Origin of the sequence: Myroides sp. DW712 (assembly GCF_046557355.1) — a bacterium.
Classification (GTDB): Bacteria; Bacteroidota; Bacteroidia; order Flavobacteriales; family Flavobacteriaceae; genus Flavobacterium.
On sequence record NZ_JBKFDO010000008.1, the window covers coordinates 57672 to 115342 of the forward strand.

Consider the following 57671-nt stretch of genomic DNA (forward strand, 5'->3'; position numbering starts at 1 on the left):
CAACACAGGATCTACTCTTACTTTATCCCAAACTCCACGTAGGGTTAATAGTCCATTAATCATACCTCCCCAAGATGGAGCAATCAACATCACAGAGAATACTACCCCTAAGTTTTGTGCCCATTCTGGTAAAGCTGAATACAACAAGTGGTGCGGTCCAGCCCAGATATATAAGAAAATTAATGACCAGAAGTGAATAATAGAAAGACGATATGAATACACCGGTCTATTTGCCGCTTTTGGCAAGAAGTAATACATCAACCCTAAGAATGGTGTGGTCAAGAAGAAGGCCACGGCATTATGTCCGTACCACCATTGCACCAGGGCATCTTGAACCCCTGCATATACAGAGTATGATTTCAATCCATGAACTGGTAATTCCAACGAGTTAAAAATGTGTAATACGGCTACGGTTACAAAAGTAGCTAAGTAGAACCAGATTGCTACATAGATATGACGCTCTCTACGATTAATGATTGTCATAATCATGTTGATTCCGAAGGTTACCCATATCACCGCAATCGCGATATCAATTGGCCATTCTAACTCTGCGTACTCTTTTGACGTAGTAAAACCTAAAGGCAAGGTAATTGCTGCAGCAGCAATAATGGCTTGCCAACCAAAAAAGTGAATGTTACTTAAAACATCACTGTACATTCTTGACTTACACAAACGCTGTAAAGAATAGTAAATACCGGCAAAGATTGCATTTCCAACGAAAGCAAAAATAACTGCATTCGTATGTAGCGGACGTAGTCTTCCATAACTTAACCAAGGGATTCCATCCGTTAAGTTAGGAAATATAAACATCACCGCTAATAGTAATCCTACAAGCATACCAATAGCCCCGAAAAAAATCGAAGCGTAAAGGAATTTCTTTACAATTTTGTTGTCATAATAAAATTGTTGCACTTCCATAGTTGTTTATATTTGATTTTCTTTTTGATTAATTTTTTTGTCTTTTTTCCCTTCTTTGGGTTCCGTTTTCTTCAGCTCATCATCGAACAACATGCGTACAGAAGGCGTATAAGCATCGTCAAACTGACCACTCTTTACGGATCGAATGAAAATGTAGAGAAAAATCCCTGCCACGAAAACACTGATGCTAATTAAGAAATATATAACACTCATACCTTATTATTATTAAAACAAAGTTAACAATATATTTTACCTAAAAATATGATAAATATCACCAAAAACCTAATAATTAGTTTTTTTATTTTATCCTTTTTCCATAATAATTTGTCAATATAGTAACGAAGCTAATAATTGTAAACGTACTGATTGGCATCAAGATAGCAGCTAGCAAAGGCGACATCAAATTCATAATCGAAACTGTAATTCCAATTACATTATACGTCAAAGCAAGTATATAGCTGAGTTTGATTATCTTAACAGATTTTTTAGAAAACTGCAAGTACCCTAAAAGCTGATCAAAAACACTCGCATCTAAGATGGCATCACTCGCTGGCGTAAAAACATTGACGTTTTCCGATACCGATACCCCCACATTACTTTGTGCCAAAGCTCCGGCATCATTCAGACCATCGCCAATCATCATCACATTCCCTCCTTTATCTTGTAAACGTTTGACATAGGCCAATTTTTCCTCGGGTTTTTGATTAAATGCCAAGGCTGTTTCTTTTGGTAGGACGGACTGCAAGTAGGCTTTTTCTCCTTCATTATCTCCAGAGAGAATGCTCAACTTATACTGGTGTTTGCTCAACGCCTGAAACAAGTTTTCCAATCCTGGACGATAGTGATTTTCAAAGACAAACTTCCCATAATACTGCTCATCAATTGCAATGTGCACTGTAGTTTCATTTAGACGTTCTGTTCCCGCTGCCCCTACTAAAGCTGCAGCACCAATTCTATAGACGTGATCATCAATGGTACCTACAATTCCCTTCCCTGCTATTTCATCAAACTGCGTGGGTTTACTTACAACTTTCGTCTGTAAAAAGGCGTATAATTTTCGACTTAATGGATGATTCGAAGCGCGTACAATATTTTTAATAGCCCCTTGTTGCTCTTTAGTAAGCTCCGTTCCTTCGTATTGAATGGTCGATTGCGCATTGGTTGTAATAGTTCCCGTTTTATCAAAAACTAACGTATCTACTTTGGCCATCTGCTCCACCACAGTCACGTTTTTCAAGAAGAATTTCTTGCGCCCTAAGATGCGAATAGCATTTCCTAAAGTAAAAGGAGCCGTTAAGGCTAATGCACAAGGACAGGCAACAATCAAAATTGCGGTAACTACATTAAATGCACTGTTGACATCAACGAAAACCCATCCTAAAAAAGCTAAGGTTGCAATGGTTAACAGGGCAGGCGTAAAATAATGACTGACTGTATCTGTGATGGTCTTATACTTGATGTTTACACGTTTTTGAAACACCTCATTGCTCCACAATTGAGTTAAATAACTTTGAGACACTTTATTAATTGCCTCTACCTCCACCGCTTCTCCCATTTGCTTTCCACCAGCAAAGAGCTTATCTCCCGATTTCTTCTCTACAGGAATAGCCTCTCCTGTCACAAAACTATAGTCGATAAACGCGCGTTCCGATAGAAGAATAGCATCCACAGGCAGTAATTCTTGATTGCGAACTAACAAGCGATCCCCTGCTTCTACTTCGTACACTTGAATCGGTTCTTCCACTCCTTCTTTTGTCAATTTCGTAATGGCAATGGGAAAATACGATTTGTAGTCGCGTTCGAAAGACAAGAAATTATAGGTGCGTTGTTGAAACAATTTTCCCAACAACATAAAGAAGACCAACATGGTCATACTGTCAAAAAAACCAGGACCTAAATCAAAAACAATATCCACAGTACTTCGGATGAACATGACGATTATCCCCAGAGACATGGGAATATCAATGGTATAATTCTTGGTTTTAATGCCTGTCCAGGCTGCTTTATGATAGGGTGATGCAGAATAGAAAAAAACGGGTAAGGACAAGAATAAAATCAACCAACGGAAAAAACTCTTGTATTGCTCCATCCAAACGTCGTCAATATTAAAATACTCTGGAAAAGACAGCATCATGACATTTCCGTAGCAGAAAAAGGCCACGCCAATTTTATAAATCAAGCTACGATCGATGCTCTGGGGCTTTTCTTCGTAATTTTTTAAGCTGATATACGGTTCATACCCAATACGACACAACAAGACAACAATTTCTTTTAAGTCAACTTCTGCCGTATTATAGGTAATGGTTGCTTTTTTTTCTGGGAAGTTAACCAAAACGCGGTATACTCCTGCGTTTAACTTGTGTAGATTTTCGAGAATCCAAATACACGAACTACAGTGAATATGCGGTATATACAAGGAAACGATTGCTGTGGTTCCCTCATTAAACTCCAATAATTTTTCTACAATGGTGGGATTACTGAGAAAATCATACTTGCCATTTACCTCTTCGGGCGTTGCCCCAGGGGTTGCTTCCAAATCATAATAGCAGGTTAAATCGTTTTCATTAAATATTTCGTAGACAGTTTTACAACCGTTACAACAAAACATTTTCTCATCGTAGTCTATACGATTAAAGGCAGTAACACTGTTACCACAATGAAAACACGCTTTTTTATCCATAAAATTTGCTCATTTACCTTATACAAAGGTCTTAGTTAATTCTCCTAAAAATTATGACATTTATCAGTAAATAGCACTATCTTTGTACAGGTATTTTTACCAACTGCATAAAATAGTTATTATTAGGTATGGGAAGATGTGAGCAATGTATGATTAGAGAATTCAGTTCTCTAAAGGCTTTAACTAGAGAGGAGTTACTAGCCATTTCAGAGACAAAAACCCACTTTATTATTAAGAAAGGAGAAAATTTATTTTCCGAGGGAGAAAGTTTAAATGGGGTATATTGTATCAAGGAAGGATTCTGCAAATTAACCAAGTTGAATTCGAATGGAAAAGACTCTATTGTCAAATTAGCGAAACGTGGCGATTTGTTAGGGCAACGTTCGATTATCAACGAAGAAGCTTCCAATCTTTCTGCGACAGCCTTAGAAGATATGCAGGTTTGTTTTATCCCTAAAAAAGAGATGTTGGATAACTTTACAGACAACAACAAATTCTCTTTGTTGGTTACGCGTGATATCTGTACGCACTTAAAAGATGCCGATCAAGATTTAGCGAATCAAACGCACAAAACTGTAAAAGAACGCTTAGCGATTATGTTACTTAAGTTGGAAGATTTAGGGGGTTCTTCTTCAGAGAATCAAGCCTTAAATATTAAATTATCCCGTGAAGATTTAGCAAATATGGTCGGAACTGCTACGGAAAGCTGTATTCGCCTGCTATCGGAACTCAAGAAAGACGGTATTATTCAACTCAAAGGAAAGGATATTATACTTTTGGATAAGAGAGAGCTGCGTGCATTGGCAGAATAAATGCGAACTCTTGTTTTAATTTTATTAAATTCGGCTTTATTTTTATGCAAATGATGCAAAATAACTTATTTTCGCATGATGAAGCAGACAGCAATAGATACGTTAAAACAACTGATTAGTTCTCCAAGTAAGGCCTTTTCTATCATTCCGCATCGCAATCCTGATGGAGATGCTATTGGTTCTTGTTTGGGACTATATCACGTATTAAAACAATTGGGACATAAGGTGGATCTTATTTCTCCCAATGAATACCCCAACTTTTTGGCTTGGATGCCAGGGACTGCCCAAATTAAAATCTACGATTTTAATAAAACCGCAGGTCAACATATTCTAAAAAATAGCGATTGTATCTTTACACTCGACTTCAATATCTTATCGCGTACCGGAGATGAAATGGGGGCTTTTTTAGCCAGTTTACCCAAAGATTTCGTGATGATTGATCACCACCAGATGCCGGGAGACTACGCTAAATTAACTTTTTCTGATACGTCTTTTGGCTCTACCTGTGAATTGTTGTATTCACTCCTAGAACAAATGGATCTCACTCACTTAGTGAACCAAGAAGTAGCTACTTGTATCTATACAGGGATTGTAACCGATTCTGGTTCGTTCCGCTTTCCAAAAACCACAGCCAAAACGCATCAAGTAGTAGCTGCTCTTATTGACAAGGGCATTGACAATCCGAAAATTCACCATGCACTTTTTGACAATAGCTCCTTTAACCGTTTACAGCTGATGGGAAGAGCCTTGCAAAATTTACATTTAATTCCCGATACTCAAGCCTCTTATCTCTATTTAAGCGAAGATGATTTGCAAGAATTTGCGCACCAAAAAGGAGATACGGAAGGTTTAGTCAATTATGGTCTGTCCATTAGCGGTATTGATTTAACTGCCTTTTTCATCGAACGCAAAGAAGAGGGAATCATTAAGATCTCCTTCCGTTCATCGGGGAATTTAGATGTCAATCTATTTGCACGTACGTATTTTGAAGGCGGCGGACATATCAATGCAGCGGGGGGTAAATCTGCGCTTTCTTTAGAAAATACAATTCAACGCTATATTGAACTTGTAACTCATCACAAACAAGAATTTTATGTTTAAATACAGCCTTTGTTTTATTCTTCCTTGTGTACTGCTCTTGACGAGTTGTCAAAAGCAACAAGAAGCCCGAAAACCTATTTCTACCTCGCGTTCAGTTGAAACCAAACTCTCAATTGATCGCAATATCGAATTGAGAGAGAGCGAAGAAGATTTATTTGCTGAATATAGAACAAAAGATACCGCCAATACCTATATTCATTCGAATACCGGTTTTTGGTACACCTATTTAAAACGCAATGTTAAGGATTCTATTCGTCCACAGAAAAGTGATATCGTCCACTATACCTATGAAATTCGTCAAGTGAATGACAGCCTTATCTATACACAAAACGAAATCGGTCCCTTAACCTATAAAGTAGACGAGGAGGATATTTTACCTGTATTGCGTTACAGCCTTAAAATGCTCAAACCGACGGAAAGCATTAAAGCATTAGCTCCGTCTAGTTTAGCGTATAGTTATTTAGGCGATCAAAAGGCTATCGCAAAAAATCAGCCTTTGGTATTTATTATTTCACTGGAATCAATCAAAAAATCTAATTAATAAAAATGAAAAAAATGACGAGTCTTATTTTAAGTTTAGTTGCTTTAGTGTCGGCTTGTACTACGCAAAAATCAGATTTACCTGATGGGTTGTACGCGGACATTCAAACAAACAAAGGTCATATTATCTTGCAATTGGAGTACCAAAAAGCTCCGATTACAGTTGCTAACTTTGTGAGTTTAGCCGAAGGGAAAAACCCTTTTGTTGATGAGCAATACAAAGGAAAACAATACTATGACGGAATTAAATTTCACCGTGTAGAAAAGGATTTCGTAATCCAAGGGGGAGACCCAACAGGAACGGGTGCTGGCGGCCCTGGTTACGTATTTAAGGATGAGTTCTCACCCGAATTAACCCATGATAAACCTGGAACATTATCTATGGCAAACAGCGGTCCATTCACCAATGGAAGTCAGTTTTTTATCACCCACAAACCAACACAATTCTTAGATAACAGACATTCTGTTTTCGGATATACAGTAAAAGGAATTGAGGTGGTTAATGCCATCGAGAAAGACGATGTCATCGAAAGTGTAAAAATTATTCGTCAAGGAAAAGAGGCGAAAAAATTTGACGCAGTAAAAGTATTCAAAGCTTACTTTGAAGAAGCAGCGAAAGAGAAAAAAGAAAAAGAAGACAAATTAGCTAATGCTCAGAAAAAATATGCTGATCAATTTGCAGATTTAAAAGATAAAGCGACCAAGTTAGATTCAGGTCTATCTTACGTAATTATTGAAAAAGGAGCAGGAAAAAAACCAGCAATCAGCCAAGAAGTATTCGTTGACTATGCTGGATTCTTTGAAAATGGTCTTTTATTTGACTCAAGTATTGTTCCTCTAACACAGGAGTTTGATGCTTTTGATCAACGCAGAGCAGACATGAATGGCTATGCTCCTATTCCTTTCAAATTTGGAGCAAAAACAGGGCTTATTCCTGGATTCATTGAAGGAATTGAGCAAATGAGCTTTGGCGATACGGCTATTATTTTCATTCCTGCGCATATGGCCTATGGCGAGCGCGGAGCAGGTCCTATTCCACCGAATACAGACTTGGTTTTCCAAATGAAATTATACGAAACTGCTGATAGAAAATAAAAAAATCCTCCGCTAAAGCGGAGGATTTTTTTTGGTGAAGAGTGAATGGTGATGGTTGATGCTTTTTTGTTCTTTGGCTTTTGTTCTTTGTTAGTTGCTTTTTTGTTTTTTTGTGTAGTTTGTTCTCTCAACAAATCCTCAACAAATCCTCAACAAATCCTCAACAAATTCTCAACAAATTCTCAACAAATCCTTACCTAAATCCTCAACAAATCCTCACCAAACCCAACAAAAAAACCACCCGATCAGGTGGTTTTTTTTATTTATTTAATTAATTCTTGACGCTGTAAATAAGCAACTGCGCTTCGACCTTCATTAAACAACAAATCTAAAATACTCAAGTTGTTTAAAAATCCGTTCTTATCATCAAAGACTTGAATATACCGTTCAAACTGATTGGTATCTTTTTTTCCGTTTGCTAAGGCTCTAAAATCCATCACCTCTGTACCAACTTCTTTCAGATACTCGGTTGATTTGTTATAGTTCCAGGTTACACCTAAACAAGAGGTAATGATTTCGTGAATCTCTAGGTTCAAATCCAACATATACTTCTGTTTTTTCTCAAAAATAGGGCGTATATCGTCTTCAAAATACTCAAAGTAAGGAGAAGTGCGATACGCCGCTTCTAAACTCTTAAAGTGTTGTTTTTGCCAGCCAAAAGCATATTCAATTTCAACTTCTTTAAATTTTTGATGTACTCCTTCTTTGGTATGCTTTACAGGGATATTCAATAATTGAACCCCGTTCGCACTGTGAATATACATTCTGTTTCTATTAGTTTGTTTTTGAAAATTATCTTCTACTTCAAAAACAAGCTCTTCTGCTTGTGCCATGGCTACATAGTGACTAATCGAAGGAAAATAAGTCGGATGTAGTATACTCGTATTCGACATGATTAAAACTTAGAATTCTTTTTTTCTTTTCTTCTTTTGTAGAAGCTAAATCCACCCCACCCTATCAAGATTACAATAAAATAAGGGAAATAAGATACTTGCTCGCCATTTCCATTCACGGTAATAAACAAACGATCCCAACGAATTTTATCGAAAGCTTTAGACCATGGCACCGCCTGATCTAAACTCATCCAAACAAATACGGGTTTACCTACAATATGATCTTCAGGGACAAAGCCCCACATTCTACTGTCTTCTGAGTTGTTTCGATTATCTCCCATCATGAAGTAGTAGTTTTGCTTGAAGGTATATTGATTGGTTGCCTGACCATTAATGTAAATCTGCCCATCTTTTACGTCCAATTCATTTCCTTCGTACACGCGAATCGCGCGTTTATACATTGGTAAATTATCCTCCGTCAAGGTAATGGTTTCACCTTTTGCGGGAATGTGAATCGGCCCTAAGTTTGTTTCGGTCCAATCTGCTTTATTATGTGGAAAAATATATCCCTTTGGTACGCTATATTGAAATATTTTAGACATATCAGGACTTCTCGTTATTCCTTTTACGGCACTAAACGTTTTCAAATAGTCTACATCATCATTCGTTAATGATTGAAAGAAAACAGCATATTGTGGATTATTGACATAGGTTACATAATCGCTAATTTTTCTATTTTGAAGAATAGCTCTTAAATCCAAAGTACCATCCGTTTCAATTAAATAGCTATACTGAACTTTAGCTCGATCGTTGAGTTGTAATTCTTTATTATTGATAAATACAATACCGTCTTTTACTGATAGGTTTTCCCCAGGTAAACCAACTGCGCGCTTCACATAATTGGTCTTTTTGTCAATGGGTTTAATTACCCCTGGACGTTTTACTGGGTCGTTAAATTTATAAATTGTATCGACAGGCCAATTGAACACGACGATGTCGTTGTGCTGTACTTTTTGGAATCCAGGCAATCTAAAATAAGGCAAATGTGGTTTACTTAAATACGATTTACTTGAAGTAAACGGAATGGTATCGTGTACCATAGGCAGGGCCACCGTTGTCATGGGTGTTCTTGCTCCGTAGTGAAACTTACTCACAAAAAGGAAATCACCTACCAATAAGGTTTTCTCCAAAGACGAAGTTGGAATGGTGTAAGGCTGAATGGCATAAGTATGAATTACCGTTGCTACAACCACCGCAAATAGAATAGAACTCACAAATTCGCCAGATTCTGTTTCTGGTTTTAGCGATCGATTTTCACGGTACTGTACCTCTCCTACATAATTGATAAAAGCCACATATAACCCTAGCGTTACCACGCCTAAGAGGGTATCAATTGTTGATTTTTTACCAAAGCTTCTCAAGATTTCCACCCAAACCACAGGGAACATGATCAAGTTTACAATGGGAATAAACAACAAGATTACCCACCACCACGGGCGATTAATAATCTTCATTAATACTACGCCATTATATACTGGAACAGCGGCTTCCCAAGCTTTTCTACCTGCTTTTACATATAGTTTCCACGTTCCTATAAAGTGAACTACTTGGATGAGCAGGAAAAAAATGAACCATTGTGCTATTGTCATACTTTATATTTTTAGAATCCCCAATTTACTTATTTTTTCAAATTCAGTACATCTTTCATGGAGAAAATACCTTTTTTATCTTTAATCCACTCTGCCGCAATGACTGCTCCTAAAGCAAATCCTTCGCGATTATGAGCGGTGTGTTTAATTTCTATTTGATCAATACTAGAATCATAACGCACGGTGTGTGTACCAGGTACTTGATCTTCACGTACTGCATCGATATGGATTTGCTTGGCTGTTGGCTCCGAATCTAACGTCCAGCTTTCGTAGCTTGAATTCGCTATCACACCTTCTGCTAAGGTGATAGCTGTTCCACTAGGTGCATCTAATTTTTGCGTATGGTGAATTTCTTGCATCGAAACCCCATACTGCTCAAAGTTCTGCATCATTTTAGCTAGGTAATCATTTAATTCAAAGAAAATATTCACTCCTAAGCTAAAATTTGAACCATATAAAAACGCACTGTCTTTGGCTTTACAAAAGTCAACTACCTCATCGAATTGCTCCAACCATCCCGTTGTTCCACATACCACAGGAACTCCAACTGTTAACGCTTCCTTTATATTAGTTACTGCCACCGCAGGCACACTAAAATCAATAGCAACTTCTGCGTGCTCCAAGCTTCCAATCACTTGATTTCTTTGTTTAATATAGACAATTGAATGTCCTCTTTCAACGGCAATGCGCTCAATGATTTGACCCATTTTACCATAGCCTAGTAATGCGATATTCATAGGTTTACTTGCGAATTAAAAGCGATATTGTACGTTAATCGCATATTGATATTGTTGTTGTTGAATCAAGCCTTTTTGATCCAACTCAATTACAGGTTTAATCGTTAGGTTTTCATTGACATTGAATTGCATCAAATGCGCATCAACGTTGGCATCTACAATACTCAACACATAAAATCCCACAGCGATAACCACCGATAAATCTCTATTTTTACGATAGAAGTTCTGACCATCTAACAAACGTTGATCATCTAGACCAGCAAGTGTTTCGTCTGTTTGGTCTACTTTTCCTTGTAATCTATTCTTATACTCGTTTCGGTAACGATCGTAATTGCGTTGGTTATCCGCCCAAAAGTAAACAGGTATTCCAATTCCAGCATACACGAGGGGAACCTTCCAGTATTTCTTGTTGTAAATTTGACCTAAACCTGGTACAATCGTAGTATAGAATGCGGCACGAGAGGGCGCAACAGGATCAAGAGGTTTATAAGCTGCCTCTCGTTTTCTCTTTTCTTTTTTACTCTCTTTTTCAACCCCTTCTTCTTGTGCAAAACTAGTCACTTGAAAAAGGAAGCTGAAAATCATTATCAATAAAATTTTACTTCTCACTATTGGTCTAAAAGTTTGATAATACGCTCTAAATCTTCTTCTGAGTAAAAAGGAATGGTAATTTTTCCTTTTCCACTGGGGCTTGCCTTAATATCAACCTTTGCACCAAAGAACTTACCAAAAGATTGTCTATACGTCTCAGGTACAACAGGTTGAGCTTTTGACTGGGCTTTTACAGGCGCCTGTTCTTGATCTCCTTCTTGATATTTTTTTACTAAAGCTTCCGTTTCGCGAACAGATAAGTTTTCGGCGATGATTTTATGGTAAATATCTGTTTGTACGTCTAAGTCTTCAATGGTAATGATGGCTCTTCCATGCCCCATCGTAATAAAGCCGTCTCGAATTCCCGTTTGAATAATGGGATCCAAGCGCAATAAACGAAGGTAATTGGCAATAGTCGATCTCTTTTTACCCACGCGATCACTGACTTGTTCTTGCGTTAAGCTAATTTCTTCCATTAAACGCTGATACGACATGGCAATCTCGATAGGATCCAAATCGTGGCGTTGGATATTTTCAACCAAAGCCATCACCAGCGAATCGTTGTCGTTTGCGATGCGAATATAAGCAGGAATCGTGGATAAGCCAGCTATTTTAGAAGCTCTTAACCTTCTTTCCCCTGAAATTAACTGATATTTATTAAAGTCAATTTTTCGAACCGTAATAGGCTGAATCACCCCTAACTCGAGAATACTGCTCGCTAGTTCCTGTAGGGATTCTTCATTAAAGTTTGTACGAGGCTGAAAAGGATTAATTTCAATTGCTTCTAAATCCAATTCAATGATATTCCCCACCACTTTGTCTGCATTGGTATCGTCAATCGATTTGATATCGTTCTCAGGATCTTTTAACAGCGCTGACAATCCTCTTCCTAAAGCTTGTTTTTTTATTGCTTTTGCCATAGTTTATCTTTCCTCTCCTATTTTTTTAGTGATTCTTTTTTACTATTTCCTCCGCTAAATTAATATAATTTGTAGCACCTTTACTCGTTGCGTCGTAATTTATGATACTTTCACCAAAACTTGGCGCTTCACTTAACTTAACGTTGCGTTGAATAATGGTATCAAACACCATGTCGTTGAAGTGTTTTTGCACTTCTTCTACCACTTGATTAGACAAGCGTAAACGCGAATCATACATCGTCAACAACAACCCTTCGATATCCAATTTCGGATTGTGGATGCGCTGTACACTTTTGATGGTATTCAACAATTTTCCTAATCCTTCTAAGGCAAAATATTCACATTGAATGGGAATAATAACCGAATCAGCAGCCGTTAAAGCATTTAACGTCAATAACCCTAAGGAAGGTGCACAATCAATGATAATATAATCATATTTATCTTTAATCGATTGCAGGGCTTCTCTCAGCATGTATTCTCGGTTCTTTTTATCCACTAGTTCGATTTCAATCGCCACTAAATCAATATGAGCCGGAATTAAATATACATTGGGGGCTGTACAATCTACTACAGCTTCAGCTGGGGTACAACTGTGTTCTAGTACCTCATAGGTTCCTATTTCAACAGCTTCCACATCTACTCCTAATCCAGAAGTAGCGTTAGCCTGAGGATCGGCATCAATTAACAATACCTTTTTTTCTAGTGCTCCTAAAGAAGCAGCTAAATTAACCGAAGTCGTTGTTTTACCAACTCCACCCTTCTGATTAGCAACAGCAATAATTTTCCCCATTTTCTTTGTATCAAAAATTTTTGAGTGGTAAAAATACAATTAATTATCTGTATATAAAATCTATTTTATTAACATTCTCAATCGGTATCACAGAACTAAAAAAAGGGTAATCTCTTCTAATACAAAAGAATACCCTTTACTTATCTTCTACAAGACATGTTTTTATTTCTTGCGAATATTTGCTTCGAGTTGATCCCACATCGCTTCTGGAATTTGATCGAGCATATTAAACTCCCCTGCACCTTGCAACCATTCTCCTCCATCGATGGTAATAACCTCACCATTAATATAGCTCGAAAAGTCAGAAATCAAATAAGCAGCCAAGTTGGCTAACTCCTGATGTTCTCCTACTCTGCGCAGTGGAATTTTTTTAGCAAGGTCGAATTTTTCTTTCAAATCTCCTGGCAATAGGCGATCCCAAGCTCCTTTAGTTGGGAAAGGTCCTGGTGCAATAGCATTAAAACGCATGCCATATTTGGCCCACTCTACAGCTAAACTTCGTGTCATAGCGAGTACACCCGCTTTAGCTACAGAAGAAGGCACCACATACGCCGATCCAGTCCAGGCATAGGTTGTCGTAATATTAAGTACAACAGTATTGCGTTGTTTTTGTTCAATCCAATGTTTTCCTAAAACTAACGTACAGTTTTTCGTTCCTTTCAACACAATATCCACAATCGTGTCAAAAGCATTAGATGATAAACGCTCTGTTGGTGAAATAAAATTACCTGCTGCATTGTTGAGCAATACATCCACCTTGCCCCACTTATTCAGCACTTCTTGAAGCATCGCTTCTACTTGCTCATAATGACGGACATCACAACTTACAGGAAAGCACTCCCCTCCCGTTTGTTCTTCTAATTCTTTAGCGGTTTGTTGCAACTTGTCTAAATCGCGAGAAGTAATCACGACTTTTGCACCAATTTCCATGAAATAGGCAGACATGGATCGTCCTAAACCACTTCCTCCTCCTGTTACAATCACTACTTTATCTTTCAATGCCGTAGGTGGCAGCATTTTTTCTGTATAATTCATAGGTTCTTTTCTTTTTTGATATCTCCTAAAGATACAAAAAGGAAGCTGAATACCATGGACTTCCACAAAAATTTAAAACGAGCCTTCTAAAAAAATTGCTCAGTGAAGTTTCATTTACTAAATCTATCTTATGCCTAAGCATTTTAGTTGTTTCCGCAGAGTAGGATGAACAGTTAACCCTAAACAAAAAAGAGGATATGCTTGGCATACCCTCTTTTTATTTCGTAAAATCAAATTCTACATTTGACTTTCTTCTAACTGCTGTTTTTTAGCTTTCTTCTCTTTAAATAATTCAATTGCGCCTCCCGTTGCCCAATAGCAAGCGAAACCAATCAAAAATATCAAAAGCCAAAACGCCATTGTAATAACGGTCATGGCTACGATGAAACCTAAATACTGTTGAAATTCAAACATTTTATTCCGGATTTTTTTGTATACGTCCCAAATATACATCCTTTTCTCGATTTGGCAATACCCCTTATTTTATTTTACCCCTTCTTTAGAATCAAACTAAATAATTTAGTACCTTTAAGGTAATTTTAAAAACAAATTCCATCATGGACTACAGAATAGAAAAAGACACCCTTGGAGAAGTACAAGTACCGAAAGACAAGTACTGGGGGGCACAAACCGAACGTTCAAGAAACAATTTTAAAATTGGCCCGGAGGCTTCCATGCCGCATGAAATTATTGAGGCTTTTGCTTATTTAAAAAAGGCCGCTGCCTATGCTAATTTTGATTTAGGTGTATTGAGTCAAGAAAAACGAGATGCTATTGCACAAGTATGTGACGAGATTGTCGCAGGTACCTTAGATGATCAGTTTCCACTGGTAATCTGGCAAACGGGATCGGGTACCCAATCCAATATGAATGTCAATGAGGTAGTGGCAAATCGCGCACAAGTATTAGCTGGGTTTGCTATTGGCGAGGGAGAACCCGTACTCAAAGCCAATGATGATGTCAACAAATCTCAATCGTCCAATGATACCTATCCTACTGCGATGCATATTGCAGCCTATAAAGCGGTAGTAGAATCTACAATTCCAGGGGTAACCCAACTAAAAAATACCTTAGCGGCTAAGGCAAAAGCATACAAAGACGTGGTCAAGATTGGACGTACGCACTTAATGGATGCGACTCCACTAACCTTAGGACAAGAGATTTCAGGTTATGTAGCTCAATTGGAACATGGTTTAAAAGCGCTTAACCATACGTTGCCACACTTAGCGGAATTAGCGCTAGGAGGAACAGCAGTAGGAACAGGGTTAAATACGCCTAAAAACTACGATGTTGTGGTAGCCAAACACATTGCTGATTTTACACAATTGCCTTTTGTAACAGCGCCAAATAAATTTGAAGCATTAGCAGCACATGACGCTATTGTTGAAACACATGGTGCTTTAAAACAACTTGCGGTTTCCCTATACAAAATTGCCAACGACATCCGCATGCTGGCTTCTGGTCCTCGCTCGGGAATCGGAGAGATTATCATTCCTGCCAATGAACCCGGATCGTCTATTATGCCTGGAAAAGTAAATCCAACGCAATGTGAAGCCTTAACGATGGTTGCGGCACAAGTCTTAGGAAATGATGTAACCATCTCCTTCAGCGGTACACAAGGACAATATGAACTCAACGTATTCAAACCGGTAATGGCGGCTAACTTTATTCAATCGGCTAAATTATTAGGGGATGCTTGTGTTTCTTTTGATGAACACTGTGCGCAAGGAATTGAACCCAACGATAAACGCATTCAAGAACTCGTTGATAACTCGTTGATGTTAGTAACGGCTCTCAATACAAAAATCGGATACTATAAAGCAGCTGAAATTGCACAAACGGCTCACGCCAATGGTACAACCTTAAAAGAAGAGGCTGTTCGCTTGGGTTATGTGACACCAGAAGATTTTGATCTTTGGGTAGATCCGAAGAAAATGATTGGAAATTAGGAAAGGGAAATAGAAAAGTTAAAAAAAAGGAGGTTTCGATCAGAAACCTCCTTTGTATAGAATAACCCACTCTTAAAGATGCTCTACATCTTCAGGTTTATGCTTGTATTTGAAAATAAAGGCAAACAAAATAGTCACCACTAAAGAGAATGAAGCAAAGATGATCCATGAATGTCTCCATCCTTCTACTTGCAACAATAAATCCTCTTGGCTATACACGTAGTGATTCACTACAGCTTGAGCTAAGAACATTCCGATAGTAGCACCAAAACCATTGGTCATCATCATGAATACCCCTTGAGCGGAAGAACGAATGTCCTCGCTCGTTTCATTATCTACATATAAAGATCCGGATACATTGAAGAAATCGAAAGCGATTCCGTATACTATCATCGATAAGATAAACATCCAAACCCCATTTCCTGGATCTCCTAATCCGAATAATCCAAAACGCAACACCCACGCAATCATCGACATCATCATAACTACTTTAATTCCGAAGCGTTTCAAGAAGAACGGAATCAACAAAATACACAGAGTTTCTGAGATTTGAGACAGGGAGATTAATGCATTGGCATTACTTGCCCCCCAAGTTGACGCATATTCTGGAATTTCTTTAAACGTCGTAATAAAAGGATTGGCATATCCGTTGGTAATTTGAAGGGATACCCCTAACAACATAGAGAAAATGAAGAAAATCGCCATTTTCTTTTGCTTGAACAACGCAAAAGCTTTTAAACCAAAAGCATCCGCTAAGGTGCGTTTTTCTCCTGATTTATTCACTGGACAATGAGGTAAGGTAAAGCTATATAAAAACAGCACTACACCTAAAAATCCAGAGACATAAAACTGGTGGTAATCTTGTTGAAAGCTGATAAAGTCGGGGCTACTACTGAAGTTAAAACCTAGACTATCCCCAGTATATCCAAAGAAATTGACAAATAGCATGGCAAAGATAAAACCAATCGTTCCAAACGTACGAATGGGCGGAAAGGCCTTAATTACATCCAGTTGGTTTTGTTTTAATACGGTATAAGCCGTAGAATTGGATAGCGCAATGGTTGGCATAAAGAAGGCCACACTAATGCTGTATAGGGTAAAAATAGTAACAAAATCGACATTACTTCCGGAAACATAGCCATAATAGCCCGTTGCAAACATAAAAATCGCCGCCAATAAGTGGTTGATTCCCAATAAACGTTGAACAGGAATCCATCGATCTGCTACAATTCCCATAATAGCAGGCATAAAGATTGACACAATTCCTTGCATGGCATAAAAAGAGCCAATTTTAGGTCCTAATCCAATCGAGCCTAAATAGTTTCCCATGGACGTTAGATACGCTCCCCAAACTGCAAATTCGAGGAAGTTCATGCCCGTTAGTTTCAATTTTACATTCATAAGTGTATCGTGTGTAGGGTGTGTTGAAATAAACGGTTGGTATGTGCCCAAGCGCTTTTTTTCAGCCCTTAGGTTAAATTCTCTCTTTTACTAATTGTAGGATTAAATCAAATTGTTCTTCTCTTGATAAGTTCGAGTTATCTACTTCAATAGCATCATCGGCTTTCACTAAAGGTGAATCTTTGCGGGAAGTGTCTATTTGATCGCGTTCCACTACATTGCGAAGCACGTCTTCATACACCACAGCATCGTTTTTCTCCTGTAATTCTCTAAAGCGTCTTTCGGCGCGAATTTCGGGAGAAGCTGTCATAAAGATTTTCAATTCTGCATCAGGAAAAACGACCGTTCCAATATCGCGTCCATCCATGACAACGCCTTTCGATTTACCTAAGATTTGTTGTTGTTCTACTAGTTTTTTTCTCACTTGAGGAACGGCTGCAATTTGACTAACAAATTGAGAGACTTCTAGAGTACGAATCAACTCTTCTACATTTTCTTGGTTGAGGTAAATATCCGCGTATCCTTTGGAAACATTGTACTCAAAGTGTACATCAAACGTATCTAAAAGTTCAATCAATCGCGCTTCATCAAAGGACTTAGCCGAGATCAACCCTTTGCGCATAGCAAAAAGGGTTACAGCACGGTACATCGCCCCCGTATCAATATAGATGTAACCCAAGGCCTTGGCCAGTGTTTTGGCTAACGTACTTTTTCCTGTGGAAGAAAATCCGTCAATCGCTATAGTTATCTTTTTCAAATTTGAAAAATTTACAATTAATTCATGTTAATTTGAACACCAAACATACTTGTGTTTGCTGCTGCGGTTTGGCGTGCATACGAATAGTTGAATTTAAAGCGTTTAAGTTGCAAACCCACGCCTGCAGTGATTCCTGCGAAATGTCGATGGTCGACAATGCGCAATTCGTCTCCTTTTCGGAAGTTATACCCCAAGCGTACTTGGAACTTCTTTTGAGGAAAAAGTTCTACTCCAACAATGAAATGCCGTAGGGCATTGGTAAAAAAACCAACCTTTTCTTCCTTGAATTCCTCATCTATAGACGTAGTTCCCCTGTTTGGATTGGAAAAGGCTAAATCCCATTGTTGTAAATTATCTATGGTAATGTGCCAACGCAAAGGTACGTTTTCTAACTCTTTCGAAACAGAAATTGCGACATCTATTGGTAATTTTTCTCTATACTCTGCATAAGTTTTCAGCTGAGCTCCTAAGTTCCTGGCAGTTAAGGCAAAATCCCAACCTCCAAATTCATCTTTATAAAGCACCCCAAGGTCAATGGCGGCTCCAATGGATTGATAGGTTTCCATCGAAGAGAAAACAAACTTGACATTTGCTCCAACATACCAGTCCGACTGCTCTATCTGATAGGAGGACCCTAAGGTTAACGCTACTTCATTTCCCGTAAAACTACCGGTATAGCTTCCAAATTCATCATAGCCTTCTAGGTCACCATAGTTGATAAAATTCACCCCTACAAAGAGATTTCGCTTGGACCGAAAGGTTTTGGAATAGGCTAATGAACCGTAATTTGCTACCCCATACACCTTGCTAAAACTTAAATCGAGTTGATTATCCATGGTTTCATTAATCACAGCTGGGTTCCAAAACGCTTGACTCACCTGTTCTGAAAAGGCAAAGTTTTTTCCTCCTAGAGCCGATTGTCTAGGGGAAGAAGGTAAATTCAAGAACTGATAGGTGTAGTCTGCCCCTACTTGCCCCTGCGCATTTAGCGATAGGAAGTAAAAGGCCAAGAGACAAATCCATGCGATTGAATGCTTCATGTAGCCATTGATATTATGTTGCTAATATATTACATTTTCAAAAACAATTGTAAAAAAGGACACTTGGCTTGGTTCTAGTGGCATGCATTTCTTCCTTTTTGCTACTACCCTTTGAATAAACCCATAAAAAAACAGCAACCACACGGGTTGCTGCTTTATAGTATGTGATAAAACACGAAGTGCTTATTTTACCTTTTCAATACTGAAATCTTTTGCTTTTTTCACTTTCTCGTTCAACAAAGCCAATTGCAGTACTTCTTCCATGCGGTCCACATAATGGAAGGTCAATCCTTTCAGATAATCTTCTTTTATTTCTTCAATATCTTTTCTATTCTCTTTACACAAGATAATTTCTTTGATATTGGCTCGTTTCGCAGCTAGAATCTTTTCTTTAATTCCACCCACAGGCAATACTTTACCTCGTAAAGTAATCTCACCAGTCATGGCTAAATTCTTTTTCACTTTGCGTTGCGTAAAGGAAGAAACCATAGAGGTTAGCATCGTAATTCCCGCACTTGGTCCATCTTTTGGTGTTGCCCCTTCGGGTACGTGAATGTGAATTTTGTATTGCTCAAATACATCAGAATCAATACCCAATTCATCGGCATGTGCTTTGATATATTCCAAGGCAATCGTTGCCGATTCTTTCATCACGGTTCCAAGGTTTCCAGTGATACTCAAACCTCCTTTACCCTTCGAAATGATAGATTCAATATACAAGATATCTCCCCCAACACTCGTCCAAGCTAATCCTGTTACCACACCCGCTACATCATTATTTTCGTATTTATCCGCTTCAAATCGAGGAGTTCCCAAGATTTTGCGAATATCTTCTTCTGTTACTTTTGGATTATACTCTTCTTCTAATACAATGCGTTTTGCAATACCACGAGCCACATGCGCCAATTGCTTGTTCAAGCCACGCACTCCTGACTCACGGGTGTAATGCGTAACGATGAATTCCATTTGTTTCTTGCCGATTGTTAGATCTTTGGCTGTTAATCCGTGTTCTTCCAATTGTTTGAGCAACAAATGCTGTCTTCCTATTTCCACTTTTTCTTCAATTGTATATCCCGTCATTTCAATGATTTCCATACGATCTCTCAATGCAGGTTGAATGGTTGACAAACTGTTTGAAGTCGCGATAAACATCACCTTAGACAAATCATATCCCATTTCAAGGAAATTGTCATAGAAATCGTTATTTTGTTCTGGATCCAATACTTCCAACAAAGCAGAAGAAGGGTCTCCATTATTACTCACCGACAATTTATCGATTTCATCCAACAAGAACACAGGGTTGGAAGTACCTGCTTTTTTCAAACTTTGAATGATACGTCCTGGCATCGCTCCAATATAGGTTTTACGGTGCCCTCTAATTTCAGCCTCATCACGCAAACCTCCCAATGAAATACGCACATATTCACGTCCAAGTGCTTTAGCAATTGACTTTCCAATCGATGTTTTCCCAACCCCTGGAGGTCCATATAAACACAAAATTGGCGCTTTGAGATCATTACGCAGTTTTAGTACCGCCATATGCTCCAATACGCGTTTTTTTACGTCTTCAATTCCGTAATGATCTTTATCTAAGATTTTTTGCGAGCGTTTTAAATCAAATTTATCCTCTGAGTACTTCTTCCAAGGTAGTTCTAATAAAAGTTCTAAGTAGTTGCGTTGAATACCAAATTCAGCTACTTGAGGATTCATGCGCTGCCATTTCATCAATTCCTTTTCAAAACGCTCACGCACTTCTTTACTCCATTTTTTCTCTTTGGCTTTTTTGCGCATGTCTTCAAACTCCTCCTCATTGGAAAAACCACCCAATTCTTCCTGGATAGTTTTCATTTGTTGGTGCAAGAAATACTCTTTTTGTTGCTGATCTAAATCAATGCGCACTTTGGTTTGAATCGTATTTTTTAGCTGTAATTTTTGAAGCTCTACATTCATCAAACGCAAAGTCTCATACGCGCGTTCTTTCAAATTATTAATGCGCAACAAACTTTGTTTATCCTCTACCGTCAAATTTAAGTTTGATGATACAAAGTTGATTAAAAAGGAATTGCTCTCAATATTTTTAACCGCAAAAGAAGCCTCGGATGGGATATTTGGATTTTCTTTGATAATCTCAACAGCTAATTCTTTGATAGAATCAACAACAGCTAAAAATTCTTCATCTTCACCATCTGGACGAACTTCGTCACATTCTTTTACTGTTGCCGTTAAGTATGGATTTTCTGCCACTAATTCGACAATTTCAAATCGCTTTTTCCCTTGAAGAATTACCGTAACGTTGCCATCAGGTAATTTGAGTACCTTAATAATTCGCGCTACCGTACCTTGGTGGTGAATGTCATGTATTCCTGGATCTTCGATATCTTCATTAACCTGAGCCACAACTCCAATACTTTTTCCTTTTTTATTGGCGGCTTCAATTAGTTTAATTGATTTGTCTCTTCCTGCCGTAATCGGAATTACAACCCCAGGAAACAAAACCATATTACGCAAAGGCAAAATTGGCAACTCAACTGGGAGTTCTTCATTATTCATTTCCTCTTCATCCTCCTGACTTAACAAAGGAATAAACTCAGAATCACCATCTAAGAAATCATCAAGCATCAAATTATCTAATGTTATTATTTTTTGGTTTGCCATATTATAAATATCACGTCATTTTGTCAGTAGCAAAACTTCCCTTTGCGAACAACAAAATACACAAGTTGCTCGCTATCAGTTATTTTAACTACATATTAGTTCTATACTACAGTAGTAGTTCAATCTTTATGCCATAAAAAAACCTCGCCTAAAGCAAGGTTTTATGTCAGGTAAACAATATCATATTATAGTTCCGGAATACCAGGATCTGTTCCTGGGTCTGTTCCTGGATCAGGATTAGTGATAATCACCTCTTTCATCGATAACTTCGCTTTATAGTCTCCGAAGTTTAACGTAATAACATCTCCATCCTTCGATTTCAACTTAAACGTAAACTTACCAGCATAAATCTTCTTATTCTCAATTAAGATATCTTCAATTTTTTCAATTTTAAATTGACTACCAACTAAATCACCATCCTTCTCATCTGAAAGGTACACTACACCGTTCTCAGAAGTATATTGCACTTTAACTTTCGAATAATCATAACTACCGATAGGAAGGGTTTTATCAAAGCTAATCTTCATCATGCGTTTACGCATGGATTTACTTCGAGCATTCATTACGATTTGTCCATTTAAAATATCACCTTCAAACTTAGAGAACACATCCATATCGCGAATTTCCTCTCCATTAATCGAGGCGAAAATATACCCTGCTTCATTTTTACCAATGCGCTCATATGGAATATTTTCAAAACTTCCTGTGATGCGGAACGACTGTTTTAAGTATTGATTTAAAGGTGAGGGCAACAACAAACTACTGAAGCTTCCTGTTACAAGCATATCCGTACGATCAATCTTCGTAATCTTAATAATTCCATTATTGCGTTTCGGATTCGCTAAATCAGTTGAATTAAAAAATTCAAACGCATTCTCCCCTACACTATAAGTATAATCAATTGTATTGATATTGGTTGGAAAGTTACCCACTTGGAATTTCAAAATTTTCATATCAAAGAAATGACCTTCTTGCAAATCATCAATATAGAATTGAAATTCTCCATTTTCATCCACATACGCATTAAACTTTTCTTTCTTTACAAAAGTGGTGTCTGGAAGTGTAACTGTAAAATAAGCTGGCACTCTGAATTCTGGGTCGATAAAATCATCGTCTGAATTACTACATGACGAAATCCCAATACCGCACAACGCTAACAAACTTGCACCAATCAATATCGAATAAATTCTCTTCATAATTTAATATTCTAATTACAGATTCAAATATAAATATTTTAATAGATTTTAAATATTTTTTAACAAAAATAAATTAACAAAAAATCTTCTTTTTACTTCTTACGTTCTTTTACGCGCAATAATAGGAAAAAACCAACAATAAAAAACAGAATTAAAAACAAAATTGCATTTTGCATCTTACCTGTCAAATCACTGATAAGTCCATAAATAAACATTCCCACTACAATTCCTATTTTTTCTGTCACGTCATAGAAACTAAAAAAAGAGGTTGTATCCGTTGTTTGGGGTAAAAGCTTTGCATAGGTAGAACGCGAAAGCGATTGAATTCCACCCATAACTAAACCAACAAAAGCTGCAGCCACGTAAAATTCATTGGGAGTTATAATGGTATAGGCATAAATACAAATAAAAACCCACAGTACATTCAATACACATAACGTTCGGATATTCCCGATGCGTTTAGACAAACTCGAGGTTGCAAAAGCCCCTAAGATAGCGATAATTTGAATAAGCATAATACTCACAATCAACCCCATACTTCGTTGTTGATCATCCGCCCATGCAATTTCTTTTTCTCCAAAAAAAGCGGCAATAATCATTACCGTTTGCACGGCCATACTATACACAAAGAACGCTACGAGATAGCGTTTTAGTATGGTTTGTTCTTTGAGTAATTCAATTACTTTCTTTAATTCTTTAAATCCCTTAAAGAAAATACCTTTGGTTAGTTTTTTATCGTTTTTAAAATCAGGTAATTGTCTGAAGGTTAGTTGGCTGAATGCAATCCACCACACCCCTACTAAAATAAAAGAAACGCGCATGGCCTGTGTAGCATTCTCAAACCCCAGCTTTTCGGCATTCATAATCAAAGCCAGATTAATGACTAACAGTAATACACTACCAACATAGCCTAATGCATAGCCTTTGGCACTAATGCGGTCCTGTTGTTCTTCAAAAGCAATATCAGGCAAATAGGAGTTATAGAAGACTAAACTCCCCCAAAATCCAATGAGTCCCATCATATAAATGAATAAACTCCATCCAAAATAATCCAAGCTAAAAAAGTAGAGAAGCATACAGGAAACGGAACCAATGGCACAGAAGAGTTTCATAAAAAACTTCTTCGTCCCAAGGTAATCGGCAATTCCAGATAGCAAAGGTGAGATTACTGCAATCAACAAAAAACCCAAGGCAGTAATATAACTGATAATACTCTCACTATTCATTTCGATACCGAAAAACGAATAGCTATTTATTTCTTTGGCTCGAAAGAGCATGCCATAATACAAAGGAAAAATAGAAGAAGAGATAACTAAGGCATATACCGAGTTCGCCCAATCGTAAAACGCCCACGCATTCAATAGTTTGGGATGTCCCTTTTGAAAGTTTTTCATAACATTGTGTCTAAATCGCCCACTAAAATAGAAAAAGCGACTAATAGTCAGTCGCTTTTTCTATTTTATTTTAAAAAGTTACACCGTATTTAGCGGCTTCTGCTTTTGCTGCAGGAATTAACTTCTTCAAATCATCGATGCGTTCTTGGTTCGACGGGTGAGTACTCATGAAGGAAGATCCTCCACCCCCACCGCTATTGGCTGCCATACGGCTCCAAAAGGCTACGGCTTCATCTGGATTATAACCAGCAATAGCCATTAAAGTCAAGCCAATTTTGTCGGCTTCACTTTCGTTACTTCTACTAAAAGGCAACATCACCCCATATTGACTCCCTAAACCAAATGCCATCCCCAGCGCTTGTTTGGTTGATTCTTTACTATTTGCTGTAGCGGCGTCTAACCCCATAGCGGCAGCTTGTTGTAACATAGCCGCACTCATGCGCTGTTGTCCGTGATTCGCCAATGCATGCGATACCTCATGCCCCATCACGGTTGCAATACCGGCATCCGTTTGACAAATCGGCAGAATTCCAGTAAAGAACACAATCTTTCCTCCTGGCATACACCAAGCGTTCACCTCTTTATCTTCTACTAAATTGTACTCCCAACGGTAGTCCTTTAAATAGGTCGGATACCCATTGGCTGTCAGCCATTTTTCTGCTGCAATGCGAATTTTGTTTCCAATATCCTCAATGCGTTTCGCATCTTTTGTTCCTTTGATTACTTTGTGTTCTTTTAGAAAATCACCATACTGTTGAAAAGAAGATGGAAATAAAGAAGCATCGGACACAAAAGCCATCGTGCTTTTTCCACTAAATGGATTTGTTTTACAACCACTTAACAACAAAAGCATCCCTAAAGTTAAAACTAGTTTTCTCATTCTATTTTTTTATTCAAAAATAGAACTATTCTTTTATGTTTAGTTTATGTGGGAGGTTTTTTTGTGAGAGACTTTTTTGCTTTTTTGTAGGATGCTTTTTTGATGAACTTCTCTGTTGGTAGAAACATGAAAAGAAAAAGAAATTTATCTTTCTAAGAACTGTCCATCGAAAAAACAAAAAAACAACAAACGAAAAAGCGACTAACAAAAAAGCAACCAACAAAAAACCCTTCCTTATATTTTGTACTTTTGCTAGAAATGTTTTTAACTCATGCAAGAAAATTCAAAAAAAGCGAAACATTCACTTGAAGTACCGAAGTCCATTATTTGGACGGGGAAGTTTTTACAATTTTTTTCCCTTCCCTTAGCTGCTAAGTTTGCACAGAATCTCTTTATTACACCTATAAAATTCAAGGCTCCTAAGCGAGAAAAGGAAATGCTTACCAAGAGCAAGCGCAGTAAACTATACGTTCCTGAGATTAAGAAAGACATTGTCATGTATGAATATGGCATCAATAAAAAAGCGACAAAAAAGGCGTTACTTATTCACGGATGGAATGGCCGAGGGACACAATTGGTGACCATTGCGAACATCCTTATTCGTCAGGGCTATGATATTGTAAGTTTTGATGCACCTGGGCATGGTTTTTCACCCAAAACGAAAACCAATCTAACAGAATTCATCGCTTCTACTTTTGAAATTGAAAAGCAATTTGGTCCCTTTGACCTCGTTGTTGGGCATTCGCTAGGTGGAATGACAACGATGAATGCCTTACGCGATGGACTCAAAGCTAAAAAGGCAGTGATTATTGGCAGTGGTGATGTCGTACAAGACGTCATTGAGGATTTTATCAAGCAACTTCAGTTAAAACCTCGTATTGCCGAGATTATCAAGAAGCGCTTTGAAAAGCAATTCAACCGCACAATGGACAGCTATTGCGTACACGAAGCAGCGGAACACCTTGATATTCCCTTGCTGATTATCCACGATGAGGATGATATTGATGTGCCAATTAAAGCTGCTTATCAAATAAAAAAACACGCAAAAAACAGCCAATTGATGGTTACAGCAGGACTTGGACACCGCAAGGTATTAGGGGATAAAAAAGTCATTGAACGCATTCGCGATTTTACCCAAGAATAATAGAACTACGAACTAAAACAAATCGGATGAAAAAAGATAAAAATACCACCGAACAAGAGTGGAAAGAAATACTGACAGACGAACAATTTTACGTTTTAAGAGAAAAGGGTACGGAGCGTCCATTCACGGGAATCTACAATGATTTTTATGAAGCGGGACACTATGTTTGTACGGGTTGTGGTCAGCTTTTATTTGAGGCGGACACCAAATTTAATTCGCACTGTGGTTGGCCTTCCTTTGATCAAGCGATTGAAGGAAGCGTAGAATACATCAAGGATTTATCGCACGGGATGGTGCGCGTGGAAGTGGTTTGCTCCAACTGTCAGGGGCATTTGGGACATGTATTTCCCGACGGTCCACAAGAGACAACAGGGCATCGCTACTGTATTAACTCTATTTCCATTAACCACAAAAAATAAAACAATGGTTCAGCATAAAGTGTACCTTATGCTGAACTAATATAAAAGTCGGATTTCCTTTAAATCAAATTCAGTTTCGCCCTGATTTTCAACCTCTACTACTAATTTTCCATAAGGCGTTACGCTTTTTATTCTACCATTAAAGCGCGTACCATCTGGCCATTCAAAAGCAGATACAACCTCTTTGCGATACAAATGTGCTTGATATTCTTCCCATATGGACTTTGCCTCTCCCCGCTGTAGTGCTTCGTATCCCTCTTTTAATGTGGCTAGTAACGCGTGTAACAAAACCTCTTTATCCCAAATTCTCTCAGTTAACAAACTCAACGAACTCGCTTTACTCATTGCTGGAAACTGCGTTTGGTTGACATTAATACCTATTCCAACAATCGAATTAATTTCTCCCGTGGATTTAATGCTATTTTCAATGAGTATTCCACAAATTTTCTTATTTCCAGACAAAATGTCATTTGGCCATTTAATAAAAAATGGCAGATTTGCGATTTTTTTTAAGGTGGTTGCGACAGCTAAAGCGACCATCACATTGAGATCAAAAATGCGTTGAACAGTCTCTGCCTTACTCTTCATCAACACACTAAAAGTCAAGTTACTACCTGATTCTGACACCCAAGTTGTCCCTCTTTGTCCTTTGCCAGCAAATTGATTTTCAGTCACAATTGTCGTGAAATTTTCCAAACAGCAAGTTGTTAACATTGTTCTTAAATGAGCATTTGTGGATGCAGTGGCATCGAGTTTGATAATATTCATATAAAATTATTGTAGTCTAATCAGAAGCGATTCACTATATTTGAACCCAAAATTAGGAAACATATTTTTGTTAACTTGAAGAAATTTAGATAAAATCAATAAATGACAAACAAAACTATCAACAACGACGAATTGATTGCTAATATTATCAAAGGAATTGAAGCTGTAAAAGGGGAAAATACGACGATTTTAGATTTAAGAGAGATAGATAACACTCCTTGTGATTATTTCATTATATGTGATGGGAATTCGAATACGCAAGTCAATGCGATTGCGGGTTCCGTTCAAAAAATTGTATCAAAAGAATTACACGACAAACCTTGGCATGTTGAAGGTGAGATTAATGCAGAATGGATTTTAATGGACTATATTAATGTAGTAGTGCATGTATTTCAAAAATCGATTCGCGAATTTTACAACCTAGAGAGCTTGTGGGGAGACGCAAAGATTACAAATATCAACAGCCAATACTAAACTTTAAAATTTATTCTTCATGGCGGGAAACATAAAACCGAACCAAAACAAACCCAAATTTAGTCCGTGGATATTGTACGCGAGCATTGTGGTTATCGTATTGGTTATAAACTTTTTATCGAACGGCAGCGGTGTTGGAGACTCCAAACAACTGGGCCTTTCAAAATTTTTCGACTACCTCAAAGAGGGGAAAGTAGAAAAGGTAGAATTCAACCGTTCAGTTGCTAAAGTATATTTGACGAAAGAGGCTTTACAGAGTAAAGATTTTGAAGAATTACAACGAAAATCAATCCTAGGTAAAGAAAGTACAGGACCTCAATTTGTAACCGAGATTGGAAACTCTGAAATTTTTCAAAAGAAATTAGACGAGGCCGCAAGCGAAGGCAAATTAGTAGAGTACAAATCGGAAGCGGAAAGCAACTGGGGCGATTACTTCATTAGTTTCCTTCCGATTATCATTATCATTGGATTCTGGTTATTCATGATGAGAAGAATGACTGGTGGCGGTGGTGCTGGCGGTGGCGGACAGATTTTCTCTATTGGAAAATCTAAAGCGAAGTTGTTTGATGAGAAAAATGACATCAAAGTAACCTTCAGTGATGTTGCTGGATTAGAAGGAGCAAAAGAAGAAATTGTAGAAATTGTAGAGTTCTTAAAGAACCCTGAAAAATACACCTCCATTGGAGGAAAAATACCCAAAGGAGCTCTTTTAGTAGGACCTCCAGGTACAGGTAAGACTCTTTTAGCAAAAGCAGTAGCTGGCGAAGCAAAGGTTCCTTTCTTTTCGTTGTCAGGTTCTGACTTCGTAGAAATGTTTGTGGGAGTTGGAGCATCACGTGTTCGCGACTTGTTCAAACAAGCAAAAGAAAAATCACCAGCTATCATCTTTATTGATGAGATTGATGCGGTAGGTAGAGCGCGTGGAAAGAGCAATTTCTCTGGATCTAATGACGAAAGAGAAAATACCTTGAACCAATTGCTTACGGAAATGGATGGTTTTGGCTCACATACGAATGTTATTGTATTAGCAGCAACAAACCGTGCAGAAATCTTAGATAAAGCGCTTTTGCGTGCAGGACGTTTTGACAGACAGATTTACGTAGATCTTCCAGATGTAAAAGAAAGAGAAGCAATTTTTAATGTACACTTGCGCAACATCAAACGAGTGGACAACTTAGACATCGACTTCTTAGCGAAACAAACACCAGGATTCTCTGGTGCAGATATTGCTAATGTTTGTAACGAAGCAGCTTTAACAGCAGCGCGTAAGGACAAAAAAGAGGTGGATATGCAAGACTTCTTAGATGCTGTAGATCGTATCATCGGAGGTCTTGAGAAGAAAAACAAAATCATCACGGTTGAAGAGAAATATGCTATTGCTATTCACGAAGCTGGACATGCTACCGTAAGCTGGATGTGTGAACACGCAGCGCCACTGGTAAAGGTAACGATTGTTCCTCGTGGACAAAGTTTAGGGGCAGCCTGGTATCTACCTGCTGAAAGACAAATTGTACGTACGGAACAAATGTTGGACGAAATGTGTGCAACCATGGGTGGGCGTGCAGCAGAAAAAATTGTCTTTGACAAAATCTCTACAGGAGCGTTGAGTGACTTAGAGAAAGTAGCCAAACAAGCAAGAGCAATGGTAACCATCTACGGATTGAATGATAAATTAGGAAACATTACCTACTATGATTCATCAGGTCAAAATGAATACAACTTCAGTAAACCATATTCTGAAGATACAGCCAAGGTAATTGACGAAGAAATCTCTAAGTTAATCGAAGGCCAATATGAACGCGCACAAGCTATTTTGACAGAACACAAGGATAAGCTAATTCAATTAGCCGATTTACTTTGTGAGAAAGAAGTGATTTTCCAACAAGATTTAGAAAATATCTTTGGTAAACGTCCTTTTGACAAATCAAATACAGAGGAAAATACGATTCAATCTCAAACGGATACAGAAAATACAATCGCTTAGTACAGCATTGAAAAGCATACCACTAAAAATCTTAACTTAAAGACTCATTTAAGTTAAGATTTTTTTTATCTTTGAAAATAATAAACATTATACCTATCGACACTTAGCGTATGAGCTTTCTAAAGAAGTTAATTAGCGGATTTATGTCAAAACAAAGCAACGAAGAGGCAGATAAGCAAAGAAGCCAATATCTTCCAGAAACTGTTATGCCTGTTGATGACCTATTCACTGTTAACTTTAAGAATAACGGCGGTAAGTTTTTGTACTGTGATACCCAAGCGGAACTACAAGAAACGTTCGTTAATGTTTTAATGGAAAATGATTGGTTTGAAAAGGAAGCTTTAACGCATGAAAACCAATTCCACTCCTTGCTGAAAGACAACAATGTTCGCTATGTCCATTCCAAAGAACCACTTTTTTTTGTTTCTTCTTGTGAAAGTTTAATTGCTGACGATGGCGCTATTTTATTTTGCGACAAACAACTTAAAGATTACAAACCCCATGAAATTCCTGACAATGTGATTATCATTGCCGCAACGAGTCAAATTACACGCACAAAAAGCGATGGGTTACGTGAAATAAAAAGAAAATACAGCAGTGCACTTCCGACAAACATCACGGCTATTAACTGCTTTAAACCATCTGTCAATCAAGATTTCCTAAGCTATGGCAGATCTCCAAAAAATTTATATTTACTTTTATTAGAAGATCTATAACTTATGTCTGAAACCGTTAAAAGAACAATATCTGGAGTCATCTATATTGTTCTACTACTTAGCGCAACTTTGTATGATGTGCTCACGTTCAAAATACTCTTTGGATTTTTTATGCTTGTCGCGGCCTATGAGTTTGCTAAACTGATTAATTTATCGAAGTACTTCAGTATAGGAATGAGTGTAGTGGCCGTAGTAGCCATTTTTCAAGATTGTTTTCCATTGCCTATGCATGCCATAGCTATCGCTTCGTTTTTAATCCTACTTGCTATTACAGCTGAGCTATTCACTACGCGTAAACCCAATCGGAGTTTACCTGTAAAGATTATCATCTTCTTAGGTTATATTATCGGTACTTTTCTTGCGTTTTTACACCTTCCCTATACCCCAGAAGGCTATCAGCCACAAATCGTTATTGGAATCTTAATTTTAGTATGGACCAATGATACTTTTGCGTATATTGTAGGGAAGAAGTTCGGTAAACACAAGCTATTTGAACGCATTTCACCCAAAAAAACCATCGAAGGCTTAGTTGGGGGTATTGTGTTCGCAATTATTGCCTCACTTGTACTAAATCACTTTTTTACCTCATTAAATGTGTATATTTGGATTGCAAGTGCTATTTTTGTAGGATTATTTGGTACACTTGGTGACTTGGTTGAATCACATTTCAAACGAGAAGCTGGTGTGAAAGATAGTGGCAACATCATGCCTGGGCATGGAGGTATTTTAGATCGCTTAGACAGTATCTTATTTATCTCTCCCTTTTTGTATATCATTTTTCAAATTTTATAAGTCATGTTTCATAAAGAAGGAACTAAAATTATTTTTTTCTCGTTAGTAGTCGCTGTAATCTTTATTGTAGTTTTAGATTATGTGATAACGATTGATTGGTTAAGAATGGCCTTGTCGTCTATTATTCTAGCACTACTACTCTTAGTATTGCAATTTTTTAGAAATCCAAACAGAAGTATTACACCAAACGACAATGTTATCGTAGCTCCTGTGGATGGGAAAGTGGTTGTAATAGAAGAAGTTTATGAGCCAGAGTACTTTAAAGACAACCGATTGATGGTATCGATTTTCATGTCTCCAATTAATGTACACGTTACGCGTTATGGACTAAGTGGGTTGATTAAATACAGTCAATATCACGCAGGAAAATATTTGGTAGCTTGGCATCCAAAAGCTAGTGAAGAAAACGAAAGAACCACTGTTGTCATTGAAAATAAGGTGTTTGGGGAAGTAATGTACCGTCAGATTGCGGGTGCATTAGCCAAACGTATCATTAACTATGCAAAACCAGGAATGCAAGCCATCCAAGGGACAGATGCAGGTTTTATTAAATTCGGATCTAGAGTAGACCTATATTTACCGATTGGAACAAAAGTAGACGTGGTATTAAACCAAAAAGCTATTGGAAACAAAACGGTAATTGCAAAAAAACAGTAATGAACGAGCAACTAGAAAAAGACTTTTTAGAAGCCTATAATCGCATTTCTAAGGAAGCGAGGAACCTGGCTCCCGATGTGATGCTGCGGATTTATGCTTACTACAAACAAGCAACTAATGGTTTGAGTCATCAAGACTTTGAGCATATGTCTCATGATTTAAAGAAAGCTTTTAAATTTAATGCCTGGACACAAGTTAGTCACTTATCAACAGATCAAGCAAAAATAGAGTATATCCAACTAGCTCGCACTATTTTAAACGAAAAATGAAAAACATCAAGTTGTTATTCGCTTTTGTATTCCTGACGGTATTGGCGTTTTCATGTGGAAAACAAAACGAACGTATTGAAGTTGAGATTCCCAAAAGGGAGACGTTTATCGTAGAGAAAAAATCGATTCTTGGTCAAGAGAAAGTCAAAACGAAACAAGGCCCTTTTGACATGCAAGCGCTTTCTTTTCAATACGAAGAACTAGAATCCTTGTTTAAACCTGAAGATTTAGCGCTTCACTACGGCGTGATTCATTTGGATTATGCTAATCGCTTAAATACTGCTATTCACGGTACATCTTACGTGACAGATAGCTTACCTGGTATTTTAACCAAGGTAATGCCTACACAAAATGAGATAGCAAATGTAGCAGGAGCGTATTACAACCACAATTTCTTTTGGAACTCATTAACCAAGAATACAACTACCAACCCGAATACAACTTTATCCGCACTTATTTCATCCAACTTTGGTTCTTACAACAACCTAAAAGCAGAAATCTTGCGAATAGCGGTGGAATTTGAAGGTTCAGGATGGTTGTGGCTGTTAGTGGATCACCACCATAACCTAGTGTTAGCCACTACAGTAAACAACGAAAATCCAATCACCCAAAAACTAGGGAAACCACTTTTAGTGATTGATTTATGGGAACATGCGTATTTGCCTTCATACAAAAATGACAAAGAAAAATACATCAAGACTTTGCTTCCTCATTTGAATTGGGAATTTGCTAATCTTCGATTGGAAAATAAATAACAAAAAAATCTTTCGCTTTTTTTGTTATTGTTTACAGTTTACGGTATAGCTAACTGTTAACTGAAACCGTAAACTGTAAACTCCTAAAAAGGAACATCATCATCATTAAACACATCCCTTGCAGGAGGTAAATGTTGAGCCATATTTGCTCCTTCTCTATTATTGATTGCAGAAGAAAAGACACCATCGCTATCAATCAATCCTTCAATACGGGCATCTTCATCTAAGTTGTCAAATTTACCGTACATCCCTAAGAATTTTAGGCGGATATTATCCAAACCACCATTTCTGTGTTTTGCAACGATAAATTCGGCTTGACCAGCTGTAGGAGAACGAAACTCATCATCCCATTCTTCAATTTTATAGTACTCTGGGCGATAAATAAACGATACGATATCCGCATCTTGCTCAATTGCTCCAGACTCCCTTAAATCGGATAGTAATGGCCTTTTAGAGGTCCCTCTAGTTTCCACGGCACGGGATAACTGTGACAAAGCAATCACGGGAATATCTAACTCCTTTGCCAACGCTTTTAAGTTTCGTGAAATGGTCGAAATCTCTTGCTCACGGTTTCCTCCTCCTTTTTGGCTACCTCCTGCCGTCATCAGCTGTAAATAGTCAATGACGATTAGTTTAATGCCGTACTGGGACGCTAAACGCCTTGCTTTGGCACGTAAATCGAAAATAGACAAAGAGGGGGTATCATCAATAAACAAAGGGGCACGTTCTAAATCTTTTACTTTTACGTTTAGCTGTTCCCATTCGTGTTTTTCGAGCTTTCCTGTACGCAATTTTTCCGAAGACAAACCTGTTTCTGAAGAAATCAAACGCGTGATTAGCTGTACAGAAGACATCTCTAGGGAGAAAAAAGCCACACCCGCACCTGATGCGATAGCGATATTACGCGCCATAGACAGTACGAAGGCTGTTTTTCCCATCCCCGGGCGAGCCGCAATAATAATCAAATCACTGGGTTGCCAGCCTGAGGTCAATTCATCTAACTTGTGAAATCCCGTGGGCAAACCACTCAATCCTTCTTTCGTACTAATTTCTTCGATTCGCTTTTTGGCTTGTGCCACTAAACTTTGTGCGGTTTCCGAACTCTTTTTAATATTTCCTTGGGTAACTTCATAAAGTTTAGCCTCTGCCTTATCTAATAAGTCAAAAACGTCCGTTGTTTCATCATAGGCATCTTCGATAATTTCATTGGAGATGCGAATCAAACTGCGTTGAATAAACTTTTGAAGAATCACCCGAGAGTGAAACTCAATATGCGCTGAGGAGCTAATTTTTTGCGTTAAACTAACCAAGTATGCATCTCCACCAGCCATATCCAATTTAGCGTTCTTGCGGAGTTGAGCAGAGACTGTTAGTAGATCAATGGGTTGATTTCCTACAAATAATTGATCAATGGCTTCAAAAATATACTTATGCCCTTCTTTATAAAAAGCTTCTGGCTGAAGAATGTCAATTACTTCGTCAATTCCCTTTTTATCAATCATCATAGCACCCAAAACAGCCTCCTCAAAATCAGTTACTTGAGGGGGTAATTTCCCTTTTTCTAAAGCGATTACGTCTTTAGTAAAAGAGCTCGTATAGGGGCGTATATCTTTTGCTTTTTCCATAGTGCAAAAATAAGTCTTTTTTTGGTATGCTGTTTATTCTATTTCTGAACAATAAAAGTAACCTTTTTTCATTTGATTTCAGAACGATTAAAGCACAAAAAATCCGAGCGTAAACTCGGATTTTTTATTTTGTTTATCTTGTTTGATTAGCCTTTGTACTCTCCCATTTCGAAATACTTCTCCATGCGTTGGTTAAGTAATTTATCTACTGGTGCTTTTGCTAATTCTTTGTATGTTTTCTCAATGTATGATCGCACTGATTCAAACGTAGCTTCTCTATCCGAATGTGCTCCACCTAATGGTTCAGCGATAATATCATCTACTAATTTATTCTTTTTCATGTCGTACGAAGTCAATTTTAAGGCATCAGCTGCTTGTTCCTTGTACTCCCAGCTTCTCCATAAGATAGAAGAACACGATTCTGGTGAAATTACCGAATACCACGTATTTTCTAACATGGTAACACGATCTCCTACACCGATACCCAACGCACCTCCTGAAGCACCTTCACCGATAATAATACAGATGATTGGCACTTTAATGCGGAACATTTCGTAAATATTACGAGCGATTGCCTCTCCTTGTCCTCTTTCTTCAGCTTCTAACCCTGGGTATGCCCCTGGTGTATCGATAAGCGTTACGATTGGAATATTAAATTTCTCAGCCATTTGCATTAGACGCAACGCTTTACGGTATCCTTCTGGATTCGCCATCCCGAAGTTTCTATACTGTCTTGTCTTTGTGTTGAACCCTTTTTGTTGGCCAACAAACATAAAACTTTGATCTCCGATTTTACCTAAACCACCAATCATAGCCTTGTCGTCTTTTACATTTCGATCCCCAAATAATTCTAAAAAGGTATCTCCACAAAGCGCTTTGATATAATCAACCGTGTAGGGTCTGTTTGGGTGCCTTGATAATTGTACACGTTGCCAAGGAGTCAAATTCTTATATATTGTTTTCTTTGTCTCTTCTAATTTCTTCTCGATTTGTGAGCAAGTAGTCGATACATCAACATCAGATTCTTCCCCGATTAACGTACATTTTTTTAACTGCTCCTCAAGTTCTTTAATAGGAAGCTCAAAATCTAAATATTCCATTTATGAATAAATTTTAGTTTCAATTACTAATCACAAAGATAAAGTTTTCCTCTATATAGCCCTACTATATTTTAGCAAGTTTTATCTTTTTCCTGTTTTTAACAATAGCATTTAGCACTACTGTACTTAATATTAACAAGGCTCCGACATAAAATTCGGGGCTCATTTTTTCACTGTCTTTAAAGATTAGGATAGCCAATAGGATTCCATATACCGGTTCTAGGTTAATGGTTAGCATAACGGTAAAAGGCGTAATATACTTCATCACGTAGACGGATCCGATAAAGGCAAAAGCCGTACAAAACGTTCCTAAAACCAACAACCAGAGCCAGTCCGTTGTCGTTACGGTAAAGAATTCAGCAGTGAATCCCCCACTAAACAACAGATAGAGGGTTAGAATAAGCAATCCACCGACCATTTCGTAGAAGGTAATGATTGACGCGGAGGAGTGTTGGGCGAATTTACCATTGATAATTGAAAAAACGGCAGATAAGCAAGCTGCACTCAAAGCCAATAGAATCCCCTCCACATATTCCGTGCTCACGCTAAAAATAAGACCTAGCGCACAAACGACAATAAAACCGAAGAAAACTTCATAGGCAATAATCTTTCGTTTATAGAAGATAGGTTCCAAAATAGACGTAAAAAAGGCACCTGTTGACAAACAAGCTAAGGTAACCGATATGTTGGATACTTTAATCGCCCAGAAAAAAGTCAACCAATGCAAGGCAATGACAATTCCTGCGGCTAAAAAACGCATGACATTACTTTTTGAATCCTTGAGGGTTTGTCGTTTAAACCCAAAAAGTAGTAAAAGCGTAATTATGGCAATCAAAATTCGGTACCAAACCAATGGTAAGGCATCTAGTGTAATTAAATTACCTAGAATCGCTGTAAACCCCCATATAAAAACAATAAGGTGTAGCAGCAAATTACTCTTTACATTATCTGCGAGCATTTCGTAATAAAAATATAGCTAAAATTGCAAAAGTGACATTCGGAATCCAGACCGCCACCAGGGGTGACATACTAGAAGCCTCTGCCAAAACACTAAAAATCTTATCGAAGAAAACATAGATAAAAGCCAGGGCAATACCAATCGCTAGGTTAATTCCCATTCCCCCTCTACGCTTCATAGAAGAAACTGATACGGCGATAATTGTTAGAATAAAGGCCGAAACTGGTACACTATATTTCTTGTACAACACCACCAAATGCACGTTAATATTAGACGAGCCTCGCATGCGCTCTTTTTCAATGAATCGTTTGAGTTGTCCCAAAGTCATTGTTTCAGCCGCATATACAACAGGACTCAAGTCGTCAATATCAAATTCCAAATGCAATTCTTTCGAATCTGCAGACTCTAAGATATCTCCATCTTCCCCAAGTTCACGTTTGGAATAGTCATACAAGGTATACATTTTTGTTTCAGCATTCCACTCGATACGCTTCGCTTCCATTTTAGACACCAATTGGTTGCCATCAAACTCTTCGATGGTAAAATTATACCCCGTATTGGTGCTGTAATTAAAGTTACTAACAAAAATAAATTCATTGGCATTGATTTGCTTAAAAACGTTCTGGCTTTCTCTCACCTCATCTCGTTTCAGGTATTTATACCGGAAATCATTATATCCAGCACTAGCTTTTGGCACAATATACACAGCCATGGCTAAGGCTAGGAATGAAATAAGTGTTGCTCCAATTAAATAGGGACGCAAAAAACGAGTAAAGGAAATTCCAGAACTTAGAATAGCGACAATTTCGGTATTATTCGCTAATTTGGAGGTAAACCAAATAATCGAAATAAACAGAAATATAGGGAATAACATATTGGCAAAATAGACTGTAAAATCCAAGTAGTACAAGATTGTTGCTTGTAGTGGTACTTTGTTTTCCAGGATTTTATTAATCTTTTCTGAGACGTCAATGACAATACCAATAGGTACAAACAGCAAGAGCATCACAAAAAAAGTGGCTAAATATCGCTTTAAAATATACCAGTCTATAATTTTCATCTGTTCCCTATTTTGCTATTAGACGTATGTTGCTTGTTACAATCGCTCCCCCAATTGTTTCACCATTTTATTTTTCCACGTGGCGAACGTACCTGCTAAAATTTGTTGACGCGCTTCGCGTACCAGCCACATATAGAATCCTAAATTGTGAATAGATGCAATCTGTTTTCCCAGAGATTCATTAGCAGCAAAGAGGTGACGTAAATAGGCTTTTGAGTATTCCGTATCTACCCAAGTATGCCCCATGGCATCAATGGGAGAGAAATCATCTTCCCATTTTTTATTTTTGATATTGATAATTCCTTCAGCCGTAAACAACATTCCATTTCTGGCATTTCGCGTTGGCATCACACAGTCGAACATGTCTACTCCTAAGGCAATATTTTCTAAGATATTAATTGGCGTACCTACTCCCATTAAATAGCGTGGTTTATCTTCTGGTAAAATAGACGTTACCACATCTGTCATGGCGTACATTTCTTCTGCGGGTTCTCCTACAGACAATCCACCGATAGCGTTTCCTTCTGCCCCAACATTGGCGATGTATTCTGCAGATTGTTGGCGTAAATCTTTATACGTACTTCCCTGTACAATTGGGAATAACGCTTGAGAATAACCGTATAACTCTGGCGTTTTATTAAAATGTGTCACACAGCGGTCTAACCAACGATGTGTCATGTGCATGGAGCGTTTTGCGTAGCGGTAATCACAAGGATAAGGCGTACATTCATCAAAGGCCATGATAATATCCGCTCCAATAGCGCGTTGAATTTCCATTACATTTTCTGGAGAGAAAAAGTGATAGGATCCATCAATATGCGATTTGAACTTCACTCCATCTTCTTTAATTTTTCTATTTGCAGAAAGGGAATAGACTTGAAATCCTCCACTATCCGTTAAGATATTGCGGTCCCAGTTCATGAATTTATGCAAACCACCTGCTTGCTTTAAGATTTCTACTTTTGGTCGTAGATATAAATGATAGGTATTTCCGAGAATAATATCTGGATTAATTTCTTCCTTTAATTCCCTTTGGTGCACTCCTTTTACCGTAGCCACCGTTCCTACAGGCATGAAAATAGGTGTTTCAATTACACCGTGATCCGTTGTAATTTTTCCAGCACGCGCACGTGACTGGGCATCAGTATGTAATAATTCGAACTTCATATTGTCTATTTACAGCTTGCAAAGATAATTTAAAACTCATCATCCCGCCTAGTTTTTATCTATTTTTCTATTTTCTACAGCATGCGGTATTTAAATACCAAGGCAATTACAATTGGAGCCCCTAACATCGCTGTAATAGCATTAATGGGTAAAATTGCGTGGGGATTGACTTGCGTCAGCATATCACAGAGCAAAAGGAGCGTACTACCAAGTAGCATACAAGCGCCAATCAGGGTGCGATGTGTATTTGTTTGCCACAACAAGCGAGCGATATGGGGCACAGCTAAACCAATAAAAGCAATCGGCCCAACAAAAGCCGTGGCGCCCCCTGCCAATAACCCCGTAGTGATAATAATTAAATTTCGCGTTTGTTTGATGTTAATTCCCAAAGAAGCGGCATACGCATCTCCCAACAACAAAGCATCTAATCGTCGGATTAAAACTAAAGATAATCCCAATCCGATACTAACGACAAATAAAAAAAGAAAAATCATCTCTTGGGAAAGATTACCCAAACTTCCCGACATCCACACCACGTATTTTTTCAGCTGATCTGCCTCACTAAAGTAGGTAAGGATGGTGATGATCGCATTGGCAAAACTACCAAACATCAAGCCAACAATTAACACAGTTACTGCATTTTTAACGCGACTAGAAACAGCCAGAACCACGAGCAGTAAAAAGACACTCCCCAAGACGGAGGTTAGCAATAAGGTATAATTGGAGGTCAAATACGGTGTAATAAAGGCAGGCAACAGTGTACCTCCGAATAAAACCAAGGCCACTCCTAGTCCAGCCCCGGCACTAATTCCCAATACATAGGATTCCGCCATGGGATTGCGAAAGAGCGTTTGCATCAGCAATCCACTCAACGAAAGTGAAATTCCCACTAAAATAGCAACAAGGGCTTTAGGTAGGCGATAATGTAAAACAATGTATTCCCAAGAGGCTTTAGTTCCCTCCTGACCGGTGAGAATACGAATAACTTCTTTAAAGGGAATAGCCACACTGCCCCAAGAAAGATTGAGTATCAATACGAGGATAACAACTAAAATCCCCAGTCCCCAGCTTATTTTTCGCGTCATCATTTACTGTAATTGTCGATAAAAATGCGGTTGATATGCAGGAATTACTTCTGGATGTAATATCCATAAGAGATCTTGGAGTACCCAATCTGGTCGCAACGGTCCCCATTCATAGAAAAGTGCCCCTCCTGTTTGTCCTTTCGTTGGTGCAAACGAATATACCTTTTTATTTTTAAAGGCGTCAAACTGCTTATAATGCGGATTAGCTGCAGCTAAATCACGAAGTGATTCATAATGCCCTGGATTAATCCAAAAGTCGGCCTGTTGTCCTTTTTCTAGCACTTGCTCAAAAGAAAGCGCTAAACTTCCTACTCCTTTCGTTTCTTTCCACAGATAGTTTGCCTTCGCATCTTTAAAATATTTCGCTGCCCAGCTATTCCCTTCAGGTAAATACCAGGCATCCCCGTACATCACCCCGCTGAGCACTGTTGGTTGTTCCACAATGGAGTGAACCAATTTTACTGCAGCAGTATAATTCGCAACAATCTGATCAAAAAACTGATTTGCCTCTTTTTCCTTGTCGTATAAAACGCCAAAAAGTTTAATCCATTCAGCTTTTCCCAATGGATTTTGCTCCGTCCAATCTCCATTGTATAGAACAGGAATACCTGATTGTTCAATGGTTTGTAGCGCTTTATTACCATTATCCATGGCAAAAACCATCAATACATCAGGTTGTATATCTACGATAGCTTCCACGTCCAAAGTTTCATTCTGTCCCAATTCACGAACCTGCCCTTCTTTAATTCGATTGCGTACTACTTCCGTAGAAATATAGTCCAATCCCGCAAATCCAGTAAGGGTAGAAATTTCATCTAACACAGCTAAGGCTGGAATATGAGTAGTGGAAGTGCAGGCTATGGTCTGAATGGGAATTTGAATTTGCTTATATTGCTGAAGTGAATCAGGCACTTCAGCTTGTGCTCTTTTCAAGACATAGGTAAAATGTTCCGCAGCTCCCACCCAAGGTTGAGTAATTCGCACCACGTATAAATCATCATAAGCCGATAGCGTAAAACCTTGAGCATAAGTAATCCATGCTTGTTGTAGGTGTTGGTTTGCCTGTTGTGTGGATTTATCTTTACATCCAACAAAACAAAACAAGCCCAAACACCCCAAAAAATAAAGCGCTAGTTTTTTCATTTTACTTGTGTTTACCACACAAAAATAAGTTTTTTTTAGCGAGGATTAGCCTTTGACTTTTTGTTCCCTGTGACGTGGTCTTCAAATCACAAAAAAAGCCGCTACTCCCCGCTCAATAAAAAACGCTTCATCTTAAATTTAATATCCTTCTTCTTATAAAATCTAAATTGGAACTTAATCGTCTCTAACCACAAGCGAATAAATACTTCTTTAGAATTCTTTCCAATAAGTCTCGCGTAGTGTTCAGCCATTTTTTCGATATCCTGAATGTTTGTCGTTAAATGTGCTAAGTTTTTCATTCGTTCAGAAAAGGACATCGTTTGATTAAATTTCATTCGATTGATATCCACCAGGTAAAAGACGAACGTTCCCTCCTTCTGTTTTTGAATGAGGGTATTTCCTGGGGAGTGATCTAAAAACTTAATTCCTTTCTCATGTAATCCATACGAAAACAGCACAAATTCTTCCAAAATCAATGCTCTATTGGGATAATTCTTTTGGGTAATCAAATCGCGATACGTAATTTCGGCCTCCACGAATTCTGAAATATAATAGGTGTTTTGAATGGTTGTAGCTGTGCTGTATTCAAAATAAGCTACAGCTTGTGGGCTAGCCACCCCTAGTTCTTTTAATTTTTCTGCGTGTTCAAACGACCGTTGTCCTTTGGGTTTTCTCAGCCATTTATATACGCGTTTATTTATTGCGTTGGGAATTTTAAACGACTTAATCGCTACGCGTTGTCCCGTTGATAAAGTAGCTAGTTTAATTGTATTTCTACTCCCTTTAAAAAGATAGGTTGATTGGGTTGAATAATTTTCGATTAGGTTGGTTAGCTCCTGTTCTAGGTTGTGATATAAGGGATGAATAACCTTCGTTATCCTGGGTTGAGTCATTGTTTTTTATTTATAAGGTTACCTAGGCAAGATACCGCTATTTCAGGAAACTAAACCCGTACCTAAAAACACACAAAAGATTGAAAAACAGTTAATTACAAAATAACAACACACAAAAATCAATTGCTTTATTTTTTATACTCTTTGACCTATATTAAGAATAATATTTCTTTATTCTCCCTTAACAACCTTATTTCATTCACTTTTGCTCCTTTTCTATTCTCTTTAATAAATCTTCCTAACTCTACCTTCTTCTTTATTTACCGTACACGGGTTTTTACTGTTTTTGCGAATTTTACTCCTTTATCCCATTTTCATTTCCTTTTTTACATCGCAAAGTTTCTTTTTGTGCTATTCATTCATCTTTAGTTTGAAACATTCCGAACCAAAAAGAAGATAAAGAAGCGTATTCCATTTTTTTTCCTTTTTAAGATTTCAAACCACACCAATCGTTAAGAAAGAGTTAACGCATCTTAACATCTTTCTTTTGAACGCAAAAAAGTGTGCTTCGAACATACTACATTTCTCTTCTTAGCGTTAGTGTTTAAACAGGTCAAAAAGTGTGTTTTCCGGAATTAAGCGAACCATACTCCCTCCTTATTAATCGAAAGGAAATAAGGATAAATGTTGATTTCAATACTAATTCAAGTGTTAGCGGATAAATTTTATGGTTTAGCTCTTGTTTATTTCAGAATAAAAACTAATTTTGAGAAAGATAAAAATTAACATTTTATTAAACTTTCACTTTTGTGTAATACTAATACTATGCAACTAAATATGAAAAAACTTTTATTTCTAGCACTATCATTATCAATACTTTCAACATCTTGTAGTACATCGGATGATCCATTTGTAGAAGTACCAAAAGCGCCAAACATGGATAATGGTCTACTGATATTGAACCAAGGTGGTTTTGAGTATAATGATGCATCCATAGGATTTTCAAGTTTTGCTTACGATAAATACCACGCGAATATGGCCCTAACTGCAGACAAAGTATTAGGTGATAAAGCACAGAGTATGGCTTTTAAAGGGAATCAAGCGTTTGTTGTATTAAAAGGCTCAAATAAAGTTGAAATTTTCAATCGTTATACCCTCAAACACGAAGGTACAATTACCGAAGGGTTAGCTAAACCGTTGTATGTTGCGTTTGCCAACAACAACATTTTTGTTACGAACGAAGAAACTCAAACGGTAAGTGTATACGATGCAAACTATAAATTCCTGACCCTAATTAAAATTAATGCTCCAGTAGGTCAAATCTTAGCTTGGCATACCAAAATATACGTACAGAAGAACATTTCAGCAGAGAAAAGTGAAATTGTTGTTATTGATGCGAAATTTAACATCACTTCCACAATTGCGATTGAAAAAGAAATGCAAGATATGGTAACACTAGGAGATTTTGTATATGCTATTTCAAGTACAGCTGATAAATCGTTCTTTTACAAAATTGATGCACAACAAGATGAGGCTGTTATCAAATTCTTTTCTACGAAAAATTCAGCTGCTAAGAACTTGCGTTTAGACAATAACGATTTGTATTATACGAGTAATAATTCCGTTTACAAATGGAATCCGCATGATACTAATGTACAAGTAGGAGCGGTATTGACAATTCCAGAGAAAGATTACAACGCAGCTTCTACCTTCTATGGTTTCAACGTAATTAAAAACACCATTTACATTGGAGATGCAGGCGATATGTTGGATCCGAGTACGGTATATATCTACCAAAATGGAGAAATGATTAACAGTTTTACAGCGGGAATTTTAACTAGTAATTTCTACGCGAACTACAAATAATGCAAAAGAGTCCTCAGGGACTCTTTTTTATTTTTCCTCTATTTACACTATAATTTAAAAAAAGCGATAATTGTTCCATTATATTTTCTATTTTTACTATAATAATAATTTAGTTCGCAAGAAATAATGAAGAACAAAAAAAACATTACTTACTTCATTGGCGGTATACTGCTTGTCAGTTTAGTTGTATTGGTTATACAATCTCAATATCTCAAGACAACCCAAGCAGCAGCAAAAACCAACCTCGGTACCTTCTCCAATCCGGAGGTAGCGTATCAAGAATGTAAACTTATTTTATCCGAGGTATCCAAAGCCTTAAATACTAGCGATACAACTAATTAGAATATCATGAAGCGAATTTCACCTTATTTGATCGGTTGCTTGTTGTTTTTTTCAGCAACGGTAGCCTTCGGTCAAGACAGTTTTTCCAAGTTCGAAAAAAACAAAAACATCAACAATGTTGTAGTCAATCAGAAGATGTTTGAAATGATGGCTAACGTAAAAGTAGAAGCAACCAATACAGAAGAAAAACTCTACTTTGATTTAATCAAAAAACTAACTAGTTTACGCGTATTTAATACCCGAACACAAGAAGTAAAAAAAGAGATGACAGCGACCATCAATGAATATGTGCAAGCAAAGAATCTCAAAGAATTAGTCAACAAAAAAGACAGCGATTCAAAAATTATTATCTACATTGACAAAACAGGAACGAATCAAAACATTTCAGAACTCGTGATGTATAACGATAGTGTAGATCCCACCAAAGAAACGGTTTTAGTACTCATTACAGGAAATTTCAGTTTAAAAGAATTGTCTTCCCTAACTAAGAAAATGAATCTTCCCCTGGGAAACACCTTAGACAAACTATAAAAATTGAACGCTCCTTTAAAAAAAGGAGCGTTTTTTTATTATTTAAAATAATCAACTGACATTTATCAGTCGATATTATTATTATTTTTCATAAATTAGTACAGAATAACATAAATAAACACGTATTATGAACTTAATGAATTTACCTCTGTACAATTTTGCTAATGGCACCTTTATGATTATTATCTTTGGCTTAGTATGTGTGGGACTTGTTGTGGCAATTTTCATGTTTATGGGAGGCAGCTCCAAAAAGAACGAAGAAGACGATCAACAAGAATAGCGCAAAGACAATATACCATCTACAAGAAAAAAATTGTGATGCGCGACCATCACAATTTCTTTTTTTTATTCCCTACTGGGCGATATGCTCTATTGTCTTTTTTATCCCCCATTGGGGTGTACAATTCCATTAAGAATCCATTGCAGTCCGTGAGTTAAGTCAATGTGACGCATCACCCCAAAAACCTATCCTTCGAAATCACCGCAATCGTGTACGTCAAATGTTTCCAACAAGCTGCGTAAGGTATAAAAGGACGCTTCTCTAAACATGGATTCGTCGATTTCGTCCCCAATGACCTTCAAACTATAAACTGGATAATCCTCTACTTGTTCAAAAACAAAAGTGTGAGATTGGGTGCGAATATTGATTTGCTTGCCTTTCTCTTCCACTGCTTCGATGGTATAGGAAACCTGACTGTGTAAGTCGCAGGCATTCATTAAGGTAATCATTTCTCCGTCAATCAAAAGATTAGCCACATCACAAGCGTAGCAATTCCCCCCAAATTCCAATCCGTATTTGGTTGTTACTGCTTTGGCACTAGGCTCTACAATTTCCATGGGAATGAGCAATTCACTGCTTATTTTCTTTAGCGATTCCGTGCTCGCAAACGCTTTAGCCACCGCTTCTCTGGTGCTTGCTTGGTTGCTTGGTTCTTCTTTGGCACCTTGTTTACACCCGAAGGTAACTAGGCCTATCACAGCTAAAAGGAGTATTTTTTTCATCTGATTGGTGTTTTCATACAAAGGTAATATTTCTTCTAGATAAATAGATTATTCCCCTACTTTTAATCGATTGAGATAATGATATAACGCTTCCATATCCGTTGTTGAAAGTATAGCACTAAAGGTGTTGTAATGGTAGCTCCGTCCATATTCTCCTCTTCAAACCCTATTCTTCCATTGGTTTTTGTTTGGGAATTTGATACGGATAACGTTCATATAGTGCATTGGCTTCGTTAATGGAAAAGCCCTGTTGGTTATAGGTAAAGAATAAATCTGAGGTTGCCTTGATCTTTTCCTCAGATTCCTTCATTTTCCATTGGCACAACCCTTTGTAATAATACGCATCGGAAAATTCCGTATAGTTGACCACCGCTTGATCGAAATAGACGATAGCCTCCTCAAAGCGCTCGCGTTCATAGGCGATAATTCCCAAATAAAAGAGTTCGAGGTGATGCACATCCGGAAATACTTCCTTCTGCTTGGCAATGGCACGTTGGATATACGCTTCCGCTTTGTCCCATTCGTTCAGCTGTAAGTAGGACAACCCGATGTAGAAACTATAGGTGTGATCCATCTCATAGCGATCACCCCAATGGGCGATACAAGTTTCAAAATCCACAATAGCCTCTCGGTAGGTTTTGGCAAAGACGCATTTGATAAAGGCGCGATAGCTCAAATACCGTTCTGGATCGTATTTTACCGCTTGATCGATATACTCCATCCCCACTTCGTATTTTCGGCTTTTAAAGTAGGGCATCGCCTTTTGTTGCCATAAATAGGCAATGGTAGCATCTTGTGCTAATCCTTCATCTAAGGCATTCTGCCATTCTTTGAGGTTGAGGGTATAATTATACCTATGGGCTTTATTGGTCGCATAGGTTTCAATAATCTCTTCTTGCTTGGCCTTCTGCTCCGGTGTAAGTGAAGGTCCACGCAAAGGATCTTGTCCTTGGGACACTTGACAGCCAGCAAGGAATAGGAGGATGAACAGGTATTTCATGGTGGTTGGTTTGGGTGAAGATACGGGAAATTTGGTGTACTATAACCTATTCACTCCTATTGACTTATAAATTATTCCATTTATACATGTTTTTAATGACTATAAATTCATGCTATAAATTTTAGCAACTTTATCTTTCAACTAGGTTTTTATACCTAAATTATAGTATTTTTGTAACCAATGTATAAGGTTGTATAATATGGTTACAAAAGAATATTTGTCGTTAGCAGAGGCTGCAGAGCTTCTTGGAAAAAGTAAAGAAACATTGAGAAGATGGGATCGAGACGGTAAATTAGAAGCTGTTCGAGAACCTATTACAGATTATAGGGTATACAAAAAAGCAGATATCCTAACTCTATTTGGTGATTTTATCACAGAAGAACAGATCATTTTAAATGAAGTAGAACCTACTAATACATATACTGTTATTGAATTATTTGCAGGAGCAGGAGGATTAGCTATTGGCATGGAAAAAGCAGGTTTTAAATGTGTTGCACTTAATGAAATAGATAAATATGCTTGTCAAACTTTGTCTTTAAACCGCCCTCATTGGAATGTTTTAGAAGGAGATATTAAAAATTTTTCTTTTAAATCATACAAAGACCAAGTAGATGTTGTTACTGGTGGTTTTCCTTGTCAAGCATTTAGTTATGCAGGTAAACGCTTAGGATTAGAAGATGCACGAGGCACTCTTTTTTATGAATTTGCTCGTGTTGTGAAAGAAGTTCAACCTGCTATCTGTATAGGAGAAAATGTAAAAGGATTACTTAACCACGATAAAGGGAAAACACTAGAAGGAATGATCTCTATTTTAGATGAAATAGGCTATAATGTTGTACCTGTAGAAGTGTTAAAAGCCATTCATTATAATGTTCCCCAAAAGAGAGAACGTCTTATTTTAGTAGGAGTTCGCAAAGACATTCCTTTACCATATCACTATCCGATACCTTCAAAAAAGATTTTTACATTAACTGATGCCTTAAAAAAAGGTTCTTTATATGACACAGATGTACCTCATTCAAATGGAGTAAAATATCCACCTAACAAAAAAGAAGTTTTAGATTTAGTACCGCCAAAAGGCTATTGGCGCGATTTGCCATTAGACATTCAAAAAGAATACATGGGAGGTAGTTTCTTTTTAGGAGGAGGAAAAACGGGAATGGCAAGACGCATTGGATGGGATGAACCATGTTTAACTTTAACTTGTAGTCCCGCTCAGAAACAAACAGAACGCTGTCATCCAGACGAAACTAGACCTTTCACCGTTCGTGAATATGCACGTATTCAAACTTTTCCAGACGAATGGCAATTTGCAGGATCTATGGCACAGCAATACAAACAAATTGGAAATGCGGTTCCTGTCAATTTAGCCAAAGAAGTAGGCTATTCTATTATTAATTTTCTAAATCGATATTATAAAACAAAATCGAGTAACTAGTTACTCGATTTTGTTTTATAATTTATCAAATCCCTTGTAGTAACTATAGTTATCTGAAGTAATCTGATCTAAAATACTTCGTTGACTCTTTGTTACATCTTCTTTTATTTCTTGTAATACTGAATTCTTTTCTTCTTTTTTTTTCTCCTCCACTAATTTTAAATAATCTGCAATTACTCTTGGTAAAATTTTATACAATTGATATAAAGCATCCTCCTCTCCAGTTAATAATGCATAAAATTGATCCCCTGATATTTTATACACTCTACTATGACTATATTCTTTTCCATTCAGATCTCCTTTCCACAATTCTGTAAAACTATCTTTAGCTAAAACCTGAACCCAATAACACTTTGCTTGCTTATTATCATCGGCATAACGTGCCAACTTCTGAAATAAAGCCTCTGCAGAACTACTATTCATTGTATTGTGCTTATTTTTGATATCGGCAAATAATGTATTATCTACTGCTCTAATGTCATACCCACTCAACTTTCCAGCTTCATATCCTTTAACCCCACCTAATACCTGTTCATGAAACGTACCAATTGAATTATTCGTTGATTTATCTACTTGTCGCAAAATCTCAGCTTGAATTAACTCTTCTTCTGTCATCTCATTAAAACAAGCATCAAAAGTCATCTTAAACGTATCTACTTTATTCGTGTAAAAATTTCTCTTCGAAGCTTTCTTATTTGCTTTAATATAAGCCAAATGCATATTAGCTACACAAGCTAATAAATGTTCATCTGAGATAAAATTGAGGTATTTATTCATGATATAAAATTATCTACTTTTACAATTCAAATTCATTCGTTTCAAAAAATAAAAATAACCACTAAGAACTAAACAATTACTTATACTATACGAATTAATTATAGCACAACATACTTGAAATATAACATTCTTTAAGGCAACAAGACAATAGTAATTATAAATCTCTAATATCTTTCAACGAAACCTTATTACCTTCTATCATCTTTATTTTTCTTTGTCAAAAAACAAAAGTACGGAATAGAAAGTAATACAAAAAATGATGTATATAGCGAATATATCTTATATTTCACTATCATTCACTTTTTTTGACTTCAAAAAAATATTTATTTTTTTTCGTTAGAAGAATATAGAACTTATACATTTCTACGGTATTCCCACCACTCCTCTACCCCCCTCCAACACTTCTCCGACTCACCTCCAAGTATGCTTGGAAAAACGCCCTTTTTGTCGAAGCAGGGTCGAAGTACACTCGAAGCATTCACCTCCCTAACTTCAGCTAGTTCCTAAAGGAAAGCCTCTTTTATCCCAAACAAAAACAACTACTACCATCTTCTTACCTGCCGAAAACAGCTATTTGATTCCTTTATTTCTTCTATAAAAAGAAACACAATCACCTAAAAAATAGCTGGTTATAATTATTATCCTCCTTTGAATACTACACGTTTTTTAATGTTCTTCTTACTATCTTGGAAAGTAAAAAACAACAAAAATGGCAGAAATAAAAGACGGTATATTAGGTGGAGTTTCAGGTAAAATTGGCAATATGGTGGGATATCAGTGGCGGGGACGAAACTTCTTGCGCACCAATCCGAGACTCAATAAACAAAAAGCTTCAACGGCTCAACAACTACAGCGAGAGAAATTTGGCTTAGTTTCTAGTTTTGTAAATAAAATTCGAAATGTGGTGAATTTGTATTCGACCGAACTTTTCATTCAGCACAGAAAACGAACCGGAAAAGAGCAACTTATTTCCTTGCTCATGAAACAATGTGTTACCGTATTGGAAGGTACACCTTACCTTATTCTCGATCGTGTTTTACTTGCTATAGGTACTTTACCTGCTGCAATGGGAGAACAATTTCAGCAGCATGACCCACACACCTTTCTATTCACTTGGGACACTCAATTAATTAATATCCTCAGTCAACCAGAAGATCAGGTTACCCTCCTCGCGTATCACGATAAACTGGACGAATTTTATATCCTCAAAAAAATAGGGACACGACAAGAGGGACAACTGCTTTTTATACTCCCTCTACATTGGGAAATAGAACGGCTTCACTTTTGGAGTATTTGGGAATCCATCGAAGGGAAAAGAAATAGTACGAGTCAATATCATCTCTTTGTGGCAGAACATGAGCGTACTACATAGGTGTTTACCCTCACTTTTTACTTGCTATGCGAGGATTGATGCTCCAACTTACCAGCCCAAATACCACCAGTCCACCCGCCAACCAAGCACTACACCTCAACGTGGCGTATAAAGATTCCACCGTTGTATAGGTACTCCAACCTGCTTCTCGATCGAGGAATATCCCCCAATTGATCCAGAACCACAGTAAACCAACCAGAAACAAGTGCAAGGCGACTTGCAGTTTGAATGGTTGCACGCGATTCAGCAAGAGTTTCAGGAGGAGATAGAGCCCGGTCGTCAAAGTTACCGCCCAAAACACATCCGTATAAAAAGCATAGGAAAGATTGCTTGACGGTTGATCTTTAAAGGGCGCCATAGATAAGATGGCTTGCATATACCCCAACCCCAAAAAGAGTACAAGGTGAAAAAAGGCAGTAGTCCAGCGTATTTTTTTAGTCTGGGAATGGTTCATCTTGAAATAAAACTAATTATCTTTAATTTTTATTCTAATTGGTAACGAATGTACGATAAAACCATCGATATTATCCGCTTTGAAGCTGCGAAACAGCAATACTTTCCTGTTTTCTTAGGGAGACAAAATTGGATGAAGGAACGCGATGTTCCCCATACAGAAATTGAAATCCCTTTAGGACATTCTCGCTATGGAGGTTCGGTGATTGATTTACCGCCTGGGATAGAGCATCCCGAAGGATTGCGTTTTGCGGGCCAATTAGACCTCGCTCAATTTGCTCCTTTTGATCCCTATGGATTACTGCCCAAAACGGGACAATTGCTCTTTTTTGTGGATATTATGACGGACGAAGGGCAAGTGATTTATGCGGATGTAAAAAACGAAGATTTAGTTCGAATCGTTGTCGAACATGAAGATAATTTTTTCTATGGGGTATTAATCGATCGCATTTATGCGGATGTGGATCAATGGAGTGATCGCTACTACTTACCGGAAGAAGATTACGAAGAAGACGATGCGGACGAACACGGATACTACTGGGATTATTTTGGCGGTACTTTACGCTCCAAAATCTTTGGCTTTTTCACTCATTGCCAGTTGGGTAAAGAGGAAATTGAAGAAGTCATGGAGTCTGACAAAATAGTCCTCTTTCAAGTAGGTGAAAATGAATTCAATGATGAGGGTGTTTTCTCTGTACTCATTGACAAAGATGATTTAAAAAATCAAAACTTTGATCGCTGTTCCTTTTATTGGGCACAGTCGTAAACTATACTCCCTCTTGTTGCTCCAAAGTGGGTAAGAAGAGGGATACTTTATATTAAAATTTGCCTCCTTTCTACTAGCTACTGTTTCGATTTAACGCTTTCCTAATCAAAAAGTAGCAACGATACAGCTCCTCCACACCTTACGAGCCTCCATTAGTATACAGAAGGCTGTATCTCCTCCAGATATTATCTCACCATTACGTCTTCTCCCTCTCTTTTTCCTCCGAAAAGACAATCAACTACCTAATAAACAGCAAAATAAATCCTATTCATTTTACTAATGTAACATCTCTTCTTCTACTTTAACTTCTGGATAACCGCAACCTAACTTCTTCCTTGCTATTCCTTAACAAAAGCATAAAAAGCGGAAACGCATTGCTTTATTTAATGCCTCTAATTTAGCCTCAACACTTAAACAACTATACAATGAAAAAAACAGTAGGCTTATTTATGATGACAGCTTTGATGTCCGTTACATCATTTGCACAAACCCAAGAGACCCCCATTCAAATTCAATTAGAAGGCGCTATTAACTTTAGGGATATTGGTGGTTATTCAACCAAGGACGGTAAAAAAGTAAAAACCAACAAAATCTTCCGAGCTGCAGAAATCAGCACTCTAACGGATAACGACTTAAGAGAATTAGAGGAAAAAAACATCACCACAGTAATTGATTTTCGAGGTACCAAAGAAGCTTCGTTAGCGCCAGATAAGTTATGGACTGATGCACATTACATCTTATGTCCTGCAGGTAGTGAAACAGTAAATAATGGAGATGCAGCAGAGATGATTAAAAACCTCAAAAGAGAAGGCAATCAGTTCTTGCTTGACTTTTACGGGGAAAAAGGAGTGGCTTACTTTGGTGATCGCTATAGAACCTTGTTTCAAAAACTAGCAGCAAAAGAAGATACGGGTATTTTATACCATTGCACGGGAGGAAGAGATCGCACAGGTATGGCAACGGCTTTAATTTTATACGTGCTCAATGTACCCATGGAGACAATTGAACGCGATTTCGTAGCATCCAATGCGTTTTTAAAAGAAAAGAAAAAAGTAGGAGAATCGAATACAGCAGATATGTACAAAGACTTGGTCAAAGCTACGGGATTAACGGCAGCAGAATTAGAAGCAAAAATGGCTTTAACGCCAGAGTTAATCCAAACGTTTTTTGCAGTCATTGAGAAAAACTACGGCAGTGTGGAGCAATTCTTGGAAAAGGAAATGAACTTGACGGAAAAGGATTTGCGTAACATCCGTAAAAAGTACACGAATTAATTTGTTGTAGCAGAATGAAAACACCACTACTTTCAACGCGCTTGATCGGGAGTATCTTCCTTTTAGGCGGACTGAGCACAGCGACGTATGCGCAACAAATCAAGGGAACCATTATCACGGATGAGGGTACCTTACCAGGAGTCATTATCAGCATTGAATCCCTCAACAAAAATACAGCTACAGCTATGGATGGGTCTTTTTCCTTAGCGGTAAATCAAGAGGGGGAGTACCCGATTAAGCTAAGTTTTATCGGATACAAAGACAAAGTCATTACCCATGCCATTAAATCGGGCATCAACGATATAGGAACCATTCGCTTAGAGCAAGCGGAAGGGGAACTCAATGAGATTATTATTACGGGAACCATAGCGCCTTCTCAAGCCAAGGCCTACAGCATCAAGAAAAATTCCCTGGCTATGATGGATGTCGTTGCGGCAGATGCTATGGGGAAACTTCCCGATCGAAATGCAGCCGAAGCGGTACAGCGTATTCAAGGGGTGGCGGTTGCTCGTTACCATGGAGAGGCGGATGCGGCAACAGTCCGAGGAACGCCTTTCGCTTGGACCTCTACGCTATTCAACGGCAATCGACTACCCAGTTCGAACGTTATGGGAAACCGCTCTAGTGTGCTAGATGCAATTCCATCTGAATTAATCCAATATGTTCAAGTAGCCAAAGCCGTAACACCAGACATGGATGGGGATGCCATCGGAGGTTCGATTAACTTTATTACGCGCATGGCTCCCTACAGCAAAAAATTAGGGGGAAGTATTGCGGGAGGATACAACGACTTCTCCGAAAAAGGAACCTACAACGGTTCTATCGTTTATGGGGATCGCTTTTTAAATGATAAATTGGGAATTATCTTGGTTGGGGCAATCTGGGATAGACAATGGGGTTCTGATGCATTTGATGTGAAATACAACACCGCTGCTGCAGACCCAAACCAGAAAAATGCCATCAACAATGTGATGTTTAAACGTTATATGGGAAAACGTCAAACCTATGGGATTAATTTAGGGGTGGAATATGAATTCAACAACCAGCACAAACTTTTCTTTAGAGGATTGTATGACAAGTTCAACGATATTCGCCCAGTATATGAATCCTATGTGGATTACACCAAAAAACGCTACCAGTACAACTACCGCTATTCTCACTACCAAACCAAACTTTTTGGGGGCGAATTGGGCGGAAATCACCAATTGAGTGAGGCGACAACTTTCGATTGGTCCTACAGCAACTATACCTCAGATTATTTCTTAGATACCCCTTCTACTACGGATAAAAAAGGATTGCCGATTGCTTCTTTTTATCAACCCATCAAAGGAGGATTCAATAACTTATCGGATGATGGCTTATTGTATTGGGGATTTGATGGTGGAAAAGCGGGAACAGATCCCTTGAAGTTTAATCCAGGTTTAGCCGATGCCAACGAGGTGATGGATCCAACCAAACTAACCCTGAGTAGCTTGACCATTATGCAATTGGACAACAAAGAGAATGATCAGGTGGGGCAGTTCAACTTCAAACACGAGGCTTCAGATAAACTGACCCTAAAAGCAGGAGCCAAATTTAGAACGAAGAAGAGAAATAATTACTATGGCTCGCTATATACCTATGCTGGTCAAGGTGATCAATTGAGCAATTTGACTACAGAAAGTTTTGCGATGGGGCACGGATATTTCAAAGAAATGAACGGAGCTTTTGATTACCAATCCCTTATTGTTGACCCATTAACGAAGGGACAATTATTTGATTTATTTACCCCTGAATACCTCGATCAACATAAATTTGCGGATTATACGCCCGTTACTAATCCAACGAATATTTATGAAGCAAGGGAGAATGTATATGCAGGTTATGTGATGGGAACTTATGAGCCGACGGACCAATGGTCGATTACAGCGGGAATTCGAAACGAATATACCACTACACGCCTAACGGGAACAAGAGCCGAAACAGATCAACAAACCAAACAAACAGTTTTGTCGCCTTCGGAAATCAACAACGACTACAATGCGTTTTTACCGATGCTCCACGTGAAATACAAATTCACTGACCAAACCAACTTTCGTTTTGCGTACACCAAAACGTTTAATCGAGGGAATTTTGGGGATATGTCACCAGGGGAATCTGTAAATACCACAGGTGCTGATATTGTGATCACGAGAGGAAATGCCGATTTAAAACCAACGTTTTCCAACAACTTTGACCTCATGGCAGAACATTATTTTGACAATGTGGGCTTAGTTTCTGGAGGAATTTTTTACAAGAACATCAAGGATGTCATCTTTACCAATGAAAATCAATACCAAGCCAACAACAACAGCTACATTGTCAAAGAGGCAAAAAACTTAGAAGATGCCCATGTTGTGGGAATCGAAGCTGGATTCAATAAGCGCTTTGATTTTCTTCCTGGTTTTTGGAGTGGTTTCGGACTAGAGGCAAACTATACGTACATTGATAGCAAGGTTGAGGTTCCGCGTTATCTGAATAACAACGGTCAAATCGAAACAGTATACGACAAAACTTCGCTTCCGGATCAATCGAAACACTTGGCTAACTTGATTTTATTCTATGAAAAAGGCAAGTTTATGGTGCGATTAGCAGCGAATTACCGCGGTGCATCGATCAATGCCATCAACCAGAACTTAGGCAAAGATTTTTATGTATGGACCGATGAAAACTTAACTTTGGATGCTTCGGCTACTTTTTCTTTAAACAAGAAAGTTAAATTCTTTTTGGAATTGAACAACCTAACCAATGAACCATTGAAGCAGTACATGGGCGATAAACGTCGTATTACATCCTATGAATGGTACGGGATTAAAGGACAAGTGGGGGTTCGCTTTGACCTGTTTTAATACGAAATACTTACAAATCAAAAAAGGCTATCTTCTATGCAAGACAGCCTTTTTTATTCTAGCAACACCCTGAATTGGGATCACAACAAGAGGCTGAAGCATCGGGTAAATCTGTAGGGTTGATGCCACAAGCATCTTCTGCCAAACAAGCTGTTACTGTATTAATCAAAATAAAATGTTGACCATTAAAGGCTAAATGGTACTTGCCAATGGTTGTTTTTCCTTGAAACTCTACTTCTACTTCCCCATCCTCAATACCTAATTTGTTTTCAGACAACCGAATAATGTTCAACAATTTCCCAGCTTTTAAACGGTGATCAACATCGTTGGCATTCCACAGCTGAAAACTAACTTTCTTCTCCGTGCGAACTACCCCTCCACAATCAATGTACTTTTTCTCTACTTGTCCTACTTCTGTCACGTGAAAGTGTTCGGGTACAAAACTTCCATCCTCCAATTGAAAATCTACTTTGTCCAACAGGGCTAATACTTGTTTTACTTCTGCTAATTTCATGGTTTTTAATTTTTATATTACATCGCAATATTACGATACGTTGCGGTAAAAAAATGCTTTAACAGCATTTGTCAATTTCAATGTTTTGGGCAAAGAACAGCTGAAACTCGCTGGCAAACTCTTGCCAAACAACCTCATCAATGCAATAACAAACGGATTTTCCCTCTACAGTTCCCTGTAGTAGTCCAATTGTTTTTAATTCTTTTAGATGTTGGGAAATAGTGGCTTGTGCCAGGCCTAACTCTTCCACCAAATCATTGCAAATACAGACTTTTTGGTTAATGATATACTGTAAAATAGCCAAGCGAGCAGGATGTCCCAATACCTTAAACATAGCCGATAAACGGTTTTTCTTGTCACTAAACAACGCTGATTTGGTCACGCCCATATAACTAATCTTATTATTATCGCGATATTACGATGTAAAGGTATTTATTTCTTTTTATTTCCCAAACAACCGATTCCTTTTTTCACATAAATTGTTTAGAAATCCCTCTTCACAATCTAAAAAACATAAATTTCACCTTCTTTATGCATAAAACCAAAGACATTTTATCTCTACCTCTCCTCCAAAAACAGTTAAATATCGTATATTCGGGAAAAAATTAAAACTATGGGAATTTTTATTGGAATCGGAATTGTTGTACTATTTATTCTTTGGTACATCGTCACAAACAACAAATTAGTAGCATTAAAGAACAACAGAGAGAATGCTTTTGCGGATATTGACGTACAATTAAAACAGCGTCATGACTTAATTCCACAACTGGTTTCCTCTGTAAAAGGATACATGGAACACGAAGCGACGACGTTAGAGAAACTAACCCAAGCGCGAACAGCTGCATTACAAGCGGGCGACATAAATTCAAAGATACAGGCCGAACAACAAGTTTCTTCTGCCTTAGCAGGATTACGTGTTGCTGTTGAGGCGTATCCTGATTTAAAAGCCAATACCAACTTCTTACAATTACAAAATGAAATCTCGGATATCGAGAATAAATTGGCGGCAGTTCGCCGTTATTTCAACTCTGCAACTAAAGAGCTAAATACGACTATCGAATCGATTCCGTCGAACATCATTGCTGGAATAAAAAATATGAAAACTCAACCGTTCTTTGAGTTAGGTGTTGAACAAAGAGCCCAACTTGATGTAGCTCCTGAGATTAAATTTTAATGGCATACGTAGGATTACACACGCAAATTAGGCGCAACAATACCAAGTCTATTCTCCTGTTATTTGCCTTCCCTTTATTGATTTTATTGGGGGTTGTGTTTATTATCACCTATCTTTCGGGTTGGGATTGGAACAAATCAGTGGAGCCTATTATACAAGTAACCCCAATTGTTTTTGTCATCGTTGGGATTTGGTTTGTCATTTCCTATTTCTTTCACAATCAAATGATTCAACGGGCAACGCATGCCAAGCCTTTAGACCGTAAGGACAATATGCGGGTGTATAACCTAACTGAGAATCTTTGTATGTCCGTAGGGATGCCAATGCCCAAGCTCTTTATTATTGAAACAGAAGCCTTGAATGCCTTTGCATC

General features: G+C 37.8%; 58 protein-coding genes (2 of these 58 cut by a window edge). 25 read left to right on the forward strand and 33 right to left on the reverse strand.

What is annotated here, in order from left to right; all coding sequences use genetic code 11:
• The 3 genes from ccoN to ACLJX0_RS08120 all read right to left on the reverse strand — a co-directional run.
• Window positions 1–918, reverse strand: partial view of a cytochrome-c oxidase, cbb3-type subunit I gene (gene ccoN / locus ACLJX0_RS08110; protein WP_410879682.1) — the start only. Its footprint begins 1266 nt before the window's first position; 918 of the gene's 2184 nt are visible here — the first part of the coding sequence; it begins with the start codon at window positions 916–918; the stop codon falls past the left edge of the window.
• A 6-nt stretch (window positions 919–924) separates the two neighbouring features.
• A complete protein-coding gene (gene ccoS / locus ACLJX0_RS08115) occupies window positions 925–1131 on the reverse strand; it encodes a cbb3-type cytochrome oxidase assembly protein CcoS (RefSeq protein WP_158961323.1) in 207 nt (68 codons plus the stop codon).
• 85 nt (window positions 1132–1216) lie between these two features.
• Window positions 1217–3598: a heavy metal translocating P-type ATPase gene (locus ACLJX0_RS08120; RefSeq protein ID WP_410879683.1), complete on the reverse strand. Its 2382-nt coding sequence runs from the start codon at window positions 3596–3598 to the stop codon at window positions 1217–1219.
• A gap of 128 nt (window positions 3599–3726) precedes the next feature.
• Between ACLJX0_RS08120 and ACLJX0_RS08125 the strand changes: the two genes are divergently transcribed.
• From ACLJX0_RS08125 to ACLJX0_RS08140, 4 genes are all read left to right on the forward strand, one after another.
• Window positions 3727–4410 carry a Crp/Fnr family transcriptional regulator gene (locus ACLJX0_RS08125; RefSeq protein WP_410879684.1) on the forward strand — a complete coding sequence of 228 codons (684 nt, stop codon included), beginning with the start codon at window positions 3727–3729 and terminating at the stop codon, window positions 4408–4410.
• A gap of 75 nt (window positions 4411–4485) precedes the next feature.
• Window positions 4486–5511: a DHH family phosphoesterase gene (locus ACLJX0_RS08130; RefSeq protein ID WP_410879685.1), complete on the forward strand. Its 1026-nt coding sequence runs from the start codon at window positions 4486–4488 to the stop codon at window positions 5509–5511.
• Window positions 5504–6052 carry a gliding motility-associated peptidyl-prolyl isomerase GldI gene (gene gldI, locus ACLJX0_RS08135; protein WP_410879686.1) on the forward strand — a complete coding sequence of 183 codons (549 nt, stop codon included), beginning with the start codon at window positions 5504–5506 and terminating at the stop codon, window positions 6050–6052. The genes ACLJX0_RS08130 and gldI overlap by 8 nt, the downstream gene beginning before the upstream one ends.
• Before the next feature lie 5 nt (window positions 6053–6057).
• A complete protein-coding gene (locus tag ACLJX0_RS08140; protein WP_410879687.1) occupies window positions 6058–7146 on the forward strand; it encodes a peptidylprolyl isomerase in 1089 nt (362 codons plus the stop codon).
• 263 nt (window positions 7147–7409) lie between these two features.
• On the opposite strand, the gene ACLJX0_RS08145 is transcribed toward ACLJX0_RS08140, so the two are convergent.
• The 8 genes from ACLJX0_RS08145 to ACLJX0_RS08180 form a co-directional block, all read right to left on the reverse strand.
• On the reverse strand, window positions 7410–8039 hold the full coding sequence (locus tag ACLJX0_RS08145; protein WP_410879688.1) for a WbqC family protein: 630 nt from the start codon (window positions 8037–8039) through the stop codon (window positions 7410–7412).
• A 2-nt stretch (window positions 8040–8041) separates the two neighbouring features.
• Entirely contained in the window at window positions 8042–9628 is a 1587-nt protein-coding gene (lepB, locus tag ACLJX0_RS08150) for a signal peptidase I (RefSeq protein WP_410879689.1), read from the reverse strand.
• Window positions 9629–9657: 29 nt separating this feature from the next.
• On the reverse strand, window positions 9658–10365 hold the full coding sequence (gene dapB / locus ACLJX0_RS08155) for a 4-hydroxy-tetrahydrodipicolinate reductase (protein ID WP_410879690.1): 708 nt from the start codon (window positions 10363–10365) through the stop codon (window positions 9658–9660).
• 15 nt (window positions 10366–10380) lie between these two features.
• Window positions 10381–10950 (reverse strand): DUF5683 domain-containing protein, encoded by a 570-nt coding sequence (locus tag ACLJX0_RS08160; RefSeq protein WP_410879691.1) that lies wholly within the window; start codon window positions 10948–10950, stop codon window positions 10381–10383.
• Between the two features lie 23 nt (window positions 10951–10973).
• Window positions 10974–11876, reverse strand: a complete 903-nt coding sequence (locus ACLJX0_RS08165; protein WP_410879692.1) for a ParB/RepB/Spo0J family partition protein — start codon at window positions 11874–11876, stop codon at window positions 10974–10976.
• 25 nt (window positions 11877–11901) lie between these two features.
• On the reverse strand, window positions 11902–12666 hold the full coding sequence (locus ACLJX0_RS08170; protein WP_410879693.1) for a ParA family protein: 765 nt from the start codon (window positions 12664–12666) through the stop codon (window positions 11902–11904).
• 162 nt (window positions 12667–12828) lie between these two features.
• Window positions 12829–13701 carry an SDR family oxidoreductase gene (locus ACLJX0_RS08175; RefSeq protein WP_410879694.1) on the reverse strand — a complete coding sequence of 291 codons (873 nt, stop codon included), beginning with the start codon at window positions 13699–13701 and terminating at the stop codon, window positions 12829–12831.
• Window positions 13702–13938: 237 nt separating this feature from the next.
• Window positions 13939–14115 (reverse strand): hypothetical protein, encoded by a 177-nt coding sequence (locus tag ACLJX0_RS08180; RefSeq protein WP_410879695.1) that lies wholly within the window; start codon window positions 14113–14115, stop codon window positions 13939–13941.
• A 143-nt stretch (window positions 14116–14258) separates the two neighbouring features.
• Between ACLJX0_RS08180 and fumC the strand changes: the two genes are divergently transcribed.
• Window positions 14259–15650 (forward strand): class II fumarate hydratase, encoded by a 1392-nt coding sequence (gene fumC, locus ACLJX0_RS08185; RefSeq protein WP_410879696.1) that lies wholly within the window; start codon window positions 14259–14261, stop codon window positions 15648–15650.
• A gap of 72 nt (window positions 15651–15722) precedes the next feature.
• Here the strand turns inward: fumC and ACLJX0_RS08190 are convergent, their stop codons facing one another.
• From ACLJX0_RS08190 to ACLJX0_RS08220, 7 genes are all read right to left on the reverse strand, one after another.
• On the reverse strand, window positions 15723–17051 hold the full coding sequence (locus tag ACLJX0_RS08190; protein WP_410879697.1) for an MFS transporter: 1329 nt from the start codon (window positions 17049–17051) through the stop codon (window positions 15723–15725).
• A gap of 73 nt (window positions 17052–17124) precedes the next feature.
• The gene (cmk, locus tag ACLJX0_RS08195) at window positions 17125–17808 is read right to left on the reverse strand and encodes a (d)CMP kinase (RefSeq protein ID WP_410879698.1); all 684 of its coding nucleotides are present in this window, start codon (window positions 17806–17808) and stop codon (window positions 17125–17127) included.
• A 17-nt stretch (window positions 17809–17825) separates the two neighbouring features.
• Window positions 17826–18848, reverse strand: a complete 1023-nt coding sequence (porQ, locus tag ACLJX0_RS08200; RefSeq protein WP_410879699.1) for a type IX secretion system protein PorQ — start codon at window positions 18846–18848, stop codon at window positions 17826–17828.
• 183 nt (window positions 18849–19031) lie between these two features.
• Entirely contained in the window at window positions 19032–21503 is a 2472-nt protein-coding gene (lon, locus tag ACLJX0_RS08205; RefSeq protein WP_410879700.1) for an endopeptidase La, read from the reverse strand.
• 185 nt (window positions 21504–21688) lie between these two features.
• Window positions 21689–22699 (reverse strand): hypothetical protein, encoded by a 1011-nt coding sequence (locus ACLJX0_RS08210; protein WP_410879701.1) that lies wholly within the window; start codon window positions 22697–22699, stop codon window positions 21689–21691.
• 92 nt (window positions 22700–22791) lie between these two features.
• Window positions 22792–24093 carry an MFS transporter gene (locus ACLJX0_RS08215; protein ID WP_410879702.1) on the reverse strand — a complete coding sequence of 434 codons (1302 nt, stop codon included), beginning with the start codon at window positions 24091–24093 and terminating at the stop codon, window positions 22792–22794.
• Window positions 24094–24163: 70 nt separating this feature from the next.
• Complete coding sequence (locus ACLJX0_RS08220) at window positions 24164–24973, reverse strand: M48 family metalloprotease (protein WP_410879703.1); 810 nt, start codon at window positions 24971–24973, stop codon at window positions 24164–24166.
• 271 nt (window positions 24974–25244) lie between these two features.
• On the opposite strand from ACLJX0_RS08220, the gene ACLJX0_RS08225 reads away from it, so the two are divergent.
• Together ACLJX0_RS08225 and msrB are read left to right on the forward strand one after the other, a co-directional pair.
• The gene (locus tag ACLJX0_RS08225; RefSeq protein WP_410879704.1) at window positions 25245–26117 is read left to right on the forward strand and encodes an alpha/beta fold hydrolase; all 873 of its coding nucleotides are present in this window, start codon (window positions 25245–25247) and stop codon (window positions 26115–26117) included.
• A 26-nt stretch (window positions 26118–26143) separates the two neighbouring features.
• Window positions 26144–26536, forward strand: coding sequence for a peptide-methionine (R)-S-oxide reductase MsrB (gene msrB, locus ACLJX0_RS08230; RefSeq protein ID WP_410879705.1), 393 nt, complete (start codon window positions 26144–26146; stop codon window positions 26534–26536).
• A 36-nt stretch (window positions 26537–26572) separates the two neighbouring features.
• Here msrB and ACLJX0_RS08235 read toward each other — a convergent pair whose 3' ends face one another.
• Window positions 26573–27304 (reverse strand): biotin--[acetyl-CoA-carboxylase] ligase, encoded by a 732-nt coding sequence (locus ACLJX0_RS08235; protein WP_410879706.1) that lies wholly within the window; start codon window positions 27302–27304, stop codon window positions 26573–26575.
• 102 nt (window positions 27305–27406) lie between these two features.
• On the opposite strand from ACLJX0_RS08235, the gene rsfS reads away from it, so the two are divergent.
• From rsfS to ACLJX0_RS08270, 7 genes are all read left to right on the forward strand, one after another.
• Window positions 27407–27778 (forward strand): ribosome silencing factor, encoded by a 372-nt coding sequence (gene rsfS / locus ACLJX0_RS08240; protein WP_002990216.1) that lies wholly within the window; start codon window positions 27407–27409, stop codon window positions 27776–27778.
• 19 nt (window positions 27779–27797) lie between these two features.
• Window positions 27798–29762 (forward strand): ATP-dependent zinc metalloprotease FtsH, encoded by a 1965-nt coding sequence (gene ftsH, locus ACLJX0_RS08245; RefSeq protein WP_410879707.1) that lies wholly within the window; start codon window positions 27798–27800, stop codon window positions 29760–29762.
• A gap of 143 nt (window positions 29763–29905) precedes the next feature.
• Window positions 29906–30478: an LUD domain-containing protein gene (locus tag ACLJX0_RS08250; protein ID WP_410879708.1), complete on the forward strand. Its 573-nt coding sequence runs from the start codon at window positions 29906–29908 to the stop codon at window positions 30476–30478.
• 3 nt (window positions 30479–30481) lie between these two features.
• Window positions 30482–31270 (forward strand): phosphatidate cytidylyltransferase, encoded by a 789-nt coding sequence (locus ACLJX0_RS08255; RefSeq protein WP_410879709.1) that lies wholly within the window; start codon window positions 30482–30484, stop codon window positions 31268–31270.
• 3 nt (window positions 31271–31273) lie between these two features.
• On the forward strand, window positions 31274–31927 hold the full coding sequence (locus ACLJX0_RS08260) for a phosphatidylserine decarboxylase family protein (RefSeq protein ID WP_410879710.1): 654 nt from the start codon (window positions 31274–31276) through the stop codon (window positions 31925–31927).
• On the forward strand, window positions 31927–32196 hold the full coding sequence (locus ACLJX0_RS08265; protein WP_410879711.1) for an acyl-CoA-binding protein: 270 nt from the start codon (window positions 31927–31929) through the stop codon (window positions 32194–32196). Before ACLJX0_RS08260 ends, ACLJX0_RS08265 begins: the two co-directional genes overlap by 1 nt.
• Entirely contained in the window at window positions 32193–32951 is a 759-nt protein-coding gene (locus tag ACLJX0_RS08270) for a superoxide dismutase (protein WP_410879713.1), read from the forward strand. Before ACLJX0_RS08265 ends, ACLJX0_RS08270 begins: the two co-directional genes overlap by 4 nt.
• A gap of 83 nt (window positions 32952–33034) precedes the next feature.
• Here the strand turns inward: ACLJX0_RS08270 and dnaB are convergent, their stop codons facing one another.
• The 8 genes from dnaB to ACLJX0_RS08310 form a co-directional block, all read right to left on the reverse strand.
• Window positions 33035–34576 carry a replicative DNA helicase gene (gene dnaB / locus ACLJX0_RS08275; protein WP_410879714.1) on the reverse strand — a complete coding sequence of 514 codons (1542 nt, stop codon included), beginning with the start codon at window positions 34574–34576 and terminating at the stop codon, window positions 33035–33037.
• A gap of 146 nt (window positions 34577–34722) precedes the next feature.
• Window positions 34723–35676 carry an acetyl-CoA carboxylase carboxyltransferase subunit alpha gene (locus tag ACLJX0_RS08280; protein WP_410879716.1) on the reverse strand — a complete coding sequence of 318 codons (954 nt, stop codon included), beginning with the start codon at window positions 35674–35676 and terminating at the stop codon, window positions 34723–34725.
• 64 nt (window positions 35677–35740) lie between these two features.
• Entirely contained in the window at window positions 35741–36634 is an 894-nt protein-coding gene (locus ACLJX0_RS08285) for a DMT family transporter (protein ID WP_410879718.1), read from the reverse strand.
• Entirely contained in the window at window positions 36621–37694 is a 1074-nt protein-coding gene (locus ACLJX0_RS08290; RefSeq protein WP_410879720.1) for an LptF/LptG family permease, read from the reverse strand. The genes ACLJX0_RS08285 and ACLJX0_RS08290 overlap by 14 nt, the downstream gene beginning before the upstream one ends.
• A 36-nt stretch (window positions 37695–37730) precedes the next feature.
• Window positions 37731–38861, reverse strand: a complete 1131-nt coding sequence (tgt, locus tag ACLJX0_RS08295; RefSeq protein WP_410879721.1) for a tRNA guanosine(34) transglycosylase Tgt — start codon at window positions 38859–38861, stop codon at window positions 37731–37733.
• Window positions 38862–38935: 74 nt separating this feature from the next.
• A complete protein-coding gene (locus ACLJX0_RS08300) occupies window positions 38936–39946 on the reverse strand; it encodes a FecCD family ABC transporter permease (protein WP_410879810.1) in 1011 nt (336 codons plus the stop codon).
• A 3-nt stretch (window positions 39947–39949) separates the two neighbouring features.
• Window positions 39950–41089 carry an ABC transporter substrate-binding protein gene (locus ACLJX0_RS08305; protein ID WP_410879723.1) on the reverse strand — a complete coding sequence of 380 codons (1140 nt, stop codon included), beginning with the start codon at window positions 41087–41089 and terminating at the stop codon, window positions 39950–39952.
• 101 nt (window positions 41090–41190) lie between these two features.
• Window positions 41191–41982 carry a lipopolysaccharide kinase InaA family protein gene (locus tag ACLJX0_RS08310; RefSeq protein WP_410879724.1) on the reverse strand — a complete coding sequence of 264 codons (792 nt, stop codon included), beginning with the start codon at window positions 41980–41982 and terminating at the stop codon, window positions 41191–41193.
• Between the two features lie 777 nt (window positions 41983–42759).
• Between ACLJX0_RS08310 and ACLJX0_RS08315 the strand changes: the two genes are divergently transcribed.
• The 4 genes from ACLJX0_RS08315 (at window position 42760) to ACLJX0_RS08330 (ending at window position 44941) form a co-directional block, all read left to right on the forward strand.
• Window positions 42760–43788 carry a YncE family protein gene (locus tag ACLJX0_RS08315; RefSeq protein ID WP_410879726.1) on the forward strand — a complete coding sequence of 343 codons (1029 nt, stop codon included), beginning with the start codon at window positions 42760–42762 and terminating at the stop codon, window positions 43786–43788.
• A 126-nt stretch (window positions 43789–43914) separates the two neighbouring features.
• Complete coding sequence (locus tag ACLJX0_RS08320) at window positions 43915–44130, forward strand: hypothetical protein (RefSeq protein WP_410879727.1); 216 nt, start codon at window positions 43915–43917, stop codon at window positions 44128–44130.
• A gap of 6 nt (window positions 44131–44136) precedes the next feature.
• On the forward strand, window positions 44137–44661 hold the full coding sequence (locus tag ACLJX0_RS08325) for a DUF4252 domain-containing protein (protein WP_410879729.1): 525 nt from the start codon (window positions 44137–44139) through the stop codon (window positions 44659–44661).
• A gap of 127 nt (window positions 44662–44788) precedes the next feature.
• Window positions 44789–44941, forward strand: coding sequence for a hypothetical protein (locus tag ACLJX0_RS08330; protein ID WP_410879730.1), 153 nt, complete (start codon window positions 44789–44791; stop codon window positions 44939–44941).
• Window positions 44942–45126: 185 nt separating this feature from the next.
• Here the strand turns inward: ACLJX0_RS08330 and ACLJX0_RS08335 are convergent, their stop codons facing one another.
• The gene (locus ACLJX0_RS08335) at window positions 45127–45663 is read right to left on the reverse strand and encodes a hypothetical protein (protein ID WP_410879731.1); all 537 of its coding nucleotides are present in this window, start codon (window positions 45661–45663) and stop codon (window positions 45127–45129) included.
• 166 nt (window positions 45664–45829) lie between these two features.
• Complete coding sequence (locus ACLJX0_RS08340; RefSeq protein ID WP_410879732.1) at window positions 45830–46663, reverse strand: tetratricopeptide repeat protein; 834 nt, start codon at window positions 46661–46663, stop codon at window positions 45830–45832.
• A 199-nt stretch (window positions 46664–46862) separates the two neighbouring features.
• On the opposite strand from ACLJX0_RS08340, the gene dcm reads away from it, so the two are divergent.
• The gene (gene dcm, locus ACLJX0_RS08345) at window positions 46863–48101 is read left to right on the forward strand and encodes a DNA (cytosine-5-)-methyltransferase (RefSeq protein WP_410879734.1); all 1239 of its coding nucleotides are present in this window, start codon (window positions 46863–46865) and stop codon (window positions 48099–48101) included.
• Between the two features lie 15 nt (window positions 48102–48116).
• On the opposite strand, the gene ACLJX0_RS08350 is transcribed toward dcm, so the two are convergent.
• Window positions 48117–48878 carry an Eco47II family restriction endonuclease gene (locus ACLJX0_RS08350; protein ID WP_410879736.1) on the reverse strand — a complete coding sequence of 254 codons (762 nt, stop codon included), beginning with the start codon at window positions 48876–48878 and terminating at the stop codon, window positions 48117–48119.
• Between the two features lie 709 nt (window positions 48879–49587).
• Here ACLJX0_RS08350 and ACLJX0_RS08355 point away from each other — a divergent pair.
• Window positions 49588–50250 (forward strand): DUF6266 family protein, encoded by a 663-nt coding sequence (locus ACLJX0_RS08355; RefSeq protein ID WP_410879737.1) that lies wholly within the window; start codon window positions 49588–49590, stop codon window positions 50248–50250.
• 10 nt (window positions 50251–50260) lie between these two features.
• Here ACLJX0_RS08355 and ACLJX0_RS08360 read toward each other — a convergent pair whose 3' ends face one another.
• Entirely contained in the window at window positions 50261–50704 is a 444-nt protein-coding gene (locus ACLJX0_RS08360) for a hypothetical protein (RefSeq protein WP_410879738.1), read from the reverse strand.
• A 48-nt stretch (window positions 50705–50752) separates the two neighbouring features.
• Here ACLJX0_RS08360 and ACLJX0_RS08365 point away from each other — a divergent pair, with 48 nt between their 5' ends.
• From ACLJX0_RS08365 to ACLJX0_RS08375, 3 genes are all read left to right on the forward strand, one after another.
• Window positions 50753–51469 carry a DUF1963 domain-containing protein gene (locus tag ACLJX0_RS08365; RefSeq protein ID WP_410879740.1) on the forward strand — a complete coding sequence of 239 codons (717 nt, stop codon included), beginning with the start codon at window positions 50753–50755 and terminating at the stop codon, window positions 51467–51469.
• Between the two features lie 425 nt (window positions 51470–51894).
• A complete protein-coding gene (locus ACLJX0_RS08370; RefSeq protein WP_410879741.1) occupies window positions 51895–52743 on the forward strand; it encodes a tyrosine-protein phosphatase in 849 nt (282 codons plus the stop codon).
• A gap of 14 nt (window positions 52744–52757) precedes the next feature.
• Window positions 52758–55610 (forward strand): TonB-dependent receptor, encoded by a 2853-nt coding sequence (locus ACLJX0_RS08375; protein WP_410879743.1) that lies wholly within the window; start codon window positions 52758–52760, stop codon window positions 55608–55610.
• Window positions 55611–55668: 58 nt separating this feature from the next.
• On the opposite strand, the gene ACLJX0_RS08380 is transcribed toward ACLJX0_RS08375, so the two are convergent.
• Both ACLJX0_RS08380 and ACLJX0_RS08385 read right to left on the reverse strand, forming a co-directional pair.
• On the reverse strand, window positions 55669–56124 hold the full coding sequence (locus ACLJX0_RS08380; protein WP_410879744.1) for a DUF6428 family protein: 456 nt from the start codon (window positions 56122–56124) through the stop codon (window positions 55669–55671).
• Between the two features lie 58 nt (window positions 56125–56182).
• Window positions 56183–56512, reverse strand: a complete 330-nt coding sequence (locus tag ACLJX0_RS08385) for an ArsR/SmtB family transcription factor (protein ID WP_410879745.1) — start codon at window positions 56510–56512, stop codon at window positions 56183–56185.
• A gap of 225 nt (window positions 56513–56737) precedes the next feature.
• Between ACLJX0_RS08385 and ACLJX0_RS08390 the strand changes: the two genes are divergently transcribed.
• A complete protein-coding gene (locus ACLJX0_RS08390) occupies window positions 56738–57298 on the forward strand; it encodes a LemA family protein (RefSeq protein ID WP_410879748.1) in 561 nt (186 codons plus the stop codon).
• Window positions 57298–57671, forward strand: partial view of a M48 family metallopeptidase gene (locus ACLJX0_RS08395; protein WP_410879749.1) — the beginning only. It continues 559 nt past the right edge of the window; 374 of the gene's 933 nt are visible here — the first part of the coding sequence; the start codon lies at window positions 57298–57300; its stop codon lies off the right edge, out of view. The genes ACLJX0_RS08390 and ACLJX0_RS08395 overlap by 1 nt, the downstream gene beginning before the upstream one ends.

Bases quoted from the DNA above. Each gene is read 5' to 3' on its own strand.
- ccoS (WP_158961323.1), bottom strand. From the start codon at position 1,131: ATGAGTGTTATATATTTCTTAATTAGCATCAGTGTTTTCGTGGCAGGG.
- ACLJX0_RS08160 (WP_410879691.1), bottom strand. From the start codon at position 10,950: ATGATTTTCAGCTTCCTTTTTCAAGTGACTAGTTTTGCACAAGAAGAA.
- ACLJX0_RS08190 (WP_410879697.1), bottom strand. From the start codon at position 17,051: ATGAATGTAAAATTGAAACTAACGGGCATGAACTTCCTCGAATTTGCA.
- ACLJX0_RS08335 (WP_410879731.1), bottom strand. From the start codon at position 45,663: ATGAAAAAAATACTCCTTTTAGCTGTGATAGGCCTAGTTACCTTCGGG.
- ACLJX0_RS08210 (WP_410879701.1), bottom strand. From the start codon at position 22,699: ATGAAGAGAATTTATTCGATATTGATTGGTGCAAGTTTGTTAGCGTTG.
- ACLJX0_RS08125 (WP_410879684.1), top strand. From the start codon at position 3,727: ATGGGAAGATGTGAGCAATGTATGATTAGAGAATTCAGTTCTCTAAAG.
- ACLJX0_RS08250 (WP_410879708.1), top strand. From the start codon at position 29,906: ATGTCAAAACAAAGCAACGAAGAGGCAGATAAGCAAAGAAGCCAATAT.
- ACLJX0_RS08300 (WP_410879810.1), bottom strand. From the start codon at position 39,946: ATGACGCGAAAAATAAGCTGGGGACTGGGGATTTTAGTTGTTATCCTC.
- ACLJX0_RS08180 (WP_410879695.1), bottom strand. From the start codon at position 14,115: ATGTTTGAATTTCAACAGTATTTAGGTTTCATCGTAGCCATGACCGTT.
- ACLJX0_RS08260 (WP_410879710.1), top strand. From the start codon at position 31,274: ATGTTTCATAAAGAAGGAACTAAAATTATTTTTTTCTCGTTAGTAGTC.
- dapB (WP_410879690.1), bottom strand. From the start codon at position 10,365: ATGAATATCGCATTACTAGGCTATGGTAAAATGGGTCAAATCATTGAG.
- ACLJX0_RS08385 (WP_410879745.1), bottom strand. From the start codon at position 56,512: ATGGGCGTGACCAAATCAGCGTTGTTTAGTGACAAGAAAAACCGTTTA.
- ACLJX0_RS08220 (WP_410879703.1), bottom strand. From the start codon at position 24,973: ATGAGAAAACTAGTTTTAACTTTAGGGATGCTTTTGTTGTTAAGTGGT.
- ACLJX0_RS08340 (WP_410879732.1), bottom strand. From the start codon at position 46,663: ATGAAATACCTGTTCATCCTCCTATTCCTTGCTGGCTGTCAAGTGTCC.
- ACLJX0_RS08170 (WP_410879693.1), bottom strand. From the start codon at position 12,666: ATGGGGAAAATTATTGCTGTTGCTAATCAGAAGGGTGGAGTTGGTAAA.
- ACLJX0_RS08265 (WP_410879711.1), top strand. From the start codon at position 31,927: ATGAACGAGCAACTAGAAAAAGACTTTTTAGAAGCCTATAATCGCATT.
- ACLJX0_RS08255 (WP_410879709.1), top strand. From the start codon at position 30,482: ATGTCTGAAACCGTTAAAAGAACAATATCTGGAGTCATCTATATTGTT.
- ACLJX0_RS08145 (WP_410879688.1), bottom strand. From the start codon at position 8,039: ATGTCGAATACGAGTATACTACATCCGACTTATTTTCCTTCGATTAGT.
- ACLJX0_RS08290 (WP_410879720.1), bottom strand. From the start codon at position 37,694: ATGAAAATTATAGACTGGTATATTTTAAAGCGATATTTAGCCACTTTT.
- ACLJX0_RS08285 (WP_410879718.1), bottom strand. From the start codon at position 36,634: ATGCTCGCAGATAATGTAAAGAGTAATTTGCTGCTACACCTTATTGTT.
- ACLJX0_RS08280 (WP_410879716.1), bottom strand. From the start codon at position 35,676: ATGGAATATTTAGATTTTGAGCTTCCTATTAAAGAACTTGAGGAGCAG.
- ACLJX0_RS08360 (WP_410879738.1), bottom strand. From the start codon at position 50,704: ATGAACCATTCCCAGACTAAAAAAATACGCTGGACTACTGCCTTTTTT.
- ACLJX0_RS08175 (WP_410879694.1), bottom strand. From the start codon at position 13,701: ATGAATTATACAGAAAAAATGCTGCCACCTACGGCATTGAAAGATAAA.
- ACLJX0_RS08235 (WP_410879706.1), bottom strand. From the start codon at position 27,304: ATGAATATTATCAAACTCGATGCCACTGCATCCACAAATGCTCATTTA.
- ACLJX0_RS08225 (WP_410879704.1), top strand. From the start codon at position 25,245: ATGCAAGAAAATTCAAAAAAAGCGAAACATTCACTTGAAGTACCGAAG.
- ACLJX0_RS08375 (WP_410879743.1), top strand. From the start codon at position 52,758: ATGAAAACACCACTACTTTCAACGCGCTTGATCGGGAGTATCTTCCTT.
- porQ (WP_410879699.1), bottom strand. From the start codon at position 18,848: ATGAAGCATTCAATCGCATGGATTTGTCTCTTGGCCTTTTACTTCCTA.
- ACLJX0_RS08365 (WP_410879740.1), top strand. From the start codon at position 50,753: ATGTACGATAAAACCATCGATATTATCCGCTTTGAAGCTGCGAAACAG.
- ACLJX0_RS08140 (WP_410879687.1), top strand. From the start codon at position 6,058: ATGAAAAAAATGACGAGTCTTATTTTAAGTTTAGTTGCTTTAGTGTCG.
- ACLJX0_RS08370 (WP_410879741.1), top strand. From the start codon at position 51,895: ATGAAAAAAACAGTAGGCTTATTTATGATGACAGCTTTGATGTCCGTT.
- ftsH (WP_410879707.1), top strand. From the start codon at position 27,798: ATGGCGGGAAACATAAAACCGAACCAAAACAAACCCAAATTTAGTCCG.
- ACLJX0_RS08130 (WP_410879685.1), top strand. From the start codon at position 4,486: ATGATGAAGCAGACAGCAATAGATACGTTAAAACAACTGATTAGTTCT.
- ACLJX0_RS08215 (WP_410879702.1), bottom strand. From the start codon at position 24,093: ATGAAAAACTTTCAAAAGGGACATCCCAAACTATTGAATGCGTGGGCG.
- tgt (WP_410879721.1), bottom strand. From the start codon at position 38,861: ATGAAGTTCGAATTATTACATACTGATGCCCAGTCACGTGCGCGTGCT.
- ACLJX0_RS08330 (WP_410879730.1), top strand. From the start codon at position 44,789: ATGAACTTAATGAATTTACCTCTGTACAATTTTGCTAATGGCACCTTT.
- lon (WP_410879700.1), bottom strand. From the start codon at position 21,503: ATGGCAAACCAAAAAATAATAACATTAGATAATTTGATGCTTGATGAT.
- ACLJX0_RS08165 (WP_410879692.1), bottom strand. From the start codon at position 11,876: ATGGCAAAAGCAATAAAAAAACAAGCTTTAGGAAGAGGATTGTCAGCG.
- ACLJX0_RS08120 (WP_410879683.1), bottom strand. From the start codon at position 3,598: ATGGATAAAAAAGCGTGTTTTCATTGTGGTAACAGTGTTACTGCCTTT.
- ACLJX0_RS08380 (WP_410879744.1), bottom strand. From the start codon at position 56,124: ATGAAATTAGCAGAAGTAAAACAAGTATTAGCCCTGTTGGACAAAGTA.
- ACLJX0_RS08320 (WP_410879727.1), top strand. From the start codon at position 43,915: ATGAAGAACAAAAAAAACATTACTTACTTCATTGGCGGTATACTGCTT.
- ACLJX0_RS08325 (WP_410879729.1), top strand. From the start codon at position 44,137: ATGAAGCGAATTTCACCTTATTTGATCGGTTGCTTGTTGTTTTTTTCA.
- rsfS (WP_002990216.1), top strand. From the start codon at position 27,407: ATGACAAACAAAACTATCAACAACGACGAATTGATTGCTAATATTATC.
- ACLJX0_RS08350 (WP_410879736.1), bottom strand. From the start codon at position 48,878: ATGAATAAATACCTCAATTTTATCTCAGATGAACATTTATTAGCTTGT.
- gldI (WP_410879686.1), top strand. From the start codon at position 5,504: ATGTTTAAATACAGCCTTTGTTTTATTCTTCCTTGTGTACTGCTCTTG.
- dcm (WP_410879734.1), top strand. From the start codon at position 46,863: ATGGTTACAAAAGAATATTTGTCGTTAGCAGAGGCTGCAGAGCTTCTT.
- ACLJX0_RS08305 (WP_410879723.1), bottom strand. From the start codon at position 41,089: ATGAAAAAACTAGCGCTTTATTTTTTGGGGTGTTTGGGCTTGTTTTGT.
- ACLJX0_RS08310 (WP_410879724.1), bottom strand. From the start codon at position 41,982: ATGACTCAACCCAGGATAACGAAGGTTATTCATCCCTTATATCACAAC.
- ACLJX0_RS08355 (WP_410879737.1), top strand. From the start codon at position 49,588: ATGGCAGAAATAAAAGACGGTATATTAGGTGGAGTTTCAGGTAAAATT.
- dnaB (WP_410879714.1), bottom strand. From the start codon at position 34,576: ATGGAAAAAGCAAAAGATATACGCCCCTATACGAGCTCTTTTACTAAA.
- lepB (WP_410879689.1), bottom strand. From the start codon at position 9,628: ATGACAATAGCACAATGGTTCATTTTTTTCCTGCTCATCCAAGTAGTT.
- ACLJX0_RS08390 (WP_410879748.1), top strand. From the start codon at position 56,738: ATGGGAATTTTTATTGGAATCGGAATTGTTGTACTATTTATTCTTTGG.
- fumC (WP_410879696.1), top strand. From the start codon at position 14,259: ATGGACTACAGAATAGAAAAAGACACCCTTGGAGAAGTACAAGTACCG.
- ACLJX0_RS08270 (WP_410879713.1), top strand. From the start codon at position 32,193: ATGAAAAACATCAAGTTGTTATTCGCTTTTGTATTCCTGACGGTATTG.
- ACLJX0_RS08315 (WP_410879726.1), top strand. From the start codon at position 42,760: ATGAAAAAACTTTTATTTCTAGCACTATCATTATCAATACTTTCAACA.
- msrB (WP_410879705.1), top strand. From the start codon at position 26,144: ATGAAAAAAGATAAAAATACCACCGAACAAGAGTGGAAAGAAATACTG.